Raw genomic sequence first — 57,671 nt, 5'->3', positions numbered from 1 at the left:
CAAAGCAGAGCCTGAGTGCATAGAGAAAAACAGAAGAAAAATCAGAAGCGAGTCTGGTCGTGCCCCGATCCAGGCTGTCTGCCGCCATGGCGTGCCGTATCCTTATTCAACGCAGAAGGAAAAGGGCGATAAAACGCCCGTATGATGCGTGTAAGGGTAGGGGGCAATTCAGGCGGCATCAAGACCGCCTGGCAGCAGAAAAGGCCCGCGTGTCAGGAACGCGGTTCGAAGGTTACGACTTCAGCCGTTTCGGCACGGATGACAACAGTATCGGCTATCAGGTCATGCAGGCCCTGTTTGTGCCGGGTGAACGCAACCATCAATACGCCGATATAGAAAAACGGAAACGAGATAAACGCTTTCACAGCAAACCGCAAAGCTGCCCGCCCGATGGAGAGCCGTCTGCCGCGGGATGTTGTCACTTCCAGCCGGCACAGGCGCTTGCCGGGTGTTGCGCGGAAGGACGAAGATTCAAAAATAATGAAATACAGCGCAGGCAGAAGCGCCAGAAACAGGCTGGGCAGATGCCAGTTGCCTGCATGAATGTGGGGGATCAACACTGAAATGGTGTCGGGCTGCACAAAATCGGCAATATCAACCACATCAACTGTTTGACCTGACGCATCAGGAATAGGCGTTTCCTGCCATTCGACTTTCAGGTCGGGCAGCATGAAAAAGCCCAGCACGCTATCCACCACGCTGAGGATCAGCGCATCAATCAGAAACGCCCAGACCCGCCACCAAAAACCGGCATACACCCATGTGGGCTGCCCTATCCCGCCCGGTTGGGTATAGGGGGCGGCGGTGTTGGGGGATTGATAAGGTCCGCTCCAGCCGGGGGGGAGGTCAGAAGGGGGCATCGGGCCTGTTCCTTAGAAAAAAATTCGTTCAGCCAAGGGCCATGTCTTGGCCCGATGTCCTAAAGATTGGGTTTACCGCACCTAGCTACGGTAAGACCCATTGATATCAATATAGCCGTGCGTCAGGTCGCAACTCCAGATCTGTGCCGAACCTGATCCGAGGCCGAGGTCAACCGCGATATCAATTTCCTGGCCTTTCATGTGGGCCACAACCGGGGTTTCATCATAACCATCCACAACGGTGCCGTCGCGGGCAATGCATACGCCGCCAATAGAAACAGAAAGCGTATCCCGGTCAGCCGGTTCCCCGCATTTGCCAACAGCCATGACAATACGGCCCCAGTTGGCATCTTCGCCAGCAATAGCGGTTTTGACCAAAGGCGAATTACCAATGGCCATCCCCACCCGCCAGGCAGAGCTCTGTGAGGCAGCGCCGGTGACGGTAATACTCATCAGCTTGGTGGCCCCTTCACCATCGCGAATAACCAGAAGGGCAAGGTCATGCAGCACCGCTTTCAGGGCGCTGCGGAAGTCTGCCAGTGCGGGGTCCTGCAACGCGTCAGTTTCGGCTGAAACGGGAGCATTCTGGGCCGCGCCGGTTGCAAACAGCAGCACCATGTCAGAGGTCGAGGTATCAGAATCGACCGTGATGCAGTTGAAGGTGGTTTTCACATCCGTTGACAGAAGGCTCTGCAAGACAGGGGCAGGGAGCGCTGCATCGGTGGCCACAAATGCCAGCATGGTGGCCATGTCAGGCGCAATCATGCCACTGCCCTTGGCAATGCCCTGAATGGTTACGGTTGTGCCGTTTAGCGTGGCGGTGCGAACTGCGGCCTTGGGAAAGGTATCGGTGGTCATGATGCCACGCGCGGCGGCTTCCCACCCGGTTTCGCTTAACGAGTCATGCAGGGCTGGCAGCGCGTCGGTAATACGGTCGTGCGGCAGAATAGCCCCGATAACCCCGGTAGATGCCAGATACACGGCATCCAGTGGGCAGTCCGCCAGCTTTGCCGCGGCTTCGGCCGTTGCCTGACAGGTTTCACGCCCGGCGCGGCCGGTAAAGACATTGGCGTTGCCAGCATTGACCACCAACGCGCCAGCCTGACCCTGCGGCAGAATAGAGCGGCACCAGTCAACTGGCGCGCCTGCGCATTTTGTCTGTGTAAAAACACCCGCGACAGTTGTGCCCGGTGCAAATTCGGCCAGAACCAGATCAGTTCGGCCTTTATAGCGTATGCCAGCTTCGGCTGCCCCCAATCGTACTCCACGAACAACACCAAGCGCGGGAAGCGGCCGGGCAAGAGGAGAAACGGGGAGGGCGTGTGCCATAACGCTATGTCCTTAAAGCGACAGACCCGCCATGCAGGGCATGGCGGGCTGAAAAAATAACGGTAAGGTCAGATTATTTTTTGGCAGGAGCAGCCGGGGCCGCAGCCGGAGGCGGTGCATCAGCCAGCTGTTTGCCCGTAGCCGGGTCAAAACGGACAATTTTCACGCCCGCTGTGGCCTTGCCAACTGCATCACGCACGTATTTCTGGATCAGAGCCTGACGGATCTTGTCCTTCACGCTGTCCAGAGCCGGGATCGGGTCCGTGCGTGTATCAAGCACCTGAATGACGTGATAACCGTACTGGCTTTTAACCGGCGTGCTGCTGATTTCACCTTTTTTCATGGCGAAAGCGGCGTCAGAGAAAGCCGGGATCATGTCTTCTTTCTTGAACCAGCCCAGGTCGCCGCCATTCTGCTTGGCGCTGCCTGTGTCGGTTGAAATCTGGGCAGCCAGCTTCCCGAAATCTTCGCCAGCTTTCAGCTTTTTAATAGCATCGGTGGCTTCAGCTTCGGTCTTAACCAGAATGTGGCGAGCATGCACTTCCTGCTCTGCCGGTTTGCCAGCGTAATTCTGCTGATAATAATCCTGAATGGCGGCATCGGTCAGCTGCGGCGTAACCTGCTTTGACAGCCATGCGTTCTGCAGGGCGTTGGCAGAAGCCTGAGCCATCATTTTCTGAACTTCAGGGGTCTTGTCCAGACCTTCCTTGTGGGCAACCAGCTGAATGGCTTTCTGGTCAGCCAACTGGTTTACCAGCATGGGGTAAATCATGTTTGGCGGCAGCTGGCGCATCTGCGGCGGCATGTTGCCCAGTGCATCCTGCACATCGCTGACGGTGATTTTTTCACCGTTCACGGTGGCGACCACAGCATTGGGGTCAACCGGCTTGGCTGGCGGCGCGGCGGGTGCAGCAGGGGCTGCGGCCGGTGCTGCCGGAGCGGCAAAAGAAGGAGCAGAAAAGGCAGTGGAGGCAAGCAGGGCCGTAGCTGCAAGAGCGATGGCCTGATTGGTAAACCGCATGAGGACAAACCTTGAATAAGGAATAAACTGTGCTTCCTCTATGAAGGAGGCTAAAGAGGCCTGCAACCCCTCTTGCCTGTTGCAAGGCAAGAAACCGGGCTGATTGGTTGACCGCAGGCGGCCCCGGCCCTATTTTCCCCACGAGCCACTCCATGCTGATGCCTTTTTGTTTCCTCCGGTCTGGTTCCGGGTGGAAGGCGGAATGGGCGTGCATTGTTTCGGAAAGGTTTTCATGCTCGCAAGCTTCGTCCGCGCCCTGTTCGGCACCGCCAATGACCGGACGCTCAAGATGTTCCAGCGCCGCGTGCCGGAAATCAACGCCCTGGAACCCCAGATGCAGGCGTTGGACGACGCTGCTCTTTCTGCAAAAACCGTCGAATTCCGCGACCGGCTGGCCAAGGGAGCAACGCTTGACAGCCTGCTGCCTGAAGCCTTTGCCGTAGCGCGCGAAGCATCGCGCCGTGTGCTGGGTATGCGTCATTTCGACGTGCAGCTTATTGGCGGTATGGTGCTGCAGGCCGGCCGTATTGCTGAAATGCGCACGGGTGAAGGCAAGACGCTGGTGGCAACACTGGCCGTTTACCTCAGCGCTCTGGCAGGGAAGGGCGTTCATGTTGTCACCGTGAACGACTATCTGGCCGCCCGTGACGCCGCTGAAATGAGCCGCCTTTACAGCTTCCTTGGGCTGACCACCGGCACCATTGTGCCCAACATGCCTGATGATGCGCGTCGTGCAGCGTACGCGGCAGACATTACCTACGGCACCAATAACGAATTCGGCTTCGACTACCTGCGCGATAACATGAAATATCGCCTGGAAGAGATGGTGCAGCGCCCCTTCTACCACGCCATTGTGGACGAAGTAGACTCCATCCTGATTGACGAAGCACGGACCCCGCTGATTATTTCTGGCCCGGCTGAAGACAGTTCTGAACTGTATCGGGCTGTTGATGAAGTGGTGGTCAGGCTGGTGCAGGACCCTGCTACGTACGACAAGGACGAAAAATTCCGCAGCGTCGTGTTGACTGACGCCGGGTCTGACAAGGTTGAAGACCTGCTGCGGGAAGCTGGCGTGCTGGATGAAGGCGGCCTGTATGACCTGCACCATGTTGCGGTGGTGCATCACGTTCAGCAGTCGCTGCGGGCCCATACCCTGTTCTCACGCGATGTCGATTACATCGTGCGCGACGGCAAGGTTGTGATTATTGACGAATTCACCGGCCGTATGATGGATGGCCGCCGGTATTCCGACGGTCTGCATCAGGCGCTGGAAGCAAAGGAGCATGTGGAGGTTCAGCAGGAGAACCAGACACTGGCCTCCATCACTTTCCAGAACTTTTTCCGCCTTTATCCCAAACTGTCAGGCATGACCGGCACGGCTATGACCGAAGCGGACGAATTTGCGGAAATCTATAAGCTGGATGTGGTGGAAATTCCCACCAATCGCCCGGTTGCCCGTAAGGATGAAGATGACGAAATTTATCTGACCGAAGCTGAAAAATTTGCCGCGGTCAGCCGTCTTATCCGTGAAATTCACGAACGCCAGCAGCCTATTCTGGTGGGCACAACGTCCATTGAAAAAAGTGAAGCGTTGTCTGACCTGCTGAAGCAGCAGGGTATTCCGCATAATGTGCTCAATGCGCGTTTCCATGAAATGGAAGCCAAAATTGTTGCGCAGGCAGGGTCTCCGGGGGCCATTACCATTGCCACCAACATGGCAGGGCGCGGCACCGACATTAAGCTGGGCGGCAACGTGGATATGTTGATCGACCAGCAGCTTGGCGAGGCTGAACCGTCACCCGAGCGCGATGCTGCTGAACAGGCGATTCGCGATCGAGTGACCCGTGACCATGAAATTGTGAAGCAGGCAGGCGGTCTGTACGTTATCGGCACCGAACGCCATGAAAGCCGCCGCATTGACAACCAGTTGCGGGGCCGTGCTGGCCGTCAGGGTGATCCGGGCAATTCGCGCTTCTTTATCTCGCTTCAAGATGACCTGATGCGTATTTTCGGGTCTGACCGTATGGGCAGCATGTTCCAGAAAATGGGCATGAAGGAAGGCGAAGCCATTGTTCATCCGTGGTTGAGCAAGGCGTTGGAGCGTGCGCAGAAAAAGGTCGAAGCCCGCAACTTCGACATGCGGAAAAACACGCTCAAATATGATGACGTGATGAATGACCAGCGCAAGGAAGTGTACGCCCAGCGCCGGGAATATATGTCAACCGAGGATGTTTCCGCCATTCTGTCTGAAGCGCAGGATGATGTGATTGACGCGATGGTTATGCGGCATATCCCGGAAAAATCCTTTGCTGAACAATGGGATGTGGCTGGCCTGACGGCTGCTGTGCACAAAAACCTGAACCTTGATCTGCCAATCGCAGACTGGGCGAAGGAAGATGGCATGGACGCCGAACAGGTTGCGGAACGGATTAATCAGGCTGCAACACAGGCTCACGCTGCCCGTGCTGCAAATCTGGGCCCTGATCTGATGCGCTTCATTGAAAAGCAGGTGCTGATGACGACCTACGACGCGGTGTGGAAAGAGCATCTGCATGCCCTTGATCAGATGCGTCAGGGTATTGGTCTGCGGGCATATGGTCAGAAAGATCCGCTGAACGAATATAAGCATGAAGCCTTCCAGCTCTTCACCATCATGCTTGAAGAAATGCGGGAACGGGTTGTGTCTCTGGTCGCGCGGGTAGAAGTCGCCCCGCCCGGCACGGTTGACCCGTTTGCGGGCACGGCTGAAATTCATGCCAACCCTGAAATACCGGGCTTTGCCTCTGAACCGGGGCCGGGTCTTTCCCCCGGTGCTGCGCCAGAAATGGCAACGCCGATCGGGGGGAGTGCTATTATGCCGGATGACCCGTCAAGCTGGGGCGAAACACCGCGTAACGCACCCTGTCCGTGTGGTTCGGGCAAGAAATACAAGCATTGTCATGGTCGCCTGATCTGAAACGATCAGGTTTGAACGGACAGGCTGCAAGAGTGAGATAGGTAAGAGAACATGGCGGGTCATTCCCAATTTAAAAACATCATGCACCGCAAAGGGGCGCAGGATGCCAAGCGGGCCAAACAGTTTGCCAAGGTTATTCGTGAACTGACTGTGGCCGCACGGTCTGGCCTGCCTGACCCGACATCTAACCCGCGCCTTCGTGCCGCTATTGCCGCGGCGCGCGACGTGAACATGCCCAAAGACAACATTGATCGCGCTATTAAAAAAGCGACAGGCACTGCGGGCGGCGATGACTATGTTGAAGTGCGTTACGAAGGCTACGGGCCGGCCGGTGTTGCCGTTATTGTTGAAGGTCTGACCGACAACCGTAACCGTACCGCATCTGACGTGCGGGCTGCATTTTCAAAATACGGCGGGTCAATGGGTGAAACCAATTCGGTTTCTTTCATGTTCCGGCGTCTGGGCGTGATCACCTATCCGCTTTCCGTGGCATCTGAAGATGACATGCTGGAAGCCGCGATTGAAGCGGGTGCGGAAAACGTAGTGTCTTCTGACACCACGCATGAAATCACCTGTGAAGTGGAATCGTTCTTCGCCGTGCGCGATTCTCTGGAGCCAAAATTTGGTGAGCCGGAAAGTGCGAAGCTGGACTGGCGGCCAGAAAATACTGTCATGCTGGATGAAGAAAAAGCCACTAGCGTGTTCAAGCTGCTGGACGTCCTTGAAGACAATGACGACGTGCAGAACGTGTATGCCAATTTTGAACTGCCGGATGATCTGGCCGAAAAACTGTCTTCCTGACAGTGGTACGCCTGCTCGGCATTGATCCCGGCCTGCGGTTTACAGGCTGGGGGGTGATTGATGTTGAGGGTAATCGGTTGCGGCATGTCGAAAATGGTGTGATCGCAACCAACAGCGCAGACAGCGTGCCAGACCGGTTGAAGGTGCTGCATGAAAACCTGATGCTGCTGATAGACCGTCTGGCTCCGGCTGAAGCGGCAGTTGAGGAAACCTACGTCAACCGAAATGGTACCGCCACGCTAAAGCTGGGCTACGCCCGCGGCGTGGCCTTGCTGGCCCCGGCTCTGGCCGGGTTGGATGTTGCGGAATACGGCGCGCTCTCGGTTAAAAAATCAGTGGTTGGCACGGGCTCGGCTGACAAAGACCAAGTGGAAATGATGGTGCGTCGGCTTTTGCCGGGCGTTAAAGTGATCCGGGCGGACGCGTCTGATGCTCTGGCGGTTGCTATCTGTCATGCTCATCATCGGGCCAGCGCCCGCCATATTGCAGCCGGGGTAAGAATGGCATGATTGCGTTTCTATGCGGTTTGGTCATTCAGGTTGAAACCGGTTCATGCGTGATTGACGTCAATGGCGTGGGGTATCTGGTTGCGGCTTCGACCCGTACATTGGCAGCGTTGCCTAACCCACCTGAAAAAGCCCGCGTTCTGATTGAAACCGTGGTGCGTGAAGATGCCATTCTGCTCTACGGCTTCATGGAAAGTGCGGAACGCGAGTGGTTCCGGCTGTTGACCAGCGTGCAGGGTGTTGGGGCCAAAGTCGCACTGGGTATTCTTTCTACCTTATCACCGGGTGAGTTGGTTGCGGCTATTTCAACGGCTGACAAAGCCAACCTGACGCGCGCCCCGGGTGTTGGTGGCCGTCTGGCTGACCGTATTCTGACAGAACTGCGCGACAAGGCTGGAAAAATGCCCGGTGGCGGCGGGGGCGTGATGATTCCTGCAGCCGCTACTCCCGGCGGCGGGATTGAGGCCGATGCGCTTATGGCACTTGCAGGCTTGGGTTTCCGTCGGTCAGAGGCCGTGCCGGTTGTGCGCCGCCTGCTGGATGAACGGGGGGGTGATGCCACGCTTGATACTGTGCTGCGTGACAGCCTGAAAGAGCTTGCCCGATGAGTGGGGCCGAATTCACCCCTGATCGCGAAATTGACGCCACGCGACGGGAGGAAGATAGCGCCGAGGCGACCCTTCGCCCCCAAACTCTGGCTGATTTTACCGGGCAGAAAGCCAGCCGGGAAAATCTGGCCATCTTCATTGCCGCTGCCCGACAGAGGGGGGAGGCGCTTGATCATGTTCTGCTGCATGGGCCACCGGGGCTGGGTAAAACCACATTGGCGCAGATTGTATCCCGTGAACTGGGGGTTGGTTTCCGGGCGACGTCTGGCCCGGTTATTCAGCGTGCGGGTGATCTGGCAGCGATTCTGACCAATCTTCAGCCGCGTGATGTGCTGTTTATTGACGAAATACACCGTCTTCAGCCTGCGATTGAAGAAATCCTCTATCCCGCGATGGAGGATTTTCAGCTTGATCTGATTATTGGGGAAGGGCCAGCCGCCCGGTCGGTGCGGATTGATTTGCCGCCGTTTACTCTGGTGGCAGCAACGACCCGTGCCGGCTTGCTGGCCACCCCGTTGCGTGACCGATTTGGTATCCCGCTGCGGCTGGTTTTTTATACGCCGGATGAACTGCGGCTGATTGTGTCCCGCGGGGCAGAAAAAATCGGCTTTGCCTTGAGTCATGCGGGGGCAGAGGAAATTGCTCGCCGGTCACGCGGTACACCCCGTATTGCAGGCAGGCTTCTGCGGCGTGTGCGTGATTTTGCAGCCTTCAGTGGTGCGGGAGACGCCCCCGTCAGCCGGGAAGTGGCTGATGCAGCCCTTAGTCGGCTTGAAGTCGATGCGCTTGGGCTGGATGCGATGGATAGACGTTATCTGCGTCGCATTGCAGAATTTCATCATGGTGGCCCGGTGGGGGTGGAAACGCTCGCGGCTGCTTTGGCTGAAGCCCGGGATACACTGGAAGACGTGATTGAACCCTATCTGATTCAGGAAGGGTTGGTGATGCGTACCAGTCGGGGGCGCGTGTTGGGTGAACGGGGCTGGCGACATCTGGGGCTGACACCACCAGCCCGACCGGATGAGCCTCGGTCTGCCCAGATGGATCTTCTACCGGAAGATGAGGAGGGGGAATGACCACGCACAGCATCGATTTCCGTATTTATTATGAAGATACGGACGCGGGCGGCATTGTCTATCATGCCCGGTATCTGGCTTTTGCGGAACGGGCGCGCACCGAAGCCATTCGCAGTCTGGGTATGCCAGCCGCTAGCCTTCTGACTGATTTTGGGCTGGTGTTTGTGGTGCATGATGCCACCATCAATTACCGCATACCGCTGAAGCTGGATGATATTGTAACGGTCACAACCCGCCTTCTTGACCAGAAGGCAGCCAGTTGCCGGCTTGAGCAGGTTTTTACCCGCGGAGAGGATTTTTGCGCCCGGGTTGATGTGGTGCTGGCATGCGTTAAAGCAGAAGATGGGCGTCCTGCCCGATTTCCGCCGTTATGGCGTGATCTTTTACGCCGACTTGCAGCAGAAGAGTAAAGGCCCTCTTCTGCTTTTGTACGGAAGACAGTAGAAAATGGGGCGATTGGGCAGCTTGGTAAAAAGCCCGAGTCGGTGACTGGTTGCCCCATGGTGGGTGCAGAGGCAGGAGGCGTTTTTGGATCGTGCGGTTGACGCGGCAAATCTCGGCGTAGCAGCGGCGGGAGATCTGTCGGTATGGGGCATGTTTATGAATGCCTCTTTTATGGTCAAGCTGGTCATGCTGGGGCTGGTGCTGTGCAGCGTGATGGTTTGGGCCATTATTTTCGACAAGATTGTAACGCTGCGGCGCATCAATAAGCAGGCTGCAGCCTTTGAAGACCGGTTCTGGTCTGGCGGCAGTCTAGATGATCTGTACGAAAGCGATGGCGCCAAGCCTGTGCACCCTCTGGCCGCTGTTTTTGGTGCCGCCATGGGTGAATGGCGTCGCTCTGCCCGTATTCCCGGTGTTGATCTGGTGCGTGGCGGCGTGAAGGAACGCGTTGACCGCGCCATTGGTATCACCGTGACGCGTGAAATGGACCGCCTGCGTCGCTGGGTGGTGTTTCTGGCAACAGTGGCTCCCGTTGCACCATTCGTGGGCCTGTTTGGTACCGTTTGGGGTATCATGCACTCGTTTGCGTCCATTGCTGCCATGCACAACACCAATCTGAGTGTTGTTGCCCCGGGTATTTCTGAAGCCTTGTTCGCGACCGCCATTGGTCTGATGACGGCTGTTCCTGCCTATGTTGCCTACAACGTTATCAGCAACAGTCTTGATCTGTTCCAGGACCGTCTGGAAGGCTTTGGCACGGAATTTGCTGCCATTCTGTCTCGCCAGTCCGAAGAAAGGGCCTGAGCAATGGGTATGCCGTCGGGAGGAGCGGGACGCCGCAAGCGGCGTCCGATGGCCGAAATCAACGTGACGCCGATGGTCGACGTCATGCTGGTTCTGCTTATCATCTTCATGGTCACATCCCCCATGATGACAAGCGGCGTGAATGTTGACCTACCCAAGACGGATGCGCGTCCGGTCAATTCAGACACCAAACCCATTACGGTTTCCATCAAATCAGATGGTACCCTGTATCTGGGCGATTCCGAGGTTTCGGCTGATCAGTTGGTGGCGCAGTTAAAGGCTGCTGCCAACAACGATGCCGAACACCGTATTTTTGTCCGTGGTGATGCCCATATTGATTATGGGCGTGTCATGCAGGTGATGGGTCAGATCACCGAAGGCGGCTTCACCCACGTGGCCCTGCTGGCGCAGCAACCCGCCAGCAGCGGACACTAAATTCTCCCACGCGGAGAGGACAAACTCATGGTGCGGCCACGCCGTTCCGAACAGATTCTGCTCAGGCGGTCTCTCTATCTGTCAGGTGGGGCGCATATTGCGCTCCTTCTGGCGCTTCTTCTTTCCCTGCCAGCCCCCAAACCGCCTGAAGAACCACCACCGGTGGTTGAAATGCAGTTTGAAAGTGCTGACAGTGGCGGCTCTACGGCCAAGGCAGACAAGCCTTCGCCCACGCCTGCGCCCCCTCCGGCACCGGTGCCAAATGACGCGCCCCCTACGCCAGAACCACCCAAACCGGTTCCGAACGAGGAAGCGCCTCCACCGCCTCCGCCTCCGCAACCTGTGCCGCCTCCGCCTGTTCCGCAGGCGGAAAAACTGCCTGATACGCCCATTCCGCCCAAAGCGGATGAGCCTTCGCCGGATGTGGTGAAAACGCCGCCGTCTCCGCCGTCACCTCCCAAGGCGACGCCGAGTGTTGCACCGCCTTCGCCGGTTACGGAGCCGACGGATACGCTGCCGGAAACGCCCATTCCGTCTCACATCACGCAGCCGAACAAGGCGAAGAAAACGCAGGCGGATACCCATTCCCTGCTGGAGACGCTGGATTCGTTCCGGTCTGACCAGAAGCAGACCCATGTACCAACGGCCAAGGCCAACCCGACGCAAGGCGGTGCACCAAATGGGGGCGGGTCACCAACGGGTGATATTACGCGTAGCTTGAGTGTGGGTGAGCAAAAGGCAATCGGTGGGGCTGTACGCCGGTGCTATACGGAAGATACGGCTGCCAAAAATTACGCCACATTTGTAGCGCACCTGATTGTGACAGTAGATGCCGCAGGTGAAGCCCGTATTGTGCAGTTTGCACCGCAGACTCAGGCGCAGATGAACGCTGACTCCTCGTACCGCGCCTTGGCGGAACGGGCGCGGGCAGCCGTGCTGAGCCCAACCTGCTCCAAGCTGCCGATCCCCAAAAACCTTCTGGGCCAGACCCGGCAGTTGAAATTTGTATTCAGGCCTTAATCAGGCCACACGGAGAAAAAACGTATGCTGATGAATACCCGGCCGCTTATTTCTGACCAGGAAGCCGATAATCTGGTATCCTTTCTGGGCCGCCGTACCCTTATGGGGGCAGGGCTGGCTGCGGGTGGGCTGTTGGCAACACCGCTTTCAGCTTTTGCTGCGGCTGCTGCCCCGGAAGCAGAAATTACGGTCGATCAGGCGCGCACGGCCCCCATTCCAATTATTCTGCCAAATTTTGGCGGAGGCTTGGGTGCACAGATTGCCGAAGTGCTGGCCAATGACCTGACCAATACCGGTCTGTTCAAGGTTTTACCGGGTGGCGCATCTTCAGGGTCACCTGATTTTTCTTCTGCCAAATCCATGGGTGCACGGGCTCTGGTAACGGGCACCGTTTCTGGCAGTGGTTCCGTGCGGGTTGAAATGCGGTTGTGGGATGTTCTGACCCAGCAGCAGATTCAGGGCACAGCCTACACCACATCTTCCGCCAACTGGCGGCGTATCGCCCATATTGTGGGTGACGTCATTTATGAACGCATGCTGGGTGAAAAGGGTTATTTCGATACCCGGATTGCCTTCATTGCCCGTTCTGGCGCACGCGCACACCAACGCACCCGTCTTGCCATCATGGATCAGGATGGGGCCAACAGCCGCATGCTGACAGCCGGAAACTGGCTGACTCTGACACCGCGTTTCAACCCGGTGAAAGATCAGGTGGCGTTTATGTCTTACGCCAATAACCGCCCGCGCGTTTACCTGTTTGATCTGGCCAGTGGCCGCCAGCAGATTCTGGGTGAATTTGCCGGTATCTCCTTCGCGCCCCGTTTTGCGCCAGATGGGCGTTCGGTTGTGCTGTCTGTAACCCGTAATGGCGGGTCTGACCTGTTTGTGGTTGATCTGGCCTCCGGGTCGCGCCGTCAGATTACGTCTTCTGGTGCGATTGATACCAGCCCCAGCTACAGTCCGGACGGGTCGCAGATTGTGTTCAACTCTGACCGGGGTGGCACGCCACAGCTTTACGTCATGAGTGCATCGGGTGGTGGTGCGCGCCGTATTTCCTACGGGCACGGAACCTATGGGTCACCCGTGTGGTCTCCCCGTGGCGATCTGATTGCTTTCACCCGTATTGCGAACGGCAGCTTCTCTCTGGGCGTCATGAACCCCGATGGCACGGGTGAGCGGATTATGACCGAAGGCTTCACTGTTGAAAGCCCAAGCTTCTGCCCGAATGGGCGTGTGCTGGCTTATTGCCGTCAGAGCCGTGCAGGCGCTGGGGGAGCAGGGTTTAATTCAACTATTGGTATGGTTGATATTACCGGCTTTAACGACCGCGTTCTGCCAACCCCTGGTCAGGCATCTGACCCGGCATGGTCTCCACTTAACGGGTAACCGTTTGGGCAAAAGGGGAGGGCTGGCCTTCCCCTTTTGGTTTTTTGAAGAAGGCAGCGGATTTTAAGTCCGCTGCCTTTTTTGTGCCGCATATGGCTGCCATCAAAAAAGAGTCGGTACGACTCGGTGGCAAACCGGTTGCTCCGAATTCAAGTAAAACAGTTTTGTCTCAAAATTATTACTTCGCACGCTAAGTAAACTGCTGCCAGACGGTCTCTCTGTGACTATTTGGCATCGGTTTGCGAATGGCTGTCATCTAAATCTGAGATGTCGCTTGACCGGAAGAATAAGCTATGGCTTACGGCGAGGTAGTCTCCAAAATTCGTCGGCTCTTCGAAGGCTTCGGAGAGGAGCGGAAGGATACGCGGAGATGCAAGCACATAGTTTGTTTTTTTTCTCCGAATAGTTCCAACAGGGAACTAATTCTCAGGATCCGACACATGAGACTGAAGTTTATCGCTGCGCTTGGTATGGTTGCCCTCCTTTCCGCCTGTGCGCATGAAAAGGCAGATACCGGTGCGTCTACAGGCGCTGCGACGGCACAGCCAAGCGGCCCCGTTCCCGGCAGTGAAGCTGACCTGGTGGCCAACGTTGGTGACCGCGTGTTCTATGACCTGAACAAAAGCGGCCTGACCTCTGACGCCCAGACAACGCTGCAGAAGCAGGCTTCCTGGCTGGCTCAGTACCCGCAGGTTAACGTTGAAGTTGCTGGCAACTGCGATGACCGTGGCACGGAAGAATACAACATTGCTCTGGGCCAGCGTCGTGCAAATGCTGCACGTGACTTCCTGGTTGCCAAGGGTGTGGCTTCTTCTCGCATCTCCACCATCTCCTACGGTAAGGACCGTCCGACGGCAGTTGGTGATGATGAAAGCGCATGGGCCCAGAACCGTAACGCGATCACTTCTGTAAAGTAAGTTTGCGCGTTCGTTCAGATTTGGTCTGACAACACAGGCTGGGTGGATTTTCCCCCAGCCTGTTTTTGTATTAACGCTCTTGTTTTTTGGGCTGGAATAATGAAATCCTTGCCCGCTTTTTAAAAGGGTGAGGTCTTTATGAAACGCCTGTTGATCACTTCTGTTTCTGCCCGTGGCCGAGCAGCAGCTTTGTGTCTGCCTGTTATGGCAGCATTGGCCGCCAGCAGTTCAGTTGCCCACGCGCAGGATGTGTCCAGCCGTGAAGGGCTTGCCCTGCAGAACCAGATTATGGCGTTGCAGCAGCAACTTAGCCAGATTCAGTCGTCTGGCGGGAATGGTGGCGCACTGCCAGCCCCATCCGCAACAGCCGGGTCTTCCTCTGCCGCAGGCGGTGGAGATCTGACAGCGCAGCTTCTGGAGCGTGTGAATACGCTTGAACAGCAGCAGCGCGAAATGCGTGGCGAAATTGATCAGTTGACCAATGACCTGCAAAAGCAGACGGCAACGCTTTCAAAGCAGATTTCTGATGCACAGTTTGCGGCCCAGAATGGGGGCGGCGCAGCCGCGGCCTCTGCCGCACCGGCGGCTGCGGCAGCAAGTGGGGCAGACGAAAGTGGAAGTGCTCCTGCCAAGCCAACAACCCCGGATGCTTTGCTGGCAGCAGGAAAGGCCGCGTTGCAGAAGCGTGATTACGCAACCGCGCACGAAAATGCCGAAGCCGCACTGAAAAACGCCAAAGGCAGTTTTAAGGTCGATGCACAGTTTCTGATGGCGCAGTCTCTGGCTGGTGAAAAACAATATCGTCAGTCAGCTGTAGCTTATTATGACGCCTATCGTCAGTCTCCCAAAAGTGCGCGTGCACCGGATGCTCTGCTGGGTGTAACGGCGTCTCTGCTGGCAATGGGCGATAAAAAAGCAGCCTGTCAGGCATTGGAAAAGCTGAAAACCGAATTCCCGTCTCCTACGCAGCGTGTCTCACATGCGGCTGAAATCTATGCCGGCCGGGGCGGCTGCCAGTAATTTCTGAAAAGCCTGTTTCATCAGGGATTTTGCCCTCTCTTAGGCTCCCTATGATAAGTGACCCATTCTCCGAACACGCCATAACGCCTGAACAGTTTCAGGCGGTTATGGTGCAACTGGGGCCTTGGTTGCCTGACAGCCCATCGTCGCCCATCGCACTCGCTGTTTCTGGTGGGGGGGACAGTCTATGCTTGGCATGGCTGGCATCCCGCTGGCGGCGTCATTTGCTGGCTTTGGTGGTTGATCACGGTCTGCGGCCAGAGTCTGCGGCCGAGGCAGAGCTGACCGCCCAGCGTCTAAACGCTTTCGGGGTGAGAGCACGGATTCTTACCCTTACCAATTTGGTAAAGGGGGCAGGGATAGCTGATCGCGCACGTCAGGCGCGATACGCCGTAATGGCCGAGGCCTGCCGTGATGCTGGCTGTGTTGATTTGTTATTGGGGCATCAGGCAGACGACCAAGCCGAAACTGTTGCTATACGGCAACGCGCGCAAAGCGGCGCAGATGGTTTGGCTGGTATGGCATGGATTACCGCCCGCCCACAGATACGGCTGGTCCGTCCGTTGCTGGCCTTTTCCCGATCAGCGTTGCGCAATACATTGCGGGCAGCACAGCTGAACTGGGTGGATGATCCCTCCAACAACGACATAACGGCAGAGCGTGTCCGGGTGCGGAAAACGCTTGCTGCTGGAGATAGCCGTGCGGCGTTGTGGCGCTTGGCTATACAAAACGGGCAAAGCCGGATGCAGCGTGAAGCTGTGCGCTCGCACCAGCTTGCGCAAACTGTTGCACTTTTGCCTCATGGGTGGGCTTGCCTCGGGAATAGCTTGCCGGATCCAGATTGTCTTGGCGCGTTAATACGCTGTGTGGGGGGCATGACGTACCCGCCGTCACACGCGGCGGTAGAGCGTCTGGTCTCGGCCCAGAAAGAAAGCACATTAGCGGGGGTGCAGGTGCTTCGTCACCAGAACCAATGGTTTCTGTTGCGTGAAGTGGCGGCCATGCACCCTGCGATGGCGGCGCATAATCAGATTGTTTGGGACAATCGTTTTGGCCTGACGTTACCAGCGGGATACGATGGTGCGGGTCTTACGGTTGCCGCAACTGGTACCGGGGTGCCCCGTGCTTTGCGTCAGGGATGGCCTGCGCGGTTTTGTGCCACGCTACCCGCGTTATGGCGCAACGGGCAGCGAATAGCTGTTCCGCATCTAGGGATGTGGGAAGACCCGTCATTGACGCAGGCTCGTTTTACATTCCAGCCCCCGGTTCCGGTTTCTGGCGGAGCAATGTATGACTTAACCTATCAAAATGGCCCATCAAAATGGGTGAAAAATGACGATAGGGGGTGGAGTGCTGGCAGAAAAAACGCTCTGCAGGGTAGGAATATCCGTACAGCATCCCATTTATAACAGCAGAGGTTGCATTTTCCGGCATCTGCCGTTCAGATTGGGGGCTCTCCGGCGCTCTCGCACGATAAGTATGGAAACACAGCCAAGATGAACAATTTAGGCCGCAATTTGGCTCTCTGGGTCAGCATCATCGTGCTGCTGCTTTTGCTGGTGGATGTTTTCCAGCCGGGGAGCACACAGCATGCGGCCCAGCAACTGGCATATTCGGATTTTGTGGCAGACGTGGATTCAGGCCATGTCCGCTCGGTGGTGATGCAGAACCACAATATCTCCGGTACGCTGACAGATGGCACGGCGTTTGAAACATTTGCGCCACAAGACCCCTCACTTGTCTCCCGCATGGTGGGCAAGGGTGTTGAGGTTGTGGCCAAACCGCTTGATCAGGAAGGGAGCCCGCTGCTGCGTTACTTCCTGAACTCGCTCCCTATTATACTGCTGGTTGGTGCTTGGTTGTTCATGATGCGCCAGATGCAGGGCGGCGGTGGCCGGGGTGCCATGGGCTTTGGTAAATCCCGCGCCAAGATGCTGACTGAAAAACATGGGCGCGTGACGTTTGAAGACGTGGCTGGCATTGATGAAGCCAAGAGCGAGTTGCAGGAAATCGTTGATTTTCTGAAAGACCCGCAGAAATTTACCCGTCTGGGCGGTAAAATCCCCAAAGGCGTGCTGCTGTGCGGCCCGCCGGGAACAGGGAAAACCCTGCTGGCCCGTGCCATCGCGGGTGAAGCCAATGTGCCGTTCTTCACCATTTCCGGCTCTGACTTTGTTGAAATGTTTGTGGGTGTTGGCGCTTCCCGTGTGCGCGACATGTTTGAGCAGGGCAAGAAAGCCGCCCCATGCATTATCTTCATTGACGAAATTGACGCCGTTGGCCGTCATCGTGGTGCCGGTATGGGCGGCGGCAATGACGAACGTGAGCAAACCCTGAACCAGATGCTGGTTGAAATGGACGGGTTTGAAAGCAACGAAGGCGTGATCCTGATTGCGGCGACCAACCGTCCTGACGTGCTTGATCCTGCTCTTTTGCGCCCGGGCCGCTTTGACCGTCAGGTTGTCGTGCCGAACCCGGATGTGTCAGGTCGTGAAAAAATCCTGCGGGTGCATATGCGCAAGGTGCCTTTGGCATCTGACGTTGACCCACGCATTATTGCCCGTGGTACCCCCGGGTTCTCGGGTGCGGACTTGGCCAATCTGGTCAATGAAGCGGCTCTGGCAGCAGCCCGTCTGGGCAAGCGCACTGTGGCCATGCGGGAATTTGAAGACGCCAAGGACAAGGTACTTATGGGGGCCGAGCGTCGCTCTCTTGTCATGAGTGATGAGGAAAAGAAGCGTACGGCTTATCATGAAGCAGGCCATGCCATTACAGCTGTGCTGGTGCCGGAAAGTGAGCCGATCCATAAGGCCACCATCATTCCGCGTGGTCGTGCGCTGGGTATGGTTATGCGGCTGCCAGAAGGTGACCGCCTGTCCATGAGCAAGAAGAACTGCATTGCTCATCTGGTGGTCGCCATGGGTGGCCGCGTGGCTGAAGAAGTTGTCTACGGTAAGGATAACATCTGCAACGGGGCTATGGGTGATATCCAGATGGCTACCCGTGTTGCGCGCAGCATGGTGACTGAATGGGGTATGAGCGAAAAAGTCGGCATGATCGCTTATGCCAATGATGATCAGGGCGGTGGCATGGGCTTCTTCGGGGGTGCTGCCAAAAACTTCTCTGAACATACGGCGCAGGAAATTGATACGGAAATTAAACGCCTGATTGACGAAGCTTATGATCAGGCTCGCAATTACCTGCACGACCATGTTGATGAACTGCATCGTCTGGCTGAAGCTCTGCTTGAGTTTGAAACGCTCACAGGTGAAGATATTCGCCAGATTATGCGTGGTCAGCCGATCGAACGGGTTGAGGTTGATGAGGCAACGCCCGTTAACCGTCGGTCTTCCGTGCCACAGGTTTCAGGGCCGGAAATTACGCCACCGGGGTCAAAGCCGGAGGGGGAAGATGGCGGTATGACACCGGCTCCCCAGCCCGGTTGATGCGATAGACAAAAAGCACGAAAAAGAAGGCGGCAGCAATGCCGCCTTCTTTGCGTTTGGAGACAGTCGAATGGATTTCAGACGTCTGGTTGAACCCGCAGGTCTGCTCTACGGCGCAGCAGCGCGTGATATGATTGCACGGGGCAATGCGTTACCGCTGGCGGGCGGTGCGGCGGCTTTTACCTGTGTGGATTTGATAGAAGACGACACGAGAAGCGGCTTTATTCCTGTCGCGTCTGTGCCTGCTGCGTGGCAGGCCGAACTTGCGGGTGTCACGCAGAAACCAGTCAGTGGCAGGTTACCGGATGGCCCCTTGGTGATGGGGATTGTAAACCTGACGCCAGACAGCTTCAGTGATGGTGGGCAACATCTTGCACCAGAGAAAGCGGTTGCGGCTGGTCTGACCATGAATCAGGCTGGTGCAAGGGTGCTTGATCTGGGTGGTGAAAGCACACGCCCCGGTGCAGCACCTGTGACCCCGCAGCAGGAATGGGACCGCATTGGTCCCGCACTGGCTGCTTTGCGTGCGCAAGCAAGAACAGCCGTATTGTCTGTGGATACACGCAACAGTTTTGTCATGGCGCAGGCACTCGCGGCTGGGGCGGACCTTATTAATGACGTATCCGCACTTGCCCATGACCCGGACGCCCTACCTCTCCTTGCAGAAAAAACATGTGGTGTGGTGCTGATGCATATGCGTGGCACCCCCGAAACTATGTCACAGCATGCCGTCTATCAGGATGTTGGGTACGACGTTGTGCGTGAACTGGGAAAGCGGGTTTACGCCGCAGTGGAAGGAGGAATTACTCTGGAACGGCTGGTGGTTGATCCCGGACTGGGTTTTGCAAAAACCACAGAACAGAACAGGACACTGCTGTCCCGTTTGCCATTGCTGGCCAATTTGGGCTGTCGCGTGTTGCTGGGCGTGTCACGCAAACGCATGATTGGGGATTTGACGGGTGTGAAAGAGCCTGTACGTCGGGATCCTGCGACATATGCAGCCACTCTGGAAGCCTTGGCGCTTGGGCCAAGTGTGCTGCGTGTACATGATGTGGAAGGGATGGTACAGTCCGCAGCCCTTTGGCGTGCGGTGCATGAAGTCTGAAAAACGCGTAATATTTTCGGTCTTTGTGGTTCCTTCATGCGCTGAATCGCTTTAGGGAAAAGACTAAAGAAGGAAAAAAGCCATTTTCGGATAAGAGATCCGTCCGGAATGAGCAGCGGGTAGGGAGATACGCAAAATGGGCAGAACAAAACGTCTTTTCGGGACAGATGGCATTCGCGGCACTGCCAATCTTGCGCCCATGACGGTTGAAACTGCTCAACGCCTAGGGCAGGCGGCGGGTTTGCGTTTTACACGGGGTGATCATCGCCACAGCGTTCTGCTGGGAAAAGACACCCGTCTGTCTGGCTACATGATTGAAAGTGCTCTTGTCGCCGGGTTCCTGTCTGCCGGGATGGACGTTACCCTTGTCGGCCCACTTCCCACCCCTGCTATTGCCATGTTGACCCGTTCTTTACGGGCCGATCTGGGCGTCATGATTTCCGCCTCGCATAATCCGTTTGGTGATAACGGCATCAAGCTGTTTGGCCCGGATGGCTTCAAACTTTCCGATCAGGATGAAACGGAAATTGAAGATCTGATGGAAGCTGACCTGAACGGTCGGTTGGCCACACCAGAAAAAATCGGCCGCGCATCGCGTCTGAATGATGCGGCGGGACGATATGTTGAAAGCGCGAAAGCGTCCTTCCCGCGTAAACTGCGTTTGGATGGGATGAAAATCGTGCTCGATTGTGCCAATGGGTCGGCCTATCGTGTTGCGCCAACAGCGTTGTGGGAGTTGGGGGCAGAGGTCATCCGTCTTGGTTGTGCGCCAGATGGTGTGAATATCAATGAAAATTGTGGTTCTACCCACCCCGAGGCGCTGTGTGCGGCGGTGGTTCAGCATAAGGCGCATTTGGGCATAGCTCTGGATGGCGATGCTGACCGTGTTCTGATTTCTGATGAAACGGGCCGCCTGATTGATGGGGATCAGATATTGGCTCTGATTGCGCAGTCATGGGCCCGAGACGGTCGCCTTGTGGGGAATTCTGTTGTGGCCACCGTTATGTCTAACATGGGGTTGGAGCGTTTTCTGCAAAATCTGAATGTCGGGCTTGAGCGTACTGCGGTTGGTGACCGCTATGTGGTTGAACGGATGCGCGAGCTTGGAACCAATATTGGCGGTGAACAGTCAGGCCATATGGTGCTGACTGATTTTGCTACAACGGGTGATGGCCTGATTGCAGCGTTGCAGATTCTTGCGGTTCTGGTTGAAGACGGACGCCCGGCCAGCGAAGTATGTCGTATGTTTCAGCCATTCCCGCAGAAGCTCCAGAATGTCCGTTTCAAGGGCGCGAGCCCTCTGGAAGCAGACAGTGTTCAGGCCAAGAAAGAGGAAGTGGAAAAGCTGCTGTCAGGGCGCGGGCGGCTGGTTTTGCGGAAAAGCGGCACAGAACCTTTGGTGCGGGTTATGGCTGAGGCAGAAGACGCCGTACTGGTGGATGATGTGGTGACCCAGATGTGCAATGCACTTGAAGCCGTAAGCGAACCCGCCTGATACCATCTGAAACAGGGAAAGAATAAGCATGAGCGAGCAGATAAGCAAACCTGTGCGCGTTCTTTCCATCGCGGGAAGTGATTCAGGCGGCGGTGCCGGTATTCAGGCTGATATCAAGGCAATTACAGCCTTGGGTGGGTATGCCACAACGGCCATCACGGCACTGACAGCGCAGAACACGGTAGGGGTACAGGCTATTTATCCTGTCCTCGCGTCTTTTTTGAGCCAGCAGATACGCAGTGTGCTGTCAGATTTAGGAACAGACGCTTTTAAGACGGGTATGCTGGGCGGTAATGCCGAGATAGACGTTATTGCTGACGAAATTTCAGAATATCGTCTTACGAACCCCAATACAGTTTTTGTGCTGGATCCTGTTATGGTCGCCAAAGGTGGGGCTGCTCTGATGCAGGAAGACGTTATCCAGAGCATTCAGAAAAAACTTTTTCCGCTTGCTACCGTCTTGACCCCCAACCTGCCCGAAGCCGAGCGATTGACAGGCCTTAGCCTAGCATCCGTGGCTGACATGAAAGCCGCAGCCCGCATGCTGCATGCGCAGAGTGGGAACGCTATTTTGTTGAAAGGTGGCCATTTATCTGGCGATACGCTGGTCGATGTTTTGTTAACCCAGGATGGGTTCACCGAATTTTCTGATACGCGCCTTGATACGTGTCACACCCACGGCACCGGTTGTACATTGGCAAGCGCGTTGGCAACATTTCTGGCGCAGAAAAAAACTTTGATAGATGCTGTTGCTTTGGCGAGGACGTATGTCAGGCAGGCCATTCTGGAAGCGCCCCATTTCGGTAAAGGGGACGGCCCTTTATGGCATGCGCATCCTTTTAGATCACACACGAACACTCGATAATGCGTTGCTAATCGTTTAAAGAAAAAACCTGTGTCTTGTTGTCTATTATGTAAGGTTTTGCAGAAGAGATAGAAATTTTTTGTATGGGTTTAGGGTCGTTCAGGACATACCCTCTGCCCCATATGGTCGCAATAAGGTCTCTTGCTCCAGCTGCATGAAGTTTTTTGCGCAATTTGCAGACAAAAACATCAATAATCTTGATATCAGGCTCATCCCGTCCGCCATAAAGATGATTAAGGAGCGTCTCTTTTGAAAGAGACGCTCCTTTTCTAAGGGCAAGAAGCTCAAGAATCGCAAACTCTTTCCCTGTCAGATGGACCATTTGACCATCAACGGAAACGGATTGTGTATTGAAATCAAGAACAAGATTACCGACCTGTACAACAGGCTGTGTATAGTTGTTGGTGCGGCGAAGAAGAGCCTTGATGCGTGCAACAAGTTCATCAGCGTCAAATTTATTGCTAATGTAATCATCTGCTCCGGTGGAAAGAGCTTTTATTTTTGCGTAAGGTTTATCAATTGAAGAAACAATAATGATAGGGGTTTCTATTTTTATAGATCTTAATTTTTTTATAATATCATATCCATCCATATCTGGTTGGATAAGGTCAATAATAGCGGCTCCGTAAGGATAATTGCGCAGCATTTCTATGGCATGGTGCCCGGAATCTGCAATATCCACTTCAAGTTTTGCATCAGCAAAGGCTGCGAGCACTTTTTCACAAGATGAGCGATCACTCTCTGCAAATAGGATACGCATGCCTGTTAACCTTTCCTAAAGAGGATGAGAAACACAACCCTTGGTTGTGTCTAACATAATAAAACCATTGATTTATAGCTTTTTATAAAAGAAGAAAAAGATATTACAACCTACGGTTGTCGGGTGGCGAGGCATGTGTTTTGCGCATACCAATAGAAAAAATAAGTCACTTTTTCTGTAAACATAAGAAAATTAGGCTTCTTTTTAAAAATCAAATTTATGTTGTTTATGAAAGTTACCAAGAGATTACCAAAAAATAAATACATTTACACATCATGAATTGATGGAATTAATATTGTAAAAATTCGAAAAATTATAAAAATATAAAGTAAAAAATAAGAAAAATATTATTAAATTAAGAATTGGGATGTTGTGATATTTTCTGTTATATAAGGTAAGGATTACATTTTTTTGAAGTATTGGGCATTTCTGGTTAAGATTTGGGGTTGTTTATGATTCTTGATAATGAGGCAGCAACCGAGCATTTAGCGCGTATGCTTGCAAAGCTTGTCGTGCCCGGAGATGTCATTTTGCTTTCTGGGCCATTGGGAGCAGGAAAAAGTGTTTTTGCCCGTGCCTTCCTGCGGGCAGCTTGTGATAATGACCTGCTGGAGGTTCCCAGTCCCACCTATACGCTTGTGCAGACATACTCTGCACAAGTGTGCAGCATGTCTCATTTTGATCTCTGGCGTTTGAGTGGGCCAGAAGAGCTTGAAGAACTAGGGTGGGAAGAAGCCCGTGAGGGAGTTGTTCTGGTTGAGTGGCCAGAACGATTGGAAGACCTAACCCCGCCAGACGCTTTGCATCTTACGTTCTCTGTTGCTTCTTCGGGTGAGCGTTCCGTCACTCTTGATGGAAACGCATCAAGGTTGGATGTTATCCGTCAATCAACAGGTTTTTAGACAGACTTGGTGGGCCAGAAAGGCTGTTCATGAAATTGGCGACTATTCCGGCTGATCTGCCGTTTCTGGATCAACTGGCTTTGCGATGGATGGATGCTGCGGGGGGTGACCCGCACGCCATGGGTGAAGGCACCATTATTCTGCCAGGTCGTCGTGCGGCACGCGGGCTGACGGAGGCCTTTCTGCGCTATATGGACGGCAAACCCATGCTGTTGCCGCGTATTATGCCGGTCAGTGCGCTGGATGAAGCGGAGCTAGGTCTGGCTTCCGGCGTAGGTGGGGCAGCGGGCATCAATTTACCGCCTGCCGTTGCCAGCATGACGCGACTTGCTGTGCTTACCGTGCTGGTTCTGAAAGCGGATCAGGCTTTTGGAACACGTCCGACGCTTGATCAGGCATGGCCTTTGGCCAAAGCGCTGGCAGACCTTATGGACGAAGCAGAATGGGCTGACGTTGACCTTGCAACCCGCCTGCCGGATGCCGTGCAGGAAGATTTTGCCGAACATTGGCAAACCATTTTACGCTTTTTGGAAATTGTGACGGCCACTTGGCCCCAATGGCTCCAGCAAAACGGGGTCATGAACCCGATTGCCCGGCAGGTCGCATTGCTGCGGGCCCAGGCTGACCTGTGGCAGAAGCAGGCCGCTGACGGAGATAACACGCGGCTGTGGGCCGCAGGATTTACCAATATCATGCCCGCCACGGCAGAGGCGCTACGGGCGGTCATGGCGTGTCCCGGCGGTATGGTCATTGTGCCCGGTCTGGATATGACCATGCCGGAAAGTGTTTTTTCAGCACTTCCAGACAGCCACCCACAGGCTGGACATAGCCATTTGCTTGCTGCGTTGGGTGCCGTCAGAGCGGATGTTCAGATCTGGGCGGGGTCAGGCGGTCAGACGGCGCGTGCACGGGTCCTTGCCCGCGCGCTTCTGCCAGCCTCGGCGCTGGAAGATTGGGCACACGGCGGGGATGTGGCTTTTTCACACCTTACTAAGCTGGAAGCGGCAGATCAGCAGGAAGAGGCTGTCGCCATCGCCATGCTGATGCGGGATAGTATTGAACAACCCGAAAAACGGGTTGCGCTGATAACACCCGATCGAAATCTGGCTGCCCGTGTGGTGACCGAGCTTTCTCGCTGGGGCATTCTGGCGGATGATAGTGGGGGGGCGTCGCTTCTTGGCACACCGGGCGGTGTGTTGCTTCGGCTTGTGGCACAACTGGTCGAAAGCCAGTTTTCTCCTGTGGCTCTTTTATCTGTGCTGAAGCATCCTTTGGTATCGTGTGGGTTGGCACCGGGCGTATGCCGGGCTTCTGCTCGTTTGCTTGAGCGTGTTGTGCTGCGTGGGCCAGCGCCTTCGTCCGGTTTTAAAGCATTGAGGCAGGCGGTTGAACGGGCACTTGCCGATCAGATGCGCGATGACCGAAAGGCAGAGCGTATGGAAGCTGGAGCAGAGGCGGACCGTCCTTTCGGCCCGGAACCGCTGCTTATATTTATGGACAGGCTGGCCGTTTGCCTTGAACCTGTTCTGGCATGGCCTGCCCAGAGTGAGGCAGCCGCCCCAAGCGCAGCCGAGTGGCGACCTGAAATTATACAGGCCTACCGTGCTCCCGTGCCGGAGTTGCTGGAAACCCTGGTGCAAACGGTCGAACGTCTGGTGCGTACCGATACGGAGGAAGCAGCGCAACGTTTGTGGCGTGGGGAAGAAGGGAACTTACTGGCCAACCGTCTTACCGAGTTGATGATGGCCGCAGATATTCTACCCCCGCAACCCCCGGCTGTTCTTGACGGTCTCTTAACAGCCGTTCTGGCGGAGGAGCGCGTTGCCAGCCGCCGCGGGGGAGACCCGGCAGCCCTGCATCCGCGTGTTTTGATCTGGGGTCTGTTTGAAGCCCGTCTGCAAACCGCGGACACTGTGATTCTGGGTGGCTTGGCGGAGGGTGTTTGGCCTCCGGTGGCAGAGGCCGGACCGTGGATGAGCCGCCCCATGCGGCAGCGCGTCGGCCTGCCTTCGCCCGAACAGGGAGTGGGGCAGGCAGCGTATGATTTTTATTCCTGTGCCGCCGCAGCCGAATCGGTTGTGTTGTCCTGTCCGCGCCGGCGGGATGGTGCGCCGGTCGTGCCAGCCCGCTGGCTGTCCCGATTGGATGCGTTTCTGGCTGGGCATGGGCAGTCGGTGCCGGTTCATCCTGTTATGGAATGGCTGAAAACGCTTGATAGTCCGGCCGGCCCAGCCCAACCGGTTTCACCGCCTCGGCCAACGCCCCCGGTGTCTCTGCGCCCGCGTCGGTTGAGTGTGACGGAAATTGAGACATGGATGCGCGACCCTTACGCCATTTATGCCCGCCACATTTTGCGCCTACTGCCCCTGCCGGAGTTGGAAGAACCGGCCGATGCGTCAGATTACGGGATGATTGTGCATGATGCTCTTGAACACTGGTTTACTGAGCATGGCACATCATGGCCAGCCAATGCGGAAGAGGGTCTGAAACAGACGTTCCGTATGGTCTTGCTGGCGCAGCCTTTACGGCCTGCCTTGCGGGCATGGTGGGAGCCCCGCCTTATGCGCATTGCCGCGTGGGTGGCACAGGCAGAAGAAGCATGGCGAGAAAAGGCCGGAACGCCTTGCGCCATTAAAACGGAACTGCGCGGACAGGTGGAAATACCAGACGCCCCAAATGGCAGTTTTCGTCTGGTCGGGCGCGCTGACCGGATTGATTTTGACGCCGAAAACCGGGTTCTGGTGCGCGACTATAAAACCGGCACACTCCCCAAAGCGGGCGACGTTCTTGCTGGATGGAGTCCCCAGTTGCCCTTGGAAGCAGCCATGATTCTGCGGGGTGGCTTTTCAGGGGTGCCGCAGCCCCCCAGCGAAGAGGGGCTGGATATTGGCGGTCTGGTGTACTGGCGGCTGACAGGCGGGGCAGAACCGGGCGAGGAAGTTGCTGTGTCTGCCGGGAAAGATGTTTCTTTGAAAGATCTGGCAGAACAGACATGGCTGCGCTTGCGGGAACGCGTGGCAGCTTATGATAATCCGGCCCAGCCATATCTGTCGCACCCGCATCCGGGGCAGGAACCCCGCTTTGCCGATTATGCCCGGCTGGCGCGGGTGCCAGAATGGAATACGGCGCGGGCAGAAGAAGATCTATGACGAACAACACTTCCCAATCGGACGCCATTGCACAAGCCAACCAGCAGCAGGCCTTGGCGTCTGACCCGTTTGCGTCAGTGTTTGTTTCAGCCTCGGCCGGTAGCGGCAAAACAAAATTGCTGATTGACCGGTTATTGCGTCTGATGTTGCCGCGCGTTGCCCCGCATGGGGAGATTGTGCCGGGCAGTCACCCGGCGCGTATTTTGTGCCTGACATTTACAAAAGCGGCAGCAGCCGAAATGGCTATCAGGCTGCAAACCCGGCTGGGTCGCTGGGTCACACTTCCGGATGCCAAACTGGACAAGGAACTGCACGCCCTGTTTGTGCCCTGCACGCCAGAAACACGGCGAATGGCCCGTGCTCTTTTTGCCGATGTGCTTGATCTGCCAGGCGGGATGCGGATTGGCACCATTCACGCATTCTGTCAGTCCCTGTTGCGGCGTTTCCCCCTTGAAGCAGCCATGAATCCGCATTTTACGGTCATGGAAGAAACAGATGCCTCGCTTGCCTTACAGGGATGTGTGGAAACTGTTTTAGGGAGCCGGGATGTTACGGCGCTTGCACCGCTTGCAGGGCAAATCGGGTTAGCAGATTTCATCGCGTTGGCTGGTAAGTTACGTCACGAAGCCCGAACAGAGCGGATACGGAACATAGCGCTGCAAAACCCGGCAGAACTGCCGGCACTTTTCTGCCGTGTTCTGGGGCTTGCGCCAGATGCCTTGAAGAAGGGGCGCACGGCGTATCTACAGGCGGAGTGTACGGGGTTTTCTGGGGAGGAAAAACTCCGTCATTTTCTAGAAATTTTATCAGATGAAGGCACAGATGCGGTCAAGCGCACAGCCTTTCTTTTGCTGGATTGGTTATCCCTGCCATCAGGCAGCCGGGCTGAAAATTGGGCCGTCTGGCGCAACGGATTCCTGACAAAAGACGGGAAACCCCGCAAAACTGGCCTTATTACTAAAAAACTGACTGAAAAATATCCCGAACAGGCCGAGTGTCTGGTGCAGGAGGCGGGGCGTATTCAGGGAATAGAAGACGCCCTACGTGCCAGAGAGCTTGCGCGTCTTGGCGTGGCAATCATGAAAAATACCGCGCCCGTGGCACAGCTTTATGATGCACGGAAAGCGCAGCGCGGTCTGGTCGAATATGATGACCTGATTCATCGGACTCTTAGATTGTTGAAAGAACCGGGTGCAGCATGGGTTTTGTACAAACTGGATGGTGGCATTGACCATCTGCTGCTGGATGAAGTGCAGGACACATCGCCCGAACAGTGGAAAATTGCCGGGGATCTGACAGAGGAATTTTTTGCAGGCGTTGGTACTCATACGCCTGACGACAGCCCGCGCACGGTTTTTGCAGTGGGGGATTACAAGCAGTCTATTTACGGGTTTCAGGGTGCAGACCCTGACTCGTTCAGAGAGTGGCGGCGCAGGTTCAAGGAAAGAGCACATTTTGCCACTCTGCCGTGGAGAGAGCCAGAACTGACGGTCTCTTTCCGCTCGACAGCGCCAGTTCTGAAGCTGGTTGATTCGGTTTTTTCTTTGCCAGAAGCCGCAAAAGGCGTTGCTGAAGAAGATGGCCGGCCCATGCAGCATAGTACAGCCCGGCCGGGGCAGGGGGGACGTGTTGAACTGTGGCCGCTGGCTGAAGCTGTGGGAGAGGAAGCTGAAGCCCTCAACCCGTGGGAACCCGCGCAGGCCAATACCAGCCGCCAGAATCCACAACAGAAATTGGCAGATACCTTAGCCAGACATATTGCACGGCAGCTTTCAGCCCCACCCACACCGGGGCAAAAGCCCCTTACGCCGGGCGATGTGCTTATTCTGGTGCCGCGTCGGTCAGCATTTGTGACGGCCCTGATCCGTGCCTTGAAAACCGAAAATGTGCCGGTTGCCACGCTTGTGCGCACAGGTGTGGCAGATCAGCTTGCCGTGCAGGACCTGATGGCGCTGTGTGCCGCACTTCTGTTGCCGCAGGATGATCTGACTCTGGCCTGTGTTCTGACATCGCCGTTGGGTGGAGTGTCTGATGAAAGCCTGATGGTGCTGGCAACGGAACGCAAATCGGCCGAGCCTTTATGGTCTGCCTTGCGTGACCGCCATGCAGAACGTCCTGACTGGGCACGGGCCTGGGCGCTGCTGGATAGTCTGTTTCGGCGCGTGGATTATCTGACCCCGCATGAATTGTTGTCTGAAGCCTTGGGCAAAAGTGGGGGACGGGCACGCCTTCTGGCGCGTCTGGGCCCAGAAGCCGCTGAATCGATAGATGAGCTTCTGTCTGCCGCGCTGCGATATCAGGATATGCATCCTCCTTCACTGCAAGGGTTTCTGCACTGGCTGCGCAATTCAGAAGAGAGCGTAAAGCGTGAGGCAGAAGCCGGGGGCGATTCTGTCAGGGTCATGACGGCTCACGGGGCCAAGGGTCTACAGGCGCGGTTGGTTATCCTGCCAGATACGGTCAGCAAGCCGCGTTATGAAGAACGGCTGTTCTGGGCCAAAGATAAACACACGGGCATGGATGTGCCGGTTTATGTGCCCCGCAGTGCGTTGGGTGTGGAAATGACGCAGTCTTTCCGCGCAGCCATGCAGGCGGCAGCAATCGAGGAATATAATCGTCTTCTCTATGTGGCGCTGACGCGGGCTGCCGAAAATCTTATTGTCTGTGGCTGGATGCCGGGTCGCCATGTGCCAGCTGAAAGCTGGTACGAACGATGCCGCCAAGGGTTTGAAGCCGCTGGCGCAGAAAGCAGACCCTGGGATGAAGGGGATTGGGGCGATTCCAAGCTGGTTATTGAGGAAATCCCACACCCGACCGAAGACGCGCAGGCCGTGCAATCTGACAGCCAACAGGGAAAGGGGAAGCAAAAGGCTCCGGTTCCGGCTCCTGTCTGGATGGGTCAGGCCCCGGATTGGCGGCCTATCCCCCCCGTGGTGGAAACACGATTGGCGCGGCCTTTGGCTCCCAGTCGTCCGGATGATGCCATGCTTGGCCCGCTTCCTCCCGTCCGGTCCCCGCTTGATATCGCCTCTGTGACACCTGCTGCAGCGCGTGAAGCAGCATTTCGGCGGGGCACATTGGTGCATGCGTTGCTGCAATATCTGCCAGAGCACGCACCAGAAAATTGGGCGCAGTTAGCTGAAAGCTGGTTGCTGCGGCCCGCCAGTGGGCTGAAAGAGGACGAAGCGCGTCTATTAGCCCAACAGGTGCTGGGTGTGTTGCAGCTACCCGATCTGGCAGCCCTTTTCGCGCCACAGGCGCGGGCCGAACAACGCTTGGCAGGTGTTGCCGGGGGGCAGGTGGTGGTGGGGCAGGTTGACCGCATGCGTGTTCTGTCTGACCGGGTGCTGGTCTGTGACTTTAAAACCGGCCGTCACACGCCACGCACTGTTTCTGGCACGCCTGTTTTGTATCTGCGGCAGATGGCGGCATATCGCGCTTTGTTGCAGGGGCTTTACCCGGATAGACTCATCATCTGCGTTTTGGTCTGGACAGAAGGCCCGCGTGCAGACGTTCTGCCTGAGAGTCTGTTGGAGAAACACGCACCCGGCCAGCCCCTATCTTGACCACAGGCCAGACCGCCTTAAGTGTAGGGACTAACGGAACCGTTTTCCAACATGCGGTTTATGGCAGCTAGAGAGGCAGGCGTTCAAACGCCCCGCCCAGAAAAAGGAACAGGTTAATGAGTGAACATACGCTTGCTGTCAGCGATTCCACTTTTGAAGCTGATGTACTGAAGGCTTCCGGTCTGGTGCTGGTCGATTTCTGGGCTGAGTGGTGTGGTCCGTGCAAAATGATTGGCCCGGCGCTGGAAGAAATTGGCAAGGAATTTGCCGGTAAGGTCACTGTCGCCAAAGTGAACATTGACGAAAACCCGGGCACCCCCACGTCCTACGGTGTTCGGTCCATCCCCACACTTATGCTTGTGCGTGATGGGAAAGTGGTTGAAACAAAAGTTGGCGCTCTGCCAAAAAGCCAGCTTAAGGCTTGGGTTGAAGGCGCACTTTAACCCCTGATTTTCTCGGCTTTGGGCTGTTCTGTCCGGCTGTGCGGGCGTGTGTGCCCTGTGCATAATGCTTGGCAGGACGGCGCAAGCAGCGTAATGCAGCCCTCATTGGGGCGGCATGCCCGTTTTTATGTCTCGCAGTTGCAAGGTTCAAAATGAGCTGGATCACCGAATATGTCCGTCCTAAAATTCGCGGTCTTCTGCGCCGTGAAGTGCCGGATAATTTGTGGACCAACTGTGAGTCCTGCAGTCAGATGATTCTGACCAAGGAACTGCACAAGAACCAGAATGTGTGCCCACATTGTGGACACCACATGAAGGCGCCTGTGGCAGAACGGCTTGAATGGACGTTTGATAACGGGGAGTTCACCCGTATTGAACTGCCTTCTGCGCCGGTTGACCCCCTTGGTTTCCGTGACCAGAAAAAATACACCGACCGGCTGAAAGACGCCCGTGCCAAAAGCCACGTTGATGAGTCTCTGGTGGTTGCACACGGTACGATTGGGGGCCACCCGGCCGTTGTGGCCGTTATGGCGTTTGAATTCATGGCTGGCACCATGGGAGCTGCCTTTGGTGAGCGTTTTGTGGCGGCAGCCCGTCTGGCTGTGCTGCAAAAAGCCCCGCTAGTTATTTTCACGGCATCGGGCGGGGCCCGTATGCAGGAAGGTGCCATCAGCCTGATGCAGATGCCGCGCACCACTATTGGCGTGCAAATGCTCAAGGAAGCCGGACTTCCTTACATTGTTGTGCTGACCAACCCAACAACCGGCGGCGTAACCGCATCTTTCGCCATGCTGGGTGACGTTCAGATTGCTGAACCAAACGCGCTGATTGGCTTTGCGGGGCCTCGCGTTATTCAGGATACCGTGCGCGAAAAACTGCCGGAGGGCTTCCAGCGTTCCGAATACCTGCTCGATCACGGTATGCTGGACATGGTGGTGGTGCGTAAGGATATGCGGGCCACTCTCGGCCGTCTGATCGGGATGCTGACGCGCGCGCCTGTAGTCGCGGAAGGGATTGTTTCCACACCCGCCGCACCGGCCCCTGCCGAACCCTCCGCCTGAGTTTTCTGCCCATGTCTTCTTCTGTGCCCAGTGCTCCTCCCACAACCGAGTTCTCTGGCCGCACGGGGGAAGTGCTGGAACGGCTGAACCGTTTATATCCGGCTTTAATCGATCTTTCGCTCGGTCGGCTTGAAACGCTTCTGGGAAAGCTGGGGCACCCGGAAGACGCGTTGCCTCCTGTTATTCATGTGGCGGGCACCAACGGAAAAGGCAGCACCTGCGCAACGCTTCGCGCCATTGGTGAGGCCGCTGGCTGGCGTGTGCATGTCATGACATCCCCGCATCTGGTGGATGTTACGGAACGATTCCGTATTGCCGGGAAGCTGGTGAGCGAAGCGGAACTGGTTGCCACCCTTGAAGAAATTGAGCGCGTAAACGCAGGCGCGCCCATAACCGTCTTTGAAGTTCTGACGGCAGCAGGCTTTCTGCTGTTTGCCCGTCACCCGGCAGAACTGGCGATTATTGAGGTGGGGCTGGGTGGCCGGTGTGACGCCACCAATGTTCTCAAACACCCCGCAGCCTGCATCGTGACCTCGGTATCAATGGATCATGAAGCATTTTTGGGCAACACGCTTCAGGCGATTGCGGCAGAAAAAGCCGGTATTTTCAAACCCGGGGTTCCCGCGATTACAGGCGCTCAGCCTGATGCCGTCATGCAGGTGCTGAACGCTGAAGCCCAGAAGATTGGGGCCACGCTGCTCCGTCGTGGGCATGAGTGGCAGATAGAACCGGTTGCGTCTGAAACGCCGCAGACACCTCCTTCGGGCCTGATTTTTATCGACTCCAAGGGTAAGTTACAGTTGCCTGTGTCTGCTCTTCCGGGGCAGTGGCAAACGGAAAATGTCGGTTTGGCAGTTGAAGCACTGCGGGCCGCAGGTTTGGCTGTGCCCGATGCCGCATGGCAGGGGATCAGCCGCGTATCCTGGCCTGCGCGTATGCAACGCCTTCATGGTGCATTGGCGGCCCATTTGCCAGATGGGTGGGAGCTTTGGCTTGATGGAGGCCATAACCCTGGTGCGGGGCATGCTTTGGCTAACACGCTCCAAAGTTGGGCCGACCGGCCTGTGCACCTGCTTGTCGGCATGAAGCAGACGAAGGATGCATCAGGGTTTCTGAGCCCCGTATTGCCCTATGCCACCACAATCTGGGCCATTCAGGAGCCAAAACAGCATTTGGCCCTGCCGGTAGAAGCTATTGTGGCTGCATCGGACGGTAAAGCCCATGTCGGGCCAACGTTGGTGCAGGCTCTTGAAAGCCTGAAAGTTCAGTCTGCTGCAAAACCGGCTCGGGTTCTGATTTGTGGCAGCCTGTATCTGGCGGGGGTCGCGCTGACGCAGGATGGGTGGCAACCCGGCGCATAAATCACGGATTTTCTTTGCCTGTTGAATGCACAATAAGGATAGCGCGGGTGACAGGCCAAACTCATGACTGATTTAGTGGGTTTTTTCAGGAAATATTTTCTGTATCTGACTGTGCCTGCCTGCCTGCTTTTAATCTGTGCAGTGTATTACGCATGGAATGGGCCGACACCGTTTAGAAGTGCAGAATATACTCTGGAAACAGACCCAACCCTTCGTTTCCAGATTGAAGAATGCCGGATAGGAAAGAAAGATTTTCTGGTGTCTGGCTGGCTGGTTTCAGAATCCTGGTCAGCCCATAAAAGCCGGTTAGTGCTGACAGCAGGTGAGGGGAAGGGGGAGTTTTCCATTCCCTACCGGTTGTATGAAAGACCTGATATAGCCGAAAAATACCACCTTAATGGCACGACTATTTATAATAGATACGGTTTTACCGGGCTTATCAGGCGCAAAGGTGCCATAGGGCAAAATACTGCTTTGCATCTGAACCTTATTTCCGGCCATATTCTCAACAGGGTGCAGTATGTTTGCCACTCTTAAAGATAAAATAATAAAATATAACCTTTTTATAATATTTATTGTTTTGTGGTCAGTCTGGTTGAATACACAGATTGATAAGACGATTTTTATAGACAACGAACTATTCAAGCATTCTCTTGACCAGATTAGTTTGTTCTCGTTCCTTAAAAACCGTTACTTAATATGGTCAGGAAGGTTTTTTATTGAAGGGGTCATGGTTGAAACCATAGGCCGACCCTATTTCTGGGAATGGTTCATTCCATTCTGTGCAGTATTGGCAGCCTATGCCATCTGGTCTGCGACACTTAGGAAGAGCCTCTCTTTCAGTTTTGGTATTCCTCTGGTTTTAATGCTGATGCTGCTTGTCCCACACGGAGCATTTGAACAATCAGTTTACTGGCTGACGGGGTTCTATGTTTACCTTTTTCCCGTCTCATTTGCTTTCTTTTCAGTAAGTGTTTTCATAAGACAAAAAGAGACAAGCTCGATTGTTCGCTTTTTTTCTTTAATGGCTCTTCCTGTGGCGTGTTCTGTTGAACAGTCAGCCCTGTTTTTACTGCTGTGTACGGGGTTACACTGGTTTATAAACCGGGTTAATTCTGTTTATTGCCGGTTATATTTTCTGGTGGCAGGAGTAATTTCTGGTGTTGTTTTTATAGCCCCTGGTAACAAGCGCAGATATTTTGCTGAAATCGAACACTGGTTTCCTGAGTTTCCCCAATTCTCTTTGGGGCAGAAACTGTCTTTTGCTCTTGATCGCATTCATGACGAGTGGGGCAATCAGAACAACTTCATTCTGCTTTTGGCATTGGTTTTAACCGTTATTACCCTAAATGGACTGAAGCGAAACCGAACCTTACAGGATGTTCTGGCAACAGGCTTTTGTGTGTTGAGTGCTGTTTTGGTGGTGTCACACTTTGTCAATTTGGGAAGTGTTTTTACCATCCTGCGTGCTGAACGCTTTCTGGTAGATCTGAACTGGGTTTATCTGAACAGCTACATGGCACTGTTCATTATGTTGGCGACCATCGCTTCGCTTTTGTGGTGCGCCTTATCAATCAAGGATTCCATCGTTGCATTTACTGCCCTGCTTGCGGGCGTTTTGATTACACTGCTTATGGGGTTTTCTCCCACGGTGTATGTCTCCAGCAACCGTATCCTGTTTCTTATGGACATGACGCTGGTTATTTATGCCTGCTGTCTGCTGCAAAACATCATGCTGCATGTGCGTGATCGGTTTCTGCTGAACGCAAAAACGCAAATACATTAAGCAGGGAAAAGAATGGTGCCCCCATTCAGATTTGAACTGAAGACCTACCGCTTACAAGGCGGTTGCTCTACCACTGAGCTATAAGGGCACAGCACACTTGGTGCAGGGCTCGGATTAAAACGGTAATTTTTGGCGCACGTCAAGGCCTGGATTTCGCTTATCCCACAGTTTTTTTGGCTGTTATGATATTGCATCCCGCAAGACGGTGGCGCATCTAGGCCATCATGCCGTATTCAGAGCCAGCACATATGCCCCATCTTTCTCTGCACGACAGCCAGCGCCGCGCAACAGTGCCTTTCACACCGCTCGATCCGGAGCATGTGAAGGTCTATTATTGTGGGCCAACCGTGTACGATCTGGCCCATATTGGCAATCTGCGTGCGATGTTGACGGCAGATGTGCTGGTGCGCCTGCTGCGCCACCTGTTTCCTCGCGTAACCTTTGTGCGCAACATTACCGATGTTGATGACAAGATTACCGCCCGCGCCCGTGCCAATGGGGAAGATATCGCGACCCTGACCGAGCGCACAACGCAGGAGTTTCATGCTGATCTGGCAGCCATGAACGTGCTGCCCCCCGATATCGAACCCCGCGCCACACACAATATTGCTGAAATGCAGGACCTGATCGCGCGCCTGATTGAAAACGGCCATGCCTACGCTGCTGACGGCCATGTCCTGTTTTCAGTAGCTTCTTTCCCGTCTTATGGGGCGTTGTCTGGCAGGGATCCGGAAGAACTGGTGGCCGGCGCACGGGTGGAAGTCGCCACTTATAAAAAAGACCCCGGTGATTTTGTGCTGTGGAAGCCATCAGACACGGACCAGCCGGGGTGGGACAGTCCTTGGGGCCGTGGCCGACCAGGCTGGCATATTGAATGTTCCGCCATGTCTCACCGCTATCTGGGCGAGAGCTTTGATATTCATGGTGGAGGGTCAGACCTTCTGTTTCCTCATCATGAAAATGAACGGGCACAAAGTCTTTGCTGCTTTCCACAGGGCAAGTTTGCCAATTACTGGGTGCATAATGCCATGCTGCTGGTGGAAGGCGAGAAGATGTCAAAATCTCTCGGTAACTTCCTGACCATTCGCGATGTTTTGGCCCAAGCCCCCGCTGAAGCGTTACGTTTGCTTCTGCTGGGTGCGCATTACCGTTCAACCCTGAACTATACGCTGGCTGGCTTGCAGGAAGCCCGCAAAACGCTTGATCGTTTTTACCGGGCGCTGGCTGCTGGCCCCGTGCCAGACACGGACGTGCCGGAAGGGGTCATGAAAGCGTTGGCAGATGATCTGAATACTCCCATGGCCATTGCGGAACTGCATGCTCTGGCAGGGCAGGCGCTGGCGGGTGATCGTGCTGCGGCGGGGGCGTTGAAAGCCGGGGCAGGCATGCTCGGCCTTTTGCAGGAAGACCCGGAAAAATGGTTCAAAGGGGAGGCGTCAGAAGAGGATGCCGCCATTGAGGCTCTGATTGCAGACCGTTTGGCCGCGAAGAAAGCCCGTGACTTTGCCAAGGCTGATGCTCTGCGAGATCAGCTTCAGGCACAGGGGATTGTGCTGGAAGATAACAAGGATGGCACAAGCTGGAGGCGCGCATGACCGGTCGTGACGGCGGCGCGCCTTTGGTGCCGGTCGGGAATACCCCGGTTGTTATTCTGGTGCGCCCACAGCTTGCTGAAAACGTGGGCACTACGGCGCGGGCCATGGCCAATGGTGGCCTGTTTCACATGCGTCTTGTGGCCCCGCGTGACGGATGGCCGCAGGAGCGTGCATGGCGCGCAGCCTCTGGCGCGGACCGTATTCTGGATGCCGCCACGGTGTATGAAACGGTCGATGATGCCGTAGCGGATCTGCACCACGTTTTTGCAACATGCCCGCGTCCTCGTCATATCGTTAAACCGGTTATGACGGCGCGTGGTGGCGCTGCCGAGTTGCGGGCGGCAACCAATCGTGGCCTGCGCGTGGGCCTGATGTTTGGCCCCGAACGGGCCGGTCTTGATAATGAAGATATGGCGCGGGCTGATGCGCTCATCCGTTATCCACTGAATCCAGCGTTTATGTCACTTAATCTGGCACAGGCCGTCATGATTATGGCGTACGAATGGTGGCTGGCAGCAGATCAGACCCCACCACGCGACTTAATGACCAACGAAACCCACGTCGCGACCAAGGGGGAGTTGGAAAACTTTATGGGGCATCTGGTGCGCGAACTGGATGACTGCGGTTTTCTGCATAATGAACAGAAACGCCCAGGTATGGTGCGTAACCTGCGGCACTTCTTCACCCGTGGGGAAGTGACCGAGCAGGAGCTTCGTACTCTACATGGTGTTGTGCGCGAACTGGCGAATAAACGCCGCGCTAAAGGCTGATGTTCAACCGTTTGTCGGGTAGCCATTTTTCAGGCCGCCCGACAAAAAAGGACGTCAGTCAGCAGCCAGTGGCATGTTGCGCTGTGCCATGGCTGTTGTCACATGGTCTTCAAGGGCCGCTGTAATCTTGTCAGCCTGTTTTGCAAAAATATGGTCTGCTTCAGGAAAGACGCGGTAATCGACAGTAACGCCTTTCTGGGTGTTCAGCTTGTCCACCAGTTTATGAATGGCGGGTTCAGGGGCCATATCGTCCTTGCCGCCAGCAATCATCAGACCACCGCAGGGACACGGAGCCAGAAAGCCAAAATCATAATAGGTGGCAGGTGGTGCAACGCTGATCCAGCCTGTGATTTCAGGACGGCGCATCAGAAGCTGCATGCCCACAAAAGCACCGAATGAATAACCGGCAATCCACAGGCCGGAGGCATTCGGGTTGACCATCTGCATCCAATCAAGGGCTGCGGCAGCGTCAGAAATTTCGCCAATACCGCCGTCATACCGACCCTGGGAACGTCCTACGCCGCGCGAATTGTAGCGCATGACCGAAAAGCCCATTTTTTCAAAGGACCGGTACATGGCATATGTAATACGGTTGTTCATCGTGCCGCCATGCAGCGGGTGGGGGTGCAGCACGAGGGCAAGCGGCGCATTGGGCTCGTTTGAGTGATGGTAACGCCCTTCAAGGCGACCGTCAGGGCCGGCAAACATAACCTCAGGCATTTTTATTCCGCATAATCTTTGAATGCGCCCGGGGGCATGGCACATTCAGGTTTGGCGAAGGTTCCCGCAGCGAGCGATGCCGCGCACCGTGCAGAAACTGGCGGGTGATCAAACCCGCGGAATAAGCAAAAAACTGTTCAACCGCTGCCATGGAAACAGGGCAGAGGGCGGCGGGCATACAGTATGGACATGGTATCATGCAAGCGGCAGGAAAAGAGGGAGACAGTCTTTCCGGCATTGACGGTGCCGAAGATGCAGGCATAATTGCCTGCTCGTGTCTCACAGTCTTTGGTGGTGGAAACACTGTTTCCCGCAAAGACCGTTCTGCTGCGCTGTATGGTATTGACCATAGGCCCCTCTATAACGGGTGCGGAGCAGAAATTTCCACATAAATCGTTACAATGGCTGTTTTGTGCCCTTTGCAGGGCCACTATGGTGCCCCGGAAACAGGCTGGAGCGGGATTATGATGTCACACACACACAACCGGGATGCGCAGAACCGTGTTGTGTATCTGGATGCCAACGCGACGGAGCCCTTGCGCCCACAGGCGCGGGAGGCATTGATTGAGGCCGCAACCCTGACCGGCAACCCGTCATCGGTGCATAAAGCAGGGCGTCTGGCGCGCGCAGTGTTGGAGACAGCGCGGGATGACGTGGCCCAGATGTTTGACGTTGCCCCTTTGAACTGCATTTTTACGTCAGGCGGCACGGAAGCCAATGTTCTGGCCATGCATGGGTTGTCGCACGGGCATCGTTTTCTGGTTGGGGCAACCGAACATGATGCCGTGCGGAAAGGTGTACCAGAGGGTACGCCCTGCCAGATTCTGCCGGTAAAAATGGATGGCCAACTTGATCTGGACGCGCTGGAGCAAGCGCTGGCGCAAGATGAAACCCCTGCTTTTGTCTGCGTGATGTTGGCCAATAACGAAACCGGCGTCCTTCATCCTATGACGGACATTTCTGCGACATGCCGCAAATATGGGGCTCATCTGCATATTGATGCTGTGCAGGCAGCGGGCCGGATGGCGTTTTCAGTCGCAACGACGGGGGCCAATAGTCTGGCAATCTCGGGCCATAAAATTGGTGGCCCCAAAGGAGCCGGAGCCTTGCTACTGGCCGGGCCTGCGCCTGCGCGCGTGTCTCCACTTTTTGAAGGCGGCGGGCAGGAACAGGGACGTCGGGGCGGCACACAGCCCTTACCCGCTATTGCAGGGCTTTCTGCCGCCCTGAAAGCAGCGATGGAAACGCCCCGAGATCTCAGCACCTTGCGTAACAAACTGGAGCAGGCGGCTGTTTCCGCCGGGGCGGTTGTATGTGGGGGGGCAGCCCCCAGATTGGGCAATACCAGCTCTCTGGCGTTGCCAGGACGACAGGCCCAAGGGCAGTTGATGCGGCTTGATCTGGCCAATATCTGTGTTTCGGCAGGGTCGGCTTGTTCATCCGGTAAAGTCGCGTTTTCTCATGTCTTGCAGGCCATGGGGCTTGAAGACCTTGCCGGACAGGCGATTCGGGTCTCACTCCCCTGGAATGTGGAGGAAGCCGACATAGATAAATTTATTCAGGCTTATGCTGGCATGGCGCAAAGCGCGTCACCAGTTCTGGGCCTGTAGCAGCCGTACCGTGCACCTGATTTTTTCCAACTGTGTTGTGGCCGCGACGTGGGGTTGGAGGAAAAGCGAGCAGGCATCTGACGGGGGAGCAAATGGCAGAACTCTATTTCGATCATGCTGCAACCACACCGTGTGACCCACGTGTAACTGCGGTGATGATGGCGGTGCTGGAACAGGAAAACGGCAACCCCCATAGCGCTACCCACGAATCGGGCCGACGCGCTGCGACTTTGGTCGAAGCAGCGCGGCAGCACGTAGCGTCTTTAGTGGGAGCCGACCCGCGTGAGATCATTTTTACGTCTGGTGCAACAGAAGCCAATAATCTGGCCATAAAAGGGGCCGCCCGTCAGTTGGCCGCGCAGGGCGACACACGTAGGCGCGTGATAACAGTGGCAACCGAGCATAAATGTGTTCTGGAAAGTGTGCGTGATCTGGCTGCCGAGGGGTTTGAGCCTGTTATTCTGCCCGTGCAGCCCAATGGTCTGCTTGCGCCTGAAACGCTGGCGTGCGCGCTTGAGGTACCAACAGCGCTTGTCTCGCTCATGGCGGTAAATAATGAAACCGGTGTCGTGCAGGATTTCGCAACGCTTGCGCCACTTGTGCAGCAGGCCGGGGCTTTGCTGCATGCTGATCTGGCGCAGGCGGCTGGTAAAATACCGGTCGATGTAAAGGCTATGGGCCTCTCACTGGCGTCGGTTTCCTCGCACAAACTGTATGGGCCCAAGGGGGCCGGGGCTTTGTATGTGCGGCGGCGGCCGCGTGTCCGGATTCAACCCCTGTTTTCCGGGGGCGGGCAGGAACGCGGCTTACGGTCGGGCACCTTGCCGGGATTCCTGCTGGCCGGATTCGGTGAAGCGTGTCGCATAGCCAAGCTGGAACAACCTCATGATGCCGTGCATCTGACGCACCTTCGGCAGGTATTTCTGAAACGTCTGCTTCAGTGTCTGCCCGGCTGTATCGTAAATGCGGAAACAGCCCCACATCTGCCCGGTATCTTGAGTGTGCGTCTGCCTGCGGATATCCGGGCTGTCGATGTTGTCGAAGCTGTATCCGGGGTTGCTGTGTCCCTTGGTTCTGCCTGTTCTTCGGCAGAACTGGCACCGTCTTACGTGCTTGAAGCCATGGGTTTGACGCGCGATGAAGCGGGAAGAAGCTTGCGTCTGTCTCCCGGACGTTTTACCTCACCCGCCGAGGCGGAACGTGCGGCAGAGCTCCTGGCGCAGGCCGCCCTGCGGGTAAGCGGCCACCGCCTGCCCGAAAACACCGCATGCGTGTGAGACCCACCGCACGAAAAGACAGCCTTGGCAGGATAAAAGACGAATGCCCCAGATGACGTTTGTTGAGCAGGATGGAACAGAGCGTACGGTTGATGCGCCCCTAGGCCTTTCTGTGCTAGAAATTGCCCACAAGCATGGCATTGATCTGGAAGGCGCGTGCGAAGGCTCGCTGGCCTGTGCAACCTGTCATGTCATTGTTGATCCGTCCTGGGCACCTAAACTGAACGAACCCACGGATGATGAAGAAGATATGCTTGATCTGGCATTCGGACTGGAAAAGACGTCCCGTCTTGGGTGCCAGATTGTCATGACGGATGATCTGGACGGTCTGGTCGTGCGGTTGCCCCGTACGGCCTGAACCAAGGTTTAAGAAAAGAAAGGGAAGCGCCATGCGCATTCTTGTGGCCATGTCCGGGGGGGTGGACAGTTCCGTGGTTGCCGCCCGCCTTCAGGCAGAGGGGCACGAGGTCATTGGCGCCACCCTTCAGCTTTATGATTCGCGCGGTGCTGCCAAAAAAGGGGCCTGCTGTGCCGGGCAGGACATCCGCGATGCCCGCGCTGTGGCTGATCGCCTGGGTTTTCCGCATTACGTTATTGATGCGGAACGCCGCTTTCAGGACAGCGTGATTGAACGGTTTGCAGATGCCTATGCCGCGGGTGAAACTCCCGTGCCGTGCGTGGCCTGCAATCAGGGCGTGAAATTTACCGATCTGCTTGGCCTTGCGAAAGAAATCGGGGCAGATGCCATGGCTACTGGCCATTATGTGCGCCGTGTGGAAGGCCCGCAGGGGGTTGAACTGCATCGTCCGGTGGATAGTGCGCGCGATCAGTCATGGTTTCTATTCGCCACCACGCGTGAACAGCTTGAATTTCTGCGCTTCCCACTAGGGGACATGCCAGACAAAGCCGCGGTGCGTGACGATGCCGAGAAGTTTGGTCTGGTTGTTGCCGGTAAGCCGGACAGTCAGGACCTGTGTTTTGTCAGTGACGGATCATATGTTGATCTGGTTGAACGCATGCACCCCGAAATGGCGGGTCCGGGCGAGATTGTTGATAGCGCCGGTCAGGTTGTTGGTCACCATGAAGGCGTCATGCGCTTTACCGTGGGGCAGAGCAAACGTCTGGGAAATGCTGCCCGCCTGAATGGCGAACGCCAGATGGTGGTCGGCGTGGAGCCGGGGCGGCGTCGCGTCATTATTGGTCCGCGTGAACACTCCTTCGTCAGTTCCCTGTCAGTGCGGGATGTAAACTGGTTGGTTGATGCGCCGCCGGAGGGATTGTCCTGCCATGTGCAGATGCGCGCCCGTGAAGTGCCACGTCCGGCCCGTATTGTGCCAACAGCGGACGGGGCTCTGGTACATCTGACCGAACCTGCAATGCCCGCGCCCGGTCAGGCCTGTGTGTTTTATGATGGCACCCGTATTCTGGGTGGTGGTTTTATTCGCCGGGAAGCAAACGCCTCGGCAGCATGAAGGAAACAGAGACTATGGCAGACGGTCGTCTGGTTATTGGCACCCAGCGTTATTCTTCATGGTCTCTGCGTGGCTGGCTAATGGTCAAACTGGCCGACGTGCCCGTTTCGGTGGACGTCATACCACTGGAAGGCGGCGGCCAGACCCGTGCCCTGAAAACACTCTCGCCCAATGGGTGTGTCCCGTATCTGGAACATGATGGGGCTGTCGTGTGGGATTCGCTCTCCATTGCAGAATATTGTGCGGAATTTGCCCCCGGCTTGTGGCCTGCTGACCGGCGCGCACGCGCCGTTGCCCGATCTGTTGCAGCCGAAATGCATTCTGGTTTCCGGGGGGTACGCTCCACGCTGCCCATGAATCTGGGCCGGGATAATCGGCCACTGGCTAAGCCGCTTGAAGCCGATGTGCTGCAAGATATTGAGCGTATTGATGCTCTCTGGACCAATGCGCGCACGCGTTACGGGCAGGGTGGCCCCTTTTTGTTTGGTGCCCAGTTTGGAAATGCGGACGCCATGTTTGCCCCTGTTGTCTGCCGCTTTCTGTCTTACGGTGTGTCAGATTTATCAGACGATTCATTGGCTTACATGCAGGCTGTCCGCAACCATCCCCTCATGCAGGAATGGTACGATGCTGCGGCACGGGAACCGGAAGCATGGCATCTTGAACGGTACGAATCCATCGCCTAAGCGCAAGCGCTGTGGGTGGAGAGCAGGAAATGGTGCCTTCAACAACGGTTGCTGAAACGGCCTTTCAGGAAACAACAGGCCTGAAAGTTCTGACGGTGCTGCCGCCGCGTGAACGTTTTGCCCCCGGTGAGGCCGGGGCCATTTCCTTGTTAGTGCAACGGATGGCCGGAAGGGGAGAGGTGGTAGTCGGTCTACCGCCCGATGGCCCTCCGTTTGCCGGGATTTCTTTTGCCCCTGTGCAGCGCGTCTTTCGGCCCTTTAGTCGGATCAACCGTTATGCCGGTGGGGTGGCGCGTCTTGTGCGGCGTATGAAGCCAGACTTGCTGGAAATTCATAATCGGCCGGATGTTGCGTTAGCCCTGCGCAAATTATGCCCCACTGTGCCGGTGGTTCTGGTTCTCCATAATGATCCATGCGGTATGCGGCAGGCCCGCACTCCCGCTGAACGGGAGAAACTGGGGCAGGTTGCCGCCATTGTTGCTGTGTCAGAGTGGGTTCGCTCCCGGTTTGTCAGTCAGGATGTCAAAGCCTGCGTGCGTGTTCTGCCCAACAGTCTGGATATGGCAACCCTGCCGCCTTCACCTGTACAGCGGGAAAACCGACTGCTTTTTGCCGGTCGGGTTGTTGCGGACAAAGGGGCCGATGCTTTTGTGGCGGCCTGTGAGCAGATTCTTCCAAAATATCCTGACTGGCAGGCGGATATGATTGGGGCTGATCGCTTCGGCCCAGATTCGCCAGAGACACCGTTTCTATCGGGCTTGCGACCCAAGGCGCAGGCAGCCGGTGTTCATTTACGGGGGTATCAGCCGCATGATGTTGTGCTGAACGCAATGGCTGCGGCAGCCATTGTTGTGGTTCCCAGCCGTTGGCCCGAACCATTCGGCATGTCAGCGCTGGAGGCTATGGGGTGCGGCGCAGCGGTGGTGGCGTCTCATAAAGGCAGCCTGCCAGATGTGGTGGGCAACACCGGATTGTATGCCGACCCGGATAATCTAGCTGAACTGGTTTCTGTGCTTGAATGCCTGATAACAGATGCCCCCCTCCGGCAGGCAATGGGGCAGGATGCCCGGCAACGAGCATGGCTGTTTGATAACACTCTTGTGCGGGAAAAGCGCCGCTTGCTGCATCAGGATATTGTCAGGCAATGGCGCTGGAAAGGAACCTTTCAGGCCTGAAAAGCTGTCCTGTCATTGATACAGTGATGAAGCCTGAATCGGATGTCATTCTTGAAGGCAAACACTAGCGTGTGCCTCTCTTCCCGATGCTTCCCCTGCGACGTTATTTCACCCACCCACACTGGTTTAACGCCGCTTCCATTCCGGGGCGGGGGGAGGCTGTTGCCGTAATAGGTGGGCTAAACGGTAAGGTAAGGCTGCGGGCCAGAAGATGCAGCCCTTCAGGATGTGGAGTGCCATAGAGTGTGTCACCCAGAATGGGCCACCCCATAGCGGCGCAATGCACCCGAGCCTGATGTGTGCGCCCTGTGTGGAGCGAAAGCTCAAGCCAGCAAAGTGAGTCGGTACGCCCGAGCACCCGCCAGGATGTGCGTGAGGTTGCCCCCTGTTGATTGACGACCATACGCCAGCCGGTACGATCACTCTGCTTCAAAAGGGGCAGGTCGATTGTGCCTGATTGTTCAGTAGGGCCACCATGCACAACAGCCCAGTAAGTTTTCTGGGCTGTTTTGTCTGCAAACGCTTGCTGCATGGCTAGTAGTGGCTGCTTGCGGAGGGCTATGGCCAGACATCCGGATGTTTCAGTATCCAGCCTGTGGGCCAGCCAAGGCCCATCTTTGCGGCGGGACAGAAACGGAAAACAGTCTTCCACACTTGCCCCTCCTTTCGGCCCCGCATGTGCGGGAATACCGGCTGGTTTATCCAGAATGACCACATGCTGATCTTGATACAGCAGGGTCAGCAGAAAAGGCGGGGTGGAGGGACGACTCATTCCTCGCGCGCAGGGCCGACCAGAACTTTGCGGCGGCCAACATGATCTGCGCGGCTGATAATGCCTTCCTTTTCCATCTGTTCAATCAGTTTGGCAGCGCGGTTATACCCTATTGAAAGATGACGCTGCACAAAGGACGTCGAAGCCTTGCCTTCACGCGTTACAATGGCAACGGCTTCATCATACATGTCAGATTCGCCACCATCTCCACCGCCGCCTGATTTACCGCTGCCGCTGGAGGGCGCTTCTTCAACGGGTTCAGCCAGCACGTCATCATCATAAATGGGCTCGCCCTGTTCTTTCAGGAAGTTGACAACCTGCTCAACCTCGCTGTCGGCCACAAACGGTCCATGCACACGGGTAATGCGGCCACCACCCTGCATAAACAGCATGTCACCCTGACCTAGCAGCTGTTCCGCGCCCTGTTCCCCCAGAATGGTCCGGCTATCGAACTTGCTGATCACCTGGAAGGAGATACGGGTTGGGAAGTTGGCCTTGATAGTGCCGGTAATGACGTCCACAGACGGGCGTTGTGTTGCCATAATAACGTGAATACCCGCAGCACGTGCTTTCTGCGCCAGACGCTGTACGCAGGCATCAATTTCCTTCCCCGCTGTCATCATCAGGTCTGCCATTTCGTCAATAATTACGACGATGTACGGCATGGGGTCGAGCGTTACAGACTGTTCCTCAAAAATCGGATTGCCGGATTCAGGGTCAAAGCCTGTCTGCACGCGCCGCACAACAACTTCACCATCAGCCCGGGCTTCGGCTGCGCGCGCGTTATAGCCAGCAATATTACGGACCTGTAGATGCGCCATTGTGCGATAACGCCGGTCCATTTCGCGCACGACCCATTTCAAGGCGTTCACGGCTTTCGGGGGTTCTGTCACCACTGGTGTCAGCAGGTGCGGAATCCCGTCATAAATTGAGAGTTCCAGCACTTTGGGGTCAATCATGATCAGGCGGCACTCATCCGGCGACAGCCGGTAGAGCAACGACAGAATCATCGCATTCACCCCAACAGATTTACCAGACCCCGTTGTCCCTGCCACCAGCAGGTGCGGCATGCGGGCAAGGTCACTGAAGATAGGCTCGCCAGCAATATCTTTACCAAGTGCCAGCGAAAGGTGCGCCGGGTCTTCCTGCCAGGTTGACTGGTTCAGCAATTCAGAAAGGTAAACAGTTTCACGAGTCTGGTTGGGAACTTCAATCCCGATTACATTGCGGCCCGGTACGGTCGCAATACGAACACTTAAAACGGACAAGGAACGCGCAACGTCATCCGCCAGCCCGATCACGCGGGCTGACCGGATGCCTGCTGCGGGTTCAAGTTCATACAGCGTGACGACGGGGCCAGCGCTCATCCCGACAATGGTGCCCTGAACGCCGTAATCGGCCAGCACCTGCTCCAGCATACGGGCTGTAGCGTTCAGTGCTTCGGGGGAGGGACCGTATTGAGTATGGCTGGGGGCAGGTTTCAGCAGGGACAGCGGCGGCAGTTCCCATCCGCCTTTTTTGGCGGAGGCTGCGTTGCGTGATGCTGGGCTGTTTCCGTTTTCCTTGCCTGTAAACAGACGTCCCAACAGGCCGTTTTTAGCAGGTTGAGCAACAGGCGCAGGGTGTGGTGCAAGGGCTGGACTGGCTTGCGGTGCAGGATCTTCCCGCAGAGCCGGAGGCAGCGTGACAGGCATGCTTGCCCCATCATCTTCACGCAGGGCAAGGGCTGTTCCCGGCGGTGTATGGGGGGCAAGGGACAGATCATCTTCGTCATCGTCTTCAAACAGGGCGCGAGATGATGCATGGCTGGGCGCGTAAGACGTTTCCTCGCCCGTTGCATACCCACTGCCGGCATAGCCTGTTGCGACGCGATCAGTTTGAGGTTTGCGGCTGGCGTAGTAACGCACAAACCGCATGCTCATCTGCCCTGGAAAGCGGATAACGGTCATGAAACCACGCCATAGGGTCAGCCACTCCTGTCGGCGAAGCCCGGTTCCTAATGCCAATAACAGGCAGCACAACAGAAGCCCCAGAATCCAGACAACCATTCCCCCTGCCGGGCCGATAGCGGCAGTGCCTGCGGATAGCGATGTCTGGGCAATGGAAAAACCTATGCCGCCACCAATACCAGCTTCGGTTGGCCAGTGAATGGGCGGGAGTGCTGTAAACTGGAGGGGAATACCAGCCAGTAGCGCGCCACTAACAGGAAGCAGACAGAGTATGGCCACCAGCCGCAGCAGGAACACGACCAGAGATTCATGACCAAGCAGACGGTGGCTCATGAAACGCCACCCCCAGGCCATCAGAATCAAGGACGGTAGAACAGCCGCAATCCCGATTCCCTGTAACAGCGTGTCAGAAAGCACAGCACCAAACATGCCCAGCAGATTGGTGGGGGCTTGCCCCGTGGCGGTATTGAAAGAGGGGTCTTTGGGGTTGTAGGTGGCCAAGGCAACCAGAACGGCGCAGGCAAGCAGACACAGAAGAATGCCCCCACCTTCTTCAAGGCGCAGGCGCAGCGCGCTTTTATAGGTCGGGATAACATAGTCGGCAGATCGTGGGTGGCTTGCTCGCGCCAAAGGTCTGGATCCTGACTCCAAGAGGCCTGAAGAGACGCAGCATCGGGGCTGCCGTTCTTTTCAGGACAGTTAAAACAAAGGCTTCGTTCAGAAACGGTGGCTTAACCTACCGTGATCTGCTGTTCTAAAGAAGGTTTGTAAGGCAGAGTTTTGGCAAAAGCCCAATTTTTTCAGGCTTAACCGAACAGAAACCAAACTTGGAAGACCAACTGTTCCAGTTTTTCGTGTCTTCGTAATTGCTGTAGCTGCCGCAAAATGGAGAATCGGGCTTGAACGCCACCGACTCCTCGACGTAGGCCGTTTGCAATGAAAATCAGGTTTTTCTGGTTATCGGGGGTCAGCATCTGTTTGCGCTGCATCAGATACATTGTGTTAGCGCGGAAGATGCTCATGAAAAGCCGTGGTCCGCGCTTTAAGGCGGCAAAAGCCCGTTTGGCAAATTGCACATGTGCCCCGACGGCATTCTGGCCATGCTGACGGTAAAACAGGCAGGGCTCATTATCTAAGTGAATAACGCCGCCTGCGCCGGTAACCATCAGATAGGCCCACCAGTCGTGCAGAATATGCTGCGGCGCAGGCAGAGCTTTTTTTAATAATTCAGCCCCGGCGGGAGACAGAAGAAGAGTACAGCCCGTAGCAATATTCTGTGTCAGCGCCGCCAGAAAAGAAGTCTGGTCTGGTAAAGATGGAGAGAGACCCAGAGGAGACAGAGACTTATCCGTTAGCATCTGTCTGGCACAGTAAAGGCTTGGTTGTGCGGTGAAGGGAGCCAGAGCATTCAGGCCGCGTTCAAGTTTGTCCGGGAACCAGACATCATCCTGATCGCAGAACGCGACGGCTGTGCCAGAGGGAACTGCGGCCAAAAGTTTTGTATATGAGGCTGTGACACCAATGTGCTGTCCGTTTTGATCGCTTATCAGAACACATCGATCTTCTCCGACCTTCTGGGAGAAGGCTTTCATGAAAGAAAGAGAGGAGTCTGTAGATCCGTCATCCCGCCAGTATAAAACCCAGTTTGTATGTGTTTGGGTTTCAAGTGAGGCGAGTTGTTCCGCTAAATACTTTGCTCCGTTATAAAGAGACAGTAAAATACTAACGGAATTATTGGATTCACTATGCGCAGAGGCGTGTCCGGGCAAAATGCTCTGACTGTCTTTCTGCACACAGTGTCCTTTTAGGTCAGTCAGGCACGGTTATTGAAATGTGACCGTGCCTGTTAGTCTTTGTAGAGGTCAGGCTTGAGTAAAAATCTGATCTACTGTTTGTTTTACACTGTCTTCCCACGCAGGCATAGTCACCCCGAAGACGCGGGTTAGCTTTGAATTATCCATACGGGAATCTGCCGGGCGCTTGGCGGGCGTTGGCCAGTCTTGCGTACGAATGGCAGAAACTTCAGGCATGGCCTGCCCATGCGCAGCTGCATCTTTCAGGGCAGCAACGGCCAGCCCATGCCATGTGGTGTCCCCTGTGCCGCAAACGTGGTAGATGCCGGCGAAATCCGCTTTCCAGCCATCTTTTTCAATAATGGCTAGTACAGACAGAATAGCCCGTGCCAGATCATCTGAACTGGTTGGATTGCCTTTTTGGTCCCCAACAACTTTCAGAGCAGGGTTTTTGGCACCAGCATTCAACATGGTGCGCACAAAGTTCTTGCCGTGGGCTGAATAGACCCATGACGTGCGGAAAATCAGGGTCTTGGGGTTAGCTGCGAGAGCCAGCTTTTCCCCTTCGGCTTTGGTCGAGCCGTACACTGTTTCAGGAGAAACCGCATCGGTTTCAACGTAAGGCGCGCCTTTGTCACCAGAAAACACGTAATCCGTCGAAACATGAATCAGCGGAGTGTCACGCTCTGCACACAGACGCGCCAGCTCTGCCGGGCCGCTGGTATTGGCGCGGGCTGCCCCAGCCTGTTCGGTTTCAGCCAGATCTACGGCTGTCCATGCGGCTGCATTGACAACAGCAACAGGTTTAACAGCATCAAGTGTAGCGGCCAGCGTTTCAGGTTTATCAAAGTCGAAAGCCGGGCGGCCCACGCACTTGATGCGCCGTCCACCTAAATTAACCAGAGATGTTGCCAGCTGGCCTGTCCCACCTGTTACCAGAATGGGACCGCCCTCGGGTGCCAGAATACTCATCTGTTTCTGCTCCGTGTCTTATAGGTGAAACCAGCCTTTGGCTGCTGAAAATTCTGGTGCTTCAAGGTCTTTTTCAGATAGCACGGCTTCTTCGGCTTTAATGGGCCAATCAATCGCCAGTTCAGCACTGTTCCAGATTACAGCGCGTTCAGAGGCTTTGTCATACAGCCCGGTGCATTTGTACTGCACTTCCGCATTTTCAGTCAGTGTGCAGAAACCGTGCAGAAAGCCCGGTGGAATCCACAGCTGTGACCAATTTTCTTCAGACAGTTCGGCTGCGACCCATTTGCCGTAAGTGGGGGAGCCAGTACGGGCGTCAACAGCCACGTCCCAGATGGCCCCTTTGGTGCACCGCACCAGTTTTCCCTGCGCATGCGGGTCGAGCTGGCAGTGCAGGCCGCGGACGACCCCTTTCTGCCGGGAGAGACTCTGGTTGTCCTGCACAAATGGCTGGGCAATCCCGGCATCACGCATGCGGTCAACATTATAGGTTTCTGAAAAGAAACCACGATTATCGCCAAAACGTGGGGGGGTCACCAGAATGACATCCGGGATGGCGAGACGTTCGACTTTCATGGGGTTAATGCTCCAGGCTGAAAGGTATGATAAAAAGGGACTTAGGTTCCTGCAGGGTCAGAGTCTGCAATTTGCAGAAGCAGGCGACCGAGTTCCGTCTTGCCCATACGCTGTGCGTGGGTACGCAACTGGTTTGCATCAATAAAACCAAGGCGATACGCTACCTCGGCTGGTGATCCCACCAACATGCCCTGTCGGGCTTGAATGGTATGAACAAACTGGCCGGCTTCCATCAGGCTGTCAGGCAGACCTGCATCAAGCCAGGCACACCCACGGCCCAACCGGTCAACGTGGAGAGACCCTTCTTCCAGATAGAAGCGGTTAAGGTCTGTAATTTCCAACTCGCCACGGGCAGAAGGCTTTACGCGCTTTGCAAACTCCAGAACGCGGTTGTCATAGAAATACAGTCCAGTCACAGCCCAGTTAGAGGGAGCTTCCTTGGGTTTTTCAACAATGCTAAGAGCACGTCCGGTCTCATCAAATGTGACCACACCATACCGCTCCGGATCGCGGACCTGATAGGCGAACACGGTTGCCCCTTTGGGTCGCAGAGCCGCACTTTGCAGGGCTGCACTCAAATGGTCGGCAAAAATCAGATTATCACCCAGCGCCAGCGCACAAGGCGCATCGCCCAGCCAGTCTTCAGCAATCAGAAATGCCTGAGGAATCCCATCGGGAGATTCCTGGACACGGTACGTAAAGGTCACACCAAACTGGGACCCATCGCCCAGCAGACGTTTGAACTGCGGCAGATCAGCAGGGGTGCTGATAATCATGATGTCCTTGATCCCTGCCAGCATCAGCGTGGACAAAGGATAATAGACCATCGGCTTATCATAGACAGGCAGAAGCTGTTTGCTTGCTGCCAGCGTCATTGGATAAAGGCGCGTGCCGGAGCCACCGGCCAGCAGAATGCCCTTCATGGGCGTGGCGACTGCGGGTTTCTGTGTCATTCTGCTGCGGTTCCCAGACGGTTTCCAGTATAGCGGCGGGCGCGGATAGCTTCCCACCAGTCACGATTATCCAGATACCACTGCACCGTACGGCGGATACCGGTTTCAAAGTCGTGTTTGGCTTTCCAGTCCAAGGCTTTTTCAGCATGGGTTGGATCAATTTCATAACGGAAATCATGGCCCGGTCTGTCGGTTACAAAGCGGATCAGGCGCTCACGCGGACCTTGGGCGTCCGGGGACAGTTCATCCAGAACCTTACAGATGGTTTTGACGACTTCCAGATTGGTGCGGGGCTGGCGGGCACCAATGGCGTAGGTTTCGCCGGGCACACCGTTTTCTACTGCTTTGACCAAGGCTTCAGCGTGATCTTCGACAAACAGCCAGTCACGGACATTGGCACCGTCACCATAGACGGGCAGATCCTTGCCTTCGATAGCGTTGATCGTGATCAGCGGGATGAGCTTTTCCGGGAAGTGCCAGATCCCGTAATTGTTTGTCGTGTTGGTCACGAAAGTTGGCAGACCATAGGTATGGTACCAAGCACGCACCAGATGGTCAGAAGAGGCTTTGCTGGCCGAATATGGGCTACGCGGATCGTAAGGTGTCGTTTCTGTAAACGGCGGATCGTTTGGTTCCAGAGCACCGAAAACTTCATCCGTCGAAATATGGTGGAAGCGGAACGCTTCACGGTCAGCTTTATCAAGCGTCAGCCAATATTTCCGGGCGGCTTCAAGCAGGGAATATGTGCCAACCACGTTGGTCTGAATGAACACGCCCGGCCCGTCGATCGAACGGTCCACATGGCTTTCTGCCGCCAGATGCATGACGGCATGCGGCCGGAATGTTTCAAACAGGCGGCTCATCTCGCTGCCGTTCACGATGTTTGCGCGTGCAAACTCGTAGCGCCCGCTGTCAGGCGCGTTTTCAACGGTTTCTTCCGATGCCGCATAGGTCATGCAGTCAACATTCAGAACCGTATGGTTGGTTGCTTTTATAATATGCCGGATTACCGCAGACCCGATAAACCCACACCCGCCTGTCAATAAGATACGCATTGAGATTCCGCTCTTGTGGACCAAAAAGGCACTCTTAAAATTTACATACTAGGCATAACCCAGAAGATCAGCCTTCACCAGTAATCATGTAAAATTTGCGAATTTAAGGCATACGGAGATATTGAAATACAAATGTCACAGAGCGTTAGAAGTGGGTTGGAACGAGAATATGTTTGCTGAAAACCTGACAGAAACGCTTCTTAAAGTATTACAAAGGCCAGAATTAAAGGTTTTGGCACCATCTTGTTATATTCAACTTGACCCTTCTATCGGTCTTCCTTTTCAGGTCGATCAGAGTCAGGGAATTATTCTTGGTGCTCCCTGTCTTGGGGAGGAATCAGTTGTCGCATTTCATCTGCGCCATGCGCTTGAACTGGCTGTTTTACTAAAAAATACGGCACCGTCCGTTCTTGATATTACAAAAATCACCCTGATGGCGGCCAGAACGACGGCACGGTGCTGGTCTTTGGATAGTGTGCCGGAAAGTAGGCTGCCGGAGTCTTGGGTGCGTGTCTTTAGTGATGTACAACCACCCGCTCTGTCTTTTCTTCAAGAAATCAGTCCAACGCTTTGTTCCCTTCTTGAAGTCAGCCCAGATCTGGCGGCTCTTACGCTGTCAGACTGGGAACGTCTGCATGTCTGGTTGAGCGATGCCTGGCATCTGATTGGACCGGTGGAAGACCTTATGGCTGAAGGAGGGGACGCTCGGCTAAGCGTAGGGCGTCGTTCAGGCTTAAACCATTACGGTTGCTCTCATCGTCCGCGCCCATGGGCGATTACGTTTGCATCATCAACAGCATCCTCTCTGTCAGAACGGGGATTTGCTGGGGGTGAAGCCCTGCGTCTTCAACTGATGAGGGCTGTCTTACAAGGGCAAGCCCTCTCATTTTTGCAGCAGAAAATGCAGGATATGCGGGCTTTTTTGGCTGACTTCTTTGGCATCGAAGACACGGACGCTGTTGTCCTTTCAGCATCTGGCACGGATAGCGCGTTGGCTGTTCTTGCTTTGTCTTCTGCCTGCGGTGCACCAGTCACCACCATATTGACGGCCCCAGACGAAACAGGGAGCGGAATCCCGCTTGCGGCGAAAGGATGCCACTTTGCTCATGAAACGGCTATGGGCATTACTGTTGAGAAAGGAGCACTCATTGACGGCTTCGCGCCCGATACAAAATGCCTCACCATTCCTCTTAGAAATGAGGAAGGAGGCTTATATCCGGCTTCAGACGTTATTCGTGCCTGCCAGACAATGGTGGCTGAAGAAGTGGCGCAGGGCCGTCGAGTGCTTCTGCATGTGCTTGATCTGTCTAAAACCGGTCTTCTAGCCCCGGATATGGAGGCAGTTGCGGCTTTGTGTGCGGCTTATCCCGGTCAGCTTGATGTGGTGGTTGATGCCTGTCAGGCGCGGCTTATGCCAGACAGAATAGCCGCCTACATGGCTCAAGGCTGGGCCGTTATGGTGACCGGGTCAAAATTTTTTACTGGCCCTCCCTTCTGCGGCGCATTGCTTTTGCCTCCAAATTGGAAAGACCGGCTTCAGGCAGCTTCATTGCCAGCAGGGTTGGTGGCTTATGCCAATTGCTGCGAATGGCCAGCCAGTCCGGCGTGTCGCGTGTTGGGGAATGGGGCCAATCATGGATTATTGCTACGCTGGGCTGCGGCACGAGCTGAAATGGAGGCTTTTGCTGCCGTTCCTGCGAATGTGGTGTCAGACCGGCTAGGGCGTTTTTTACATGCTGTCATGACGATTATTTTCAATCAGCCAGACTTGCAGTTGCTGACCCCATATGTGCCGCAACGTCCAATCATTGCCCATGATTGGGACAGGCAGCAGACAATTCTTTCTTTCATGGTGCGGGCACCCGAAGCGGAGGATATTGATACCCCCCTTGATTTCGATCGATGTCGCAAATTGTACCAATGGCTAAACGCGGATGTCTCCGCTTTTGTACCGCCTGAACACCGGACGCTGGGGGCGCTCCTGTGTCACCTTGGCCAGCCGGTCGCTCTGCTGCATCCCCATGCGCGCGGCGGTAAAGCTGCGGCTTTGCGGCTTTCAGCGGGTGCGCGCCTCATTTCAGGGGAACCATCGCATGATGGACTGGGGGCGAGCGCCAGACTGGAACGGGAAATTGCTGACGCAGGTAAGGTTCTGGCCAAAATCAGCCTGATTCTGGCTTATTGGCAGCCTATCGAGCAGGCTGACCCTTCCCCTTCTTATGCACCGCGGTCACAGGCTGGTATTTTTATCCACGATGTGCCGCCTGACGCGAGGAGCAGCCACATATACGGCAACGGAAAGCGTGACAGCGTCACGATTTCTTCGCTTGCCTTGGGGCAATCCTGATCGCACAACAGCGTTATGACTGTGACAGCTTCTCCGACCAAAGTAACGCAAACCAATCAGGGTAATTTTCTGGACACGCCGCAACTGGCGTCAGGCGTGACCCGCTTCTGGCTGATTCGCCATGCACTGGTGGAACAGAATGCCCGGCTTAGCCTCTATGGCACGCTAGATGTGCCTCTGTGCCCCGATAGTCTGATTGCCCAACGCCCCATGTATGAAGCGCTGGCAGCCCGTTTGCCTAAAAAAGCAAACTGGCTTGTGAGCCCTCTTTCACGAACGCGCTGCACGGCGGAGGCAATTCAGGATGCCGGATACGGCACAGCCCAGCTCACGGTCGAGCCCGCATTGATAGAGCAGGACCTCGGGGCATGGCAGGGTATGGCGCACCATGAACTGCCACACCATCTGCATCTGGCACCCCATCCCTTCTGGTCAGTGTCAGCGTCTGAATGCCCCCCTAATGGTGAGAGCATGATTGATGTCTGTGCCCGTGTGGGGCGTGGGCTTGATCGGCTGGCGGAAGCATATGCCGGACAAGACGTCGTTGCCGTTAGCCACGGTGGCGCAATCCGTGCGGCACTGGCCCATGCATTGCGTATTCACGCTGAAACAGCGCTTCATTTTTCCATCCAGAACCTTTCTCTCACCATTCTGGAACGGCTGGAAGAAGGGTGGCGTGTGGTAACTGTTAACGAGTTGCCGGGTATCTGATCTACACTTTGTTCAGAAAGTTCTGGTCGCTCTATTCAGGGGCGTCCAGAACTTTGCTGTTGCTGTTGCTGTTGCTGTTGCTGTTGCTGTTGCTGTTGCTCGCGTGGGGAAGTGGCATTTTGAGGTCCGGCAGAGTTATCAGACGACTTTTTTTCTGTCCTGTCGTTCTCTGTCGGTGGTGCAAGTGGTCTAGCATTCTGTGGGTCTGAAGCGGGGCTACTTTTCTGATTCTGCTCGTCCTGTGCATCATCCTCTGTATGCAAAGCGGACAGAGGCACACCCTTTAGCGGTGATTTTTCGGTCACAGGGATATCCGGGCCTTTTGCGTCCCATGCATCAACGGGCGGTAACGGCTTTTGGGATTCCTGATCAGCCATCGGGTTTTTATCAAGAACAGTCCTGGTTTTCTGCGGATAGCGGTTCATCAGACCAAGCAGTGTTCCGTTTGTCCACCCAAAGCCAACCTGCATGGGGTATTCACCACCCCCTTTACCTCCTGTTGGGCTGATTTCTGGAGAAACGACATCATATTTCTCTAATAGAACACCACTTTTTTCAAAGGTTCCGATAACACGGGCCATCCAGCGTCGGCCTATTTCAGCGGCTAGACTGTCATGGCCATATTGTTCCAGCCCTTTAATGGCCATCCATTGCTCCGGTGCCCAGCCATTCGGGGAATCCCATTGCTGGCCGGTGACGCGGTCAGTCACTGTCAGGCCCCCCACATGCAAAAGACGTTTTTCAATAGTTTTGGCAACAGCATCCGCATTTTCTTGGGGGGCTAGGTGCAGAAACAGGGGCACAGCAGTAGCTGTTGATAAAACATCAAGCTGTTTCTGGGTTTTCCAATTATAATCGTAATAGGCACCTTCCTGTGCATTCCACAGATAATGATTGATAGCAGCTTGAAGATGTTTAGCCTGTTCTGCGTAAAAAGCAGATTTTGTCTTGTCGTTGCTTAAGGCATAGGCATGGGATAAGGTCTGCATCAGGTGCACGATCAGGCAGTTATACTCAATAGTTATTAAAGATGTTGCCTGAATGGTAGAAAGGGTTTTTCCGTCGGCTAACCACCGTGACGAATAATCCCACCCTGTTTCTGCCCCGGCGCGGAGGTCACGCCATAACTCATTCGGGTTGCGGTGTGTTTGTCTTGCTGTTTCCTGATCTTGCGGGAAGCTCTCGTCACGGGGTGTGTTCATATCATCCCACGGACGGAACATGACGGTGCCATCAGATAGTTTAACCGCATGCCGCCACGCACTTCCCGGCTGTAAGGTCGCGGCCCCATCTGTCCAGTAATCATATTCTCGCTGAAGTGTCGGCAAGAATGATGTGTAAACAACCTGCCCATCGTGACTGGCTAACAGATCGAGCATGACCGAAAAAAATGGGGGTTGGGAGCGCCCAAGGTAATAGGTTCTGTTCCCATTCGGCATGTGACCATAGCGGTCAATCAGGGACGCAATATCACGTACCACGTTGCGCATCAGGTCAATGCGTTCGTCCTCGTAAAGGCCGATCATGGTAAAATATGTGTCCCAGTAATATATTTCTGAAAATCTTCCACCTGGAACAATATATTTGTGTGGAAGGGGCAATAAGGAGGACCACGGAATGGGGGCATCCGCGTCCCGTGTCAGCACGTCCCACATGCCGGTAATGTAATCACGCACATTTTCACCCGGCTTGCGCGAGTAAGAGGCTGACCGTAAAACCGGAACAGTAAAATGTTGTGACACAAACAGCTTTAGATTGAAGCCCGGTAAATCTTTCTGCTGCTTCCATGCAGCCACCAGATCAGCGGGGGACTGATCTGGAATGGCATCGGCAACGGCTTTGGGGTCTGTGAAAATACGGGCGTCATGAATAGCCGCAAATAAATCCCCCAAAGCAATGGACGGCGGCCGCAGATCCTGCGGAACAGAGACGGGCTTTTTGTCTGCCGGAGCGGGCGGACGTTGGTCAAACAGTTTAGCTTCTACTGCGGGTGTAGCCTCCTGTGCTTCAGCATTCCCATGGGCAGCGTAAGAGACGCTTGTCAGCGCAGACCTACCGGTTTTGTCGTCAGGAGCAGGAGCAGGAGCAGGAGCAGGAGCAGGAGCAGGAGCAGGAG

General features: G+C 55.5%; 50 protein-coding genes and 1 tRNA gene (1 of these 51 running past the window's edge). 36 read left to right on the top strand and 15 right to left on the bottom strand.

The genetic code is table 11. The annotated features are described in order from the left end of the window. The 4 genes from Abin_RS12635 to Abin_RS12620 form a co-directional block, all read right to left on the bottom strand. Positions 1-88, bottom strand: the 5' end (the start) of a protein-coding gene (locus Abin_RS12635) for a mechanosensitive ion channel domain-containing protein (RefSeq protein WP_048847471.1). Its footprint begins 2,420 nt before the window's first position; only the first 88 of its 2,508 coding nucleotides appear in the window; the start codon lies at positions 86-88; the stop codon falls past the left edge of the window. A gap of 124 nt (positions 89-212) precedes the next feature. Next, entirely contained in the window at positions 213-860 is a 648-nt protein-coding gene (locus Abin_RS12630) for an RDD family protein (protein ID WP_048847469.1), read from the bottom strand. An 81-nt stretch (positions 861-941) separates the two neighbouring features. Next, positions 942-2,189: a bifunctional glutamate N-acetyltransferase/amino-acid acetyltransferase ArgJ gene (gene argJ, locus Abin_RS12625; protein WP_048847467.1), complete on the bottom strand. Its 1,248-nt coding sequence runs from the start codon at positions 2,187-2,189 to the stop codon at positions 942-944. Positions 2,190-2,262: 73 nt separating this feature from the next. Beyond that, complete coding sequence (locus Abin_RS12620) at positions 2,263-3,210, bottom strand: peptidylprolyl isomerase (RefSeq protein ID WP_048847465.1); 948 nt, start codon at positions 3,208-3,210, stop codon at positions 2,263-2,265. Positions 3,211-3,442: 232 nt separating this feature from the next. On the opposite strand from Abin_RS12620, the gene secA reads away from it, so the two are divergent. The 17 genes from secA to thiD all read left to right on the top strand — a co-directional run bounded on the left by secA (position 3,443) and on the right by thiD (position 22,094). Beyond that, on the top strand, positions 3,443-6,166 hold the full coding sequence (gene secA, locus Abin_RS12615; RefSeq protein WP_048847679.1) for a preprotein translocase subunit SecA: 2,724 nt from the start codon (positions 3,443-3,445) through the stop codon (positions 6,164-6,166). 51 nt (positions 6,167-6,217) lie between these two features. Further along, positions 6,218-6,967, top strand: a complete 750-nt coding sequence (locus Abin_RS12610) for a YebC/PmpR family DNA-binding transcriptional regulator (RefSeq protein WP_048847464.1) — start codon at positions 6,218-6,220, stop codon at positions 6,965-6,967. Between the two features lie 2 nt (positions 6,968-6,969). Further along, positions 6,970-7,476, top strand: coding sequence for a crossover junction endodeoxyribonuclease RuvC (gene ruvC, locus Abin_RS12605; RefSeq protein WP_048847462.1), 507 nt, complete (start codon positions 6,970-6,972; stop codon positions 7,474-7,476). Further along, entirely contained in the window at positions 7,473-8,081 is a 609-nt protein-coding gene (gene ruvA, locus Abin_RS12600; protein ID WP_048847460.1) for a Holliday junction branch migration protein RuvA, read from the top strand. Before ruvC ends, ruvA begins: the two co-directional genes overlap by 4 nt. Further along, positions 8,078-9,157, top strand: a complete 1,080-nt coding sequence (gene ruvB / locus Abin_RS12595) for a Holliday junction branch migration DNA helicase RuvB (protein ID WP_048847459.1) — start codon at positions 8,078-8,080, stop codon at positions 9,155-9,157. The genes ruvA and ruvB overlap by 4 nt, the downstream gene beginning before the upstream one ends. Then, entirely contained in the window at positions 9,154-9,567 is a 414-nt protein-coding gene (ybgC, locus tag Abin_RS12590; RefSeq protein ID WP_048847457.1) for a tol-pal system-associated acyl-CoA thioesterase, read from the top strand. The genes ruvB and ybgC overlap by 4 nt, the downstream gene beginning before the upstream one ends. Before the next feature lie 97 nt (positions 9,568-9,664). After that, entirely contained in the window at positions 9,665-10,405 is a 741-nt protein-coding gene (gene tolQ, locus Abin_RS12585) for a protein TolQ (protein ID WP_174766836.1), read from the top strand. Between the two features lie 3 nt (positions 10,406-10,408). Beyond that, a complete protein-coding gene (gene tolR, locus Abin_RS12580) occupies positions 10,409-10,840 on the top strand; it encodes a protein TolR (protein ID WP_048847453.1) in 432 nt (143 codons plus the stop codon). 27 nt (positions 10,841-10,867) lie between these two features. Beyond that, positions 10,868-11,860, top strand: coding sequence for a hypothetical protein (locus Abin_RS12575; RefSeq protein ID WP_048847451.1), 993 nt, complete (start codon positions 10,868-10,870; stop codon positions 11,858-11,860). A 24-nt stretch (positions 11,861-11,884) separates the two neighbouring features. Continuing rightward, positions 11,885-13,246, top strand: a complete 1,362-nt coding sequence (gene tolB, locus Abin_RS12570; protein WP_048847449.1) for a Tol-Pal system beta propeller repeat protein TolB — start codon at positions 11,885-11,887, stop codon at positions 13,244-13,246. A 440-nt stretch (positions 13,247-13,686) separates the two neighbouring features. Then, entirely contained in the window at positions 13,687-14,163 is a 477-nt protein-coding gene (pal, locus tag Abin_RS12565; protein WP_048847448.1) for a peptidoglycan-associated lipoprotein Pal, read from the top strand. A gap of 138 nt (positions 14,164-14,301) precedes the next feature. Continuing rightward, on the top strand, positions 14,302-15,183 hold the full coding sequence (locus tag Abin_RS12560; RefSeq protein WP_146867632.1) for a tol-pal system YbgF family protein: 882 nt from the start codon (positions 14,302-14,304) through the stop codon (positions 15,181-15,183). Between the two features lie 50 nt (positions 15,184-15,233). After that, positions 15,234-16,592 carry a tRNA lysidine(34) synthetase TilS gene (gene tilS / locus Abin_RS12555; protein ID WP_084593634.1) on the top strand — a complete coding sequence of 453 codons (1,359 nt, stop codon included), beginning with the start codon at positions 15,234-15,236 and terminating at the stop codon, positions 16,590-16,592. 87 nt (positions 16,593-16,679) lie between these two features. Continuing rightward, positions 16,680-18,629, top strand: coding sequence for an ATP-dependent zinc metalloprotease FtsH (gene ftsH, locus Abin_RS12550; RefSeq protein ID WP_048847672.1), 1,950 nt, complete (start codon positions 16,680-16,682; stop codon positions 18,627-18,629). Positions 18,630-18,699: 70 nt separating this feature from the next. Further along, positions 18,700-19,734 (top strand): dihydropteroate synthase, encoded by a 1,035-nt coding sequence (gene folP / locus Abin_RS12545; RefSeq protein ID WP_048847446.1) that lies wholly within the window; start codon positions 18,700-18,702, stop codon positions 19,732-19,734. Between the two features lie 136 nt (positions 19,735-19,870). Further along, on the top strand, positions 19,871-21,229 hold the full coding sequence (gene glmM / locus Abin_RS12540) for a phosphoglucosamine mutase (protein ID WP_048847444.1): 1,359 nt from the start codon (positions 19,871-19,873) through the stop codon (positions 21,227-21,229). 28 nt (positions 21,230-21,257) lie between these two features. Beyond that, positions 21,258-22,094: a bifunctional hydroxymethylpyrimidine kinase/phosphomethylpyrimidine kinase gene (thiD, locus tag Abin_RS12535; RefSeq protein ID WP_048847442.1), complete on the top strand. Its 837-nt coding sequence runs from the start codon at positions 21,258-21,260 to the stop codon at positions 22,092-22,094. A 7-nt stretch (positions 22,095-22,101) separates the two neighbouring features. On the opposite strand, the gene Abin_RS12530 is transcribed toward thiD, so the two are convergent. Beyond that, positions 22,102-22,854, bottom strand: a complete 753-nt coding sequence (locus tag Abin_RS12530) for a response regulator transcription factor (protein ID WP_084593633.1) — start codon at positions 22,852-22,854, stop codon at positions 22,102-22,104. A gap of 452 nt (positions 22,855-23,306) precedes the next feature. On the opposite strand from Abin_RS12530, the gene tsaE reads away from it, so the two are divergent. From tsaE to Abin_RS12490, 8 genes are all read left to right on the top strand, one after another. Beyond that, positions 23,307-23,756 (top strand): tRNA (adenosine(37)-N6)-threonylcarbamoyltransferase complex ATPase subunit type 1 TsaE, encoded by a 450-nt coding sequence (tsaE, locus tag Abin_RS12525; RefSeq protein WP_048847441.1) that lies wholly within the window; start codon positions 23,307-23,309, stop codon positions 23,754-23,756. A gap of 29 nt (positions 23,757-23,785) precedes the next feature. Further along, on the top strand, positions 23,786-26,905 hold the full coding sequence (gene addB, locus Abin_RS12520; RefSeq protein ID WP_048847438.1) for a double-strand break repair protein AddB: 3,120 nt from the start codon (positions 23,786-23,788) through the stop codon (positions 26,903-26,905). After that, positions 26,902-30,471 (top strand): double-strand break repair helicase AddA, encoded by a 3,570-nt coding sequence (addA, locus tag Abin_RS12515; protein ID WP_084593632.1) that lies wholly within the window; start codon positions 26,902-26,904, stop codon positions 30,469-30,471. The genes addB and addA overlap by 4 nt, the downstream gene beginning before the upstream one ends. A gap of 116 nt (positions 30,472-30,587) precedes the next feature. After that, positions 30,588-30,914 (top strand): thioredoxin TrxA, encoded by a 327-nt coding sequence (trxA, locus tag Abin_RS12510; protein ID WP_048847434.1) that lies wholly within the window; start codon positions 30,588-30,590, stop codon positions 30,912-30,914. Positions 30,915-31,066: 152 nt separating this feature from the next. Beyond that, the gene (gene accD, locus Abin_RS12505; protein WP_048847432.1) at positions 31,067-31,975 is read left to right on the top strand and encodes an acetyl-CoA carboxylase, carboxyltransferase subunit beta; all 909 of its coding nucleotides are present in this window, start codon (positions 31,067-31,069) and stop codon (positions 31,973-31,975) included. Between the two features lie 11 nt (positions 31,976-31,986). After that, on the top strand, positions 31,987-33,336 hold the full coding sequence (locus Abin_RS12500; RefSeq protein ID WP_048847430.1) for a bifunctional folylpolyglutamate synthase/dihydrofolate synthase: 1,350 nt from the start codon (positions 31,987-31,989) through the stop codon (positions 33,334-33,336). Between the two features lie 63 nt (positions 33,337-33,399). Continuing rightward, positions 33,400-33,873, top strand: coding sequence for a hypothetical protein (locus Abin_RS12495; protein ID WP_048847429.1), 474 nt, complete (start codon positions 33,400-33,402; stop codon positions 33,871-33,873). Between the two features lie 604 nt (positions 33,874-34,477). Further along, positions 34,478-35,122 carry a hypothetical protein gene (locus Abin_RS12490; RefSeq protein ID WP_146867631.1) on the top strand — a complete coding sequence of 215 codons (645 nt, stop codon included), beginning with the start codon at positions 34,478-34,480 and terminating at the stop codon, positions 35,120-35,122. 13 nt (positions 35,123-35,135) lie between these two features. Here Abin_RS12490 and Abin_RS12485 read toward each other — a convergent pair. Then, positions 35,136-35,210: transfer RNA gene (locus tag Abin_RS12485), tRNA-Thr, on the bottom strand. Positions 35,211-35,370: 160 nt separating this feature from the next. Here Abin_RS12485 and cysS point away from each other — a divergent pair. Together cysS and Abin_RS12475 are read left to right on the top strand one after the other, a co-directional pair. Then, positions 35,371-36,717 (top strand): cysteine--tRNA ligase, encoded by a 1,347-nt coding sequence (gene cysS, locus Abin_RS12480; protein WP_048847668.1) that lies wholly within the window; start codon positions 35,371-35,373, stop codon positions 36,715-36,717. Beyond that, the gene (locus Abin_RS12475) at positions 36,714-37,487 is read left to right on the top strand and encodes an RNA methyltransferase (RefSeq protein WP_084593631.1); all 774 of its coding nucleotides are present in this window, start codon (positions 36,714-36,716) and stop codon (positions 37,485-37,487) included. The genes cysS and Abin_RS12475 overlap by 4 nt, the downstream gene beginning before the upstream one ends. A 54-nt stretch (positions 37,488-37,541) precedes the next feature. Here the strand turns inward: Abin_RS12475 and Abin_RS12470 are convergent, their stop codons facing one another. Continuing rightward, positions 37,542-38,207 carry an alpha/beta hydrolase gene (locus Abin_RS12470; protein WP_035382606.1) on the bottom strand — a complete coding sequence of 222 codons (666 nt, stop codon included), beginning with the start codon at positions 38,205-38,207 and terminating at the stop codon, positions 37,542-37,544. A gap of 197 nt (positions 38,208-38,404) precedes the next feature. Between Abin_RS12470 and Abin_RS12465 the strand changes: the two genes are divergently transcribed. The 7 genes from Abin_RS12465 to Abin_RS12435 all read left to right on the top strand — a co-directional run bounded on the left by Abin_RS12465 (position 38,405) and on the right by Abin_RS12435 (position 44,427). Then, positions 38,405-38,599 carry a hypothetical protein gene (locus Abin_RS12465; protein WP_143217169.1) on the top strand — a complete coding sequence of 65 codons (195 nt, stop codon included), beginning with the start codon at positions 38,405-38,407 and terminating at the stop codon, positions 38,597-38,599. Positions 38,600-38,671: 72 nt separating this feature from the next. Beyond that, positions 38,672-39,817 (top strand): cysteine desulfurase family protein, encoded by a 1,146-nt coding sequence (locus Abin_RS12460; protein WP_084593647.1) that lies wholly within the window; start codon positions 38,672-38,674, stop codon positions 39,815-39,817. Positions 39,818-39,909: 92 nt separating this feature from the next. Beyond that, positions 39,910-41,094, top strand: a complete 1,185-nt coding sequence (locus Abin_RS12455) for a cysteine desulfurase family protein (RefSeq protein ID WP_048847421.1) — start codon at positions 39,910-39,912, stop codon at positions 41,092-41,094. A 43-nt stretch (positions 41,095-41,137) separates the two neighbouring features. Continuing rightward, complete coding sequence (locus Abin_RS12450; protein WP_048847419.1) at positions 41,138-41,452, top strand: ferredoxin family 2Fe-2S iron-sulfur cluster binding protein; 315 nt, start codon at positions 41,138-41,140, stop codon at positions 41,450-41,452. A 31-nt stretch (positions 41,453-41,483) separates the two neighbouring features. Next, the gene (mnmA, locus tag Abin_RS12445) at positions 41,484-42,566 is read left to right on the top strand and encodes a tRNA 2-thiouridine(34) synthase MnmA (protein ID WP_048847417.1); all 1,083 of its coding nucleotides are present in this window, start codon (positions 41,484-41,486) and stop codon (positions 42,564-42,566) included. 14 nt (positions 42,567-42,580) lie between these two features. Further along, positions 42,581-43,252, top strand: coding sequence for a glutathione S-transferase family protein (locus Abin_RS12440; RefSeq protein ID WP_048847415.1), 672 nt, complete (start codon positions 42,581-42,583; stop codon positions 43,250-43,252). A 29-nt stretch (positions 43,253-43,281) separates the two neighbouring features. After that, positions 43,282-44,427: a glycosyltransferase family 4 protein gene (locus Abin_RS12435; RefSeq protein ID WP_048847414.1), complete on the top strand. Its 1,146-nt coding sequence runs from the start codon at positions 43,282-43,284 to the stop codon at positions 44,425-44,427. A 103-nt stretch (positions 44,428-44,530) separates the two neighbouring features. Here the strand turns inward: Abin_RS12435 and Abin_RS12430 are convergent, their stop codons facing one another. The 7 genes from Abin_RS12430 to rfbB form a co-directional block, all read right to left on the bottom strand. Then, positions 44,531-45,199, bottom strand: coding sequence for an RluA family pseudouridine synthase (locus tag Abin_RS12430; RefSeq protein WP_084593630.1), 669 nt, complete (start codon positions 45,197-45,199; stop codon positions 44,531-44,533). Beyond that, positions 45,196-47,778 carry an FtsK/SpoIIIE family DNA translocase gene (locus Abin_RS12425; RefSeq protein ID WP_048847412.1) on the bottom strand — a complete coding sequence of 861 codons (2,583 nt, stop codon included), beginning with the start codon at positions 47,776-47,778 and terminating at the stop codon, positions 45,196-45,198. Before Abin_RS12425 ends, Abin_RS12430 begins: the two co-directional genes overlap by 4 nt. 176 nt (positions 47,779-47,954) lie before the next feature. Beyond that, positions 47,955-48,941, bottom strand: a complete 987-nt coding sequence (locus Abin_RS12420) for a glycosyltransferase family 2 protein (RefSeq protein ID WP_084593629.1) — start codon at positions 48,939-48,941, stop codon at positions 47,955-47,957. Positions 48,942-49,010: 69 nt separating this feature from the next. Beyond that, positions 49,011-49,913, bottom strand: a complete 903-nt coding sequence (gene rfbD / locus Abin_RS12415; RefSeq protein WP_048847410.1) for a dTDP-4-dehydrorhamnose reductase — start codon at positions 49,911-49,913, stop codon at positions 49,011-49,013. Positions 49,914-49,931: 18 nt separating this feature from the next. Next, the gene (gene rfbC / locus Abin_RS12410; RefSeq protein WP_048847408.1) at positions 49,932-50,489 is read right to left on the bottom strand and encodes a dTDP-4-dehydrorhamnose 3,5-epimerase; all 558 of its coding nucleotides are present in this window, start codon (positions 50,487-50,489) and stop codon (positions 49,932-49,934) included. 41 nt (positions 50,490-50,530) lie between these two features. Further along, positions 50,531-51,442 (bottom strand): glucose-1-phosphate thymidylyltransferase RfbA, encoded by a 912-nt coding sequence (gene rfbA, locus Abin_RS12405; RefSeq protein ID WP_048847407.1) that lies wholly within the window; start codon positions 51,440-51,442, stop codon positions 50,531-50,533. After that, positions 51,439-52,497, bottom strand: a complete 1,059-nt coding sequence (rfbB, locus tag Abin_RS12400) for a dTDP-glucose 4,6-dehydratase (protein ID WP_048847405.1) — start codon at positions 52,495-52,497, stop codon at positions 51,439-51,441. The genes rfbA and rfbB overlap by 4 nt, the downstream gene beginning before the upstream one ends. 232 nt (positions 52,498-52,729) lie before the next feature. Here rfbB and Abin_RS12395 point away from each other — a divergent pair, with 232 nt between their 5' ends. Both Abin_RS12395 and Abin_RS12390 read left to right on the top strand, forming a co-directional pair. After that, positions 52,730-54,844 carry a hypothetical protein gene (locus tag Abin_RS12395; protein WP_181015042.1) on the top strand — a complete coding sequence of 705 codons (2,115 nt, stop codon included), beginning with the start codon at positions 52,730-52,732 and terminating at the stop codon, positions 54,842-54,844. A 21-nt stretch (positions 54,845-54,865) separates the two neighbouring features. Next, complete coding sequence (locus Abin_RS12390; protein ID WP_370684441.1) at positions 54,866-55,555, top strand: histidine phosphatase family protein; 690 nt, start codon at positions 54,866-54,868, stop codon at positions 55,553-55,555. A gap of 35 nt (positions 55,556-55,590) precedes the next feature. Here Abin_RS12390 and treF read toward each other — a convergent pair. Continuing rightward, positions 55,591-57,671, bottom strand: a 2,081-nt coding sequence (gene treF / locus Abin_RS12385; RefSeq protein WP_373854438.1) for an alpha,alpha-trehalase TreF, incomplete at its 5' end; no start/stop codon positions are given.

Origin of the sequence: Acetobacter indonesiensis (assembly GCF_000963945.1) — a bacterium.
In the GTDB taxonomy this organism is placed as follows: domain Bacteria; phylum Pseudomonadota; class Alphaproteobacteria; order Acetobacterales; family Acetobacteraceae; genus Acetobacter; species Acetobacter indonesiensis.
The sequence above is the reverse complement of the archived record's forward strand: the minus strand, read 5'-3'. Positions and strand labels throughout refer to the sequence as shown.

Excerpts from the sequence above, each read along its gene's own strand:
- Abin_RS12630 (WP_048847469.1), bottom strand. The coding sequence starts at position 860 with ATGCCCCCTTCTGACCTCCCCCCCGGCTGGAGCGGACCTTATCAATCC.
- argJ (WP_048847467.1), bottom strand. The coding sequence starts at position 2,189 with ATGGCACACGCCCTCCCCGTTTCTCCTCTTGCCCGGCCGCTTCCCGCG.
- Abin_RS12620 (WP_048847465.1), bottom strand. The coding sequence starts at position 3,210 with ATGCGGTTTACCAATCAGGCCATCGCTCTTGCAGCTACGGCCCTGCTT.
- secA (WP_048847679.1), top strand. The coding sequence starts at position 3,443 with ATGCTCGCAAGCTTCGTCCGCGCCCTGTTCGGCACCGCCAATGACCGG.
- Abin_RS12610 (WP_048847464.1), top strand. The coding sequence starts at position 6,218 with ATGGCGGGTCATTCCCAATTTAAAAACATCATGCACCGCAAAGGGGCG.
- ruvA (WP_048847460.1), top strand. The coding sequence starts at position 7,473 with ATGATTGCGTTTCTATGCGGTTTGGTCATTCAGGTTGAAACCGGTTCA.
- ruvB (WP_048847459.1), top strand. The coding sequence starts at position 8,078 with ATGAGTGGGGCCGAATTCACCCCTGATCGCGAAATTGACGCCACGCGA.
- ybgC (WP_048847457.1), top strand. The coding sequence starts at position 9,154 with ATGACCACGCACAGCATCGATTTCCGTATTTATTATGAAGATACGGAC.
- tolR (WP_048847453.1), top strand. The coding sequence starts at position 10,409 with ATGGGTATGCCGTCGGGAGGAGCGGGACGCCGCAAGCGGCGTCCGATG.
- Abin_RS12575 (WP_048847451.1), top strand. The coding sequence starts at position 10,868 with ATGGTGCGGCCACGCCGTTCCGAACAGATTCTGCTCAGGCGGTCTCTC.
- tolB (WP_048847449.1), top strand. The coding sequence starts at position 11,885 with ATGCTGATGAATACCCGGCCGCTTATTTCTGACCAGGAAGCCGATAAT.
- pal (WP_048847448.1), top strand. The coding sequence starts at position 13,687 with ATGAGACTGAAGTTTATCGCTGCGCTTGGTATGGTTGCCCTCCTTTCC.
- Abin_RS12560 (WP_146867632.1), top strand. The coding sequence starts at position 14,302 with ATGAAACGCCTGTTGATCACTTCTGTTTCTGCCCGTGGCCGAGCAGCA.
- tilS (WP_084593634.1), top strand. The coding sequence starts at position 15,234 with ATGATAAGTGACCCATTCTCCGAACACGCCATAACGCCTGAACAGTTT.
- ftsH (WP_048847672.1), top strand. The coding sequence starts at position 16,680 with ATGAACAATTTAGGCCGCAATTTGGCTCTCTGGGTCAGCATCATCGTG.
- folP (WP_048847446.1), top strand. The coding sequence starts at position 18,700 with ATGGATTTCAGACGTCTGGTTGAACCCGCAGGTCTGCTCTACGGCGCA.
- glmM (WP_048847444.1), top strand. The coding sequence starts at position 19,871 with ATGGGCAGAACAAAACGTCTTTTCGGGACAGATGGCATTCGCGGCACT.
- thiD (WP_048847442.1), top strand. The coding sequence starts at position 21,258 with ATGAGCGAGCAGATAAGCAAACCTGTGCGCGTTCTTTCCATCGCGGGA.
- Abin_RS12530 (WP_084593633.1), bottom strand. The coding sequence starts at position 22,854 with ATGCGTATCCTATTTGCAGAGAGTGATCGCTCATCTTGTGAAAAAGTG.
- tsaE (WP_048847441.1), top strand. The coding sequence starts at position 23,307 with ATGATTCTTGATAATGAGGCAGCAACCGAGCATTTAGCGCGTATGCTT.
- addB (WP_048847438.1), top strand. The coding sequence starts at position 23,786 with ATGAAATTGGCGACTATTCCGGCTGATCTGCCGTTTCTGGATCAACTG.
- addA (WP_084593632.1), top strand. The coding sequence starts at position 26,902 with ATGACGAACAACACTTCCCAATCGGACGCCATTGCACAAGCCAACCAG.
- trxA (WP_048847434.1), top strand. The coding sequence starts at position 30,588 with ATGAGTGAACATACGCTTGCTGTCAGCGATTCCACTTTTGAAGCTGAT.
- accD (WP_048847432.1), top strand. The coding sequence starts at position 31,067 with ATGAGCTGGATCACCGAATATGTCCGTCCTAAAATTCGCGGTCTTCTG.
- Abin_RS12500 (WP_048847430.1), top strand. The coding sequence starts at position 31,987 with ATGTCTTCTTCTGTGCCCAGTGCTCCTCCCACAACCGAGTTCTCTGGC.
- Abin_RS12495 (WP_048847429.1), top strand. The coding sequence starts at position 33,400 with ATGACTGATTTAGTGGGTTTTTTCAGGAAATATTTTCTGTATCTGACT.
- cysS (WP_048847668.1), top strand. The coding sequence starts at position 35,371 with ATGCCCCATCTTTCTCTGCACGACAGCCAGCGCCGCGCAACAGTGCCT.
- Abin_RS12475 (WP_084593631.1), top strand. The coding sequence starts at position 36,714 with ATGACCGGTCGTGACGGCGGCGCGCCTTTGGTGCCGGTCGGGAATACC.
- Abin_RS12470 (WP_035382606.1), bottom strand. The coding sequence starts at position 38,207 with ATGCCTGAGGTTATGTTTGCCGGCCCTGACGGTCGCCTTGAAGGGCGT.
- Abin_RS12465 (WP_143217169.1), top strand. The coding sequence starts at position 38,405 with ATGCAAGCGGCAGGAAAAGAGGGAGACAGTCTTTCCGGCATTGACGGT.
- Abin_RS12460 (WP_084593647.1), top strand. The coding sequence starts at position 38,672 with ATGATGTCACACACACACAACCGGGATGCGCAGAACCGTGTTGTGTAT.
- Abin_RS12455 (WP_048847421.1), top strand. The coding sequence starts at position 39,910 with ATGGCAGAACTCTATTTCGATCATGCTGCAACCACACCGTGTGACCCA.
- Abin_RS12450 (WP_048847419.1), top strand. The coding sequence starts at position 41,138 with ATGCCCCAGATGACGTTTGTTGAGCAGGATGGAACAGAGCGTACGGTT.
- mnmA (WP_048847417.1), top strand. The coding sequence starts at position 41,484 with ATGCGCATTCTTGTGGCCATGTCCGGGGGGGTGGACAGTTCCGTGGTT.
- Abin_RS12440 (WP_048847415.1), top strand. The coding sequence starts at position 42,581 with ATGGCAGACGGTCGTCTGGTTATTGGCACCCAGCGTTATTCTTCATGG.
- Abin_RS12435 (WP_048847414.1), top strand. The coding sequence starts at position 43,282 with ATGGTGCCTTCAACAACGGTTGCTGAAACGGCCTTTCAGGAAACAACA.
- Abin_RS12430 (WP_084593630.1), bottom strand. The coding sequence starts at position 45,199 with ATGAGTCGTCCCTCCACCCCGCCTTTTCTGCTGACCCTGCTGTATCAA.
- rfbD (WP_048847410.1), bottom strand. The coding sequence starts at position 49,913 with ATGAGTATTCTGGCACCCGAGGGCGGTCCCATTCTGGTAACAGGTGGG.
- rfbC (WP_048847408.1), bottom strand. The coding sequence starts at position 50,489 with ATGAAAGTCGAACGTCTCGCCATCCCGGATGTCATTCTGGTGACCCCC.
- rfbA (WP_048847407.1), bottom strand. The coding sequence starts at position 51,442 with ATGACACAGAAACCCGCAGTCGCCACGCCCATGAAGGGCATTCTGCTG.
- rfbB (WP_048847405.1), bottom strand. The coding sequence starts at position 52,497 with ATGCGTATCTTATTGACAGGCGGGTGTGGGTTTATCGGGTCTGCGGTA.